Raw genomic sequence first — 57,045 nt, 5'->3', positions numbered from 1 at the left:
CTGTTCTGTTTGATACATGTTGGCGCCAATGACCAATATGTAAGGTAATTTCCATGAAACTATTCCCGATTCTTGCCGCCGCTTTCATCGCGCTTTCCACCCCCGTATTTGCAGATGGCGATGCTGCAAAAGGCGAAAAAATATTCAAAAAATGCAAAGCCTGCCATATGGTTGGCGAAGACGCAAAATCAAAGGTCGGCCCTGCGTTGAATGATGTTTTCGGCCGCGCAGCAGGCGCAGTTGATGGGTTTAAATATTCAAAAGCGATGCTTGAAGCAGGCGAAACCGAATTGGTGTGGAATGTTGACAATATGAAAGAATTTGTCACCAAGCCGAAGGCGTTTCTCAAGGGCACAAAAATGTCATTTGCAGGCTTAAAAAAAGAAAAAGATCAGGACAATTTGATTGCCTATTTGCTTCAATTCTCGCCTGATTTTGACCCAGCGGTCAGCGCCGCCAAAAGCGAATAACGAACGACAATCTTATTGCGGCCCTGCCCCAATCGGGCCGCAATATTCTGGCAAGTCTCAGATCGATCATTTTTCGAACGGAGACAAAAATGTTAAAGCAATTGCTTCCCCTTTCCACCGCCATAATAATCGCTTTGAGCGCTCAACAGGCGACGGCTGCAGATGACATCGCCACGATAAACATCAGCGCCACGGGCAGTGTCACCGCTGCGCCCGATATGGCCATCATCACATCTGGTGTTGTAACCCAAGGCGAAACGGCCCGCGATGCGCTGAGCGCAAACAACCAAGCCATGAGCGCGCTAATTGATGTGTTGAAAGGCGCGGGCATCGAAGCCAAGCACATCCAAACATCCAATTTTTCCGTTCACCCAAACTATGTCCATTCGGACAAACGGGACGAAAATGGCTACGGCCTGCCGCCCAAAATCGACGGGTATCGTGTTTCAAATATGGTCACCGTAAGTGTGCTGGAGCTCGACGATCTTGGTGAAGTTTTAGACAAAGCTGTGACCGTTGGCGCCAACTCGGTAAATGGCGTAAGCTTCGCCGTTGCAGATCCGATGAAATTGTTGGATGAGGCACGCAAAAATGCGATTGCTGAAGCCATCAAGAATGCGCAAATTTACGCAGAGGCAGCCGACGTAAATCTAGACAGAATTTTAAACATCTCTGAGAATTCAGGACACACGCCACAGCCGTTCGGCAAGATGGCGCGTATGGAAATGGCAATGTCAGACTCGGTTCCTGTACAAGCCGGTGAACTTGATTATGCAATTACCGTCAATGTGACCTGGCAGATATCAGAATAAGTACTGTGAATTTTGGGGCGGCGCAAATGCTGCCCCAAAATGCTTACCCGAACAGCGCTTGGAAAATCATGCGCGTCCCAACAATCAACAAATATCCCGCCAGCACCTTTTTAAGAAGCGCCGCTGACAATTTATGCGCAATTAGCGCACCAACTGGGGCAAACAGAATGGCCCCAATCGCTAACATCGCCATTGCTGGGATAGATATATACCCAATAGACAAAACGGGTAACTCGGCAACGTTCCAACCTGAAATGACAAACCCAATTGCTGCAGGCAGCGCGATAAACACGCCAAGCGCCGAGCTGGTGCCCACAGCGGTGTGAACCGGTGTGCCCAGAACTGTCATGGTCGGCACACTTAGCGAGCCCCCTCCAATGCCCATCAGAGAGGAAATATAGCCGATAAATGTCGCGCTGATGCGATGGGTCATGGATGATTTCGATAGCCCGCCCATCAGCATTTTTTGTAGCGGCACAACAGAATTAATCGCGATAAAAAACGCCATCACGCCAAAAATGATCCGCAATGTAAATGCTGAATAAAGCCCGGCGCTAAGCCCACCTAGGAATGACGCGATAACCATTGCCGGCGCCCAAAGGACCAACAATTCACGCGATACTGCACCCCGCTTTGCATGTGACCTCGCGCTTGAAAGCCCCGTCGGCACAATCACAGCAAGCGACGTCGCCACTGCGATATGCATGATGATATCTGGTGAAATGCCCATCAATTGAAAAATGGTCGCCATTACCGGCACCATAACAATGCCGCCGCCGACGCCCAAAAGCCCTGCCATAACTCCAGCAGCAACCCCTGCCCCCAAAAGCCAAAGCGCCATCGGAAGAAGCGTAGGCACTAGTTCTGTTATTTGATCCATTATCTACTCATTGCGGCCCGTAATTGATCGATGACCATTTTTCGCGAATCCTGCGGGGCACTGCAAGTGGCGTCTAGCGCGGTACGTCCATCATCTGCCAATAAATGCGGATTTGCGCCGCCTTCAATTAGTATCTCAACAACAAATACCGAACACCAACCCGCAGCATTGTGCAGCGCAGTCCGACCGGTTGAAGACTTAGCATTGGGGTCTGCGCCAGCGCGCAGCAGTAGGTCGACAACCGGCAACCCGCCTTTTGGACCTGATGCAACAAAAATCAACGGCTCGCCAATTCCATTCTTTTGGTTCGGATCGGCACCGCTGTCTAACAAATAGGAAAGTTCAGACGCATCATTATTGCGTACCGTTTGAAATATTGTAGGTTCTTTGCCCATCCGCTGCACGCAGCCGAAAAGAAGCCCCAGCAAGGGTAAAAGCAATAGCAGTCTCATGACGCACACCTTTCTCCCCAATTGTAGAATTCTGCGCGAAACTTCCCAAGAACCAACAGGTATCACGCAATCCCATGAGCCAAGACTAGCACAGGTTCACCAGCAAATCGTAAACCCGATGCATTTGATGCAATTAAGACTAAGAATGTCTGATTAACCTAGCGCCTATTGACAAACAGGGCTTGGCTTATTGCTCAGCTACAGCCAGCCGCGCGGCCAACAATCCAAAACTCATTGCAACTGTTCGACGAAACCAAGCCATAAAACGGGGGGAACCGGTGAGTAATTGTCGAATGGAGAACGCAAACGCGGCAAACAAGGCAAAAACCAAGAATGTCAGCGCCATGAAAATCCCGCCAAGTAAAAGCATTTCAACCGTATTGTTCGTCGTGTTGACGCTCACAAATTGTGGCAAAAACGCAAGGAAGAAAATCGAAAGTTTGGGGTTAAGCGAATTGATGGCAATCCCGCTTATAATCACCTTTTTAAGAGCGACTTTCTCTTTGGGCGTGTCGTCCAGTTTTATTGGACCACTTGAGCGCAGAGTTTGCCAAGCCAAATAGAGCAGATAAGCGACGCCAACATATTTCACTAACTGGAAAGCGAGTGCACTTGTGTGCATCAAAACCGCTAGACCAGTAATAGCTGCCATTAGGTGCGGCACAATCCCAAGCGTGCTTGCAAATGCTGCCACAATGCCTGTGCGCCAGCCCTGAGCGATTGCCACAGCAACCGCGAAAACCATCCCCGTTCCTGGGATCAGAATGACCACCATGCAGGTCAAAAAATATTCAAATGTCATCGTTTCCGCCCTCAAAAATCAATGATCAACCATAATCGATCAATTGTGGCAGAAAGGCGCACTATGCCTGCTTTTCAGAAATTCTATAGGTGCAGCGACGAGCGCCAGAAACAATATGGCTTTCTCGCTGAACATTTGCGCCTTCTCCCAGGACTGTTCGAAACAAATTTAGTTCCGACTTGCAAAAGCCTTGGCAAGAGGTTGCGGCAACACAAATTGGGCAATGGTTTTCGTGCAGCAAGAACCCATCATCGGTGTTCTCAACCTCCGCCATATAGCCTTCTGCTTCGCGCATTTTTGCAAGCGCCACAACTTTAGACTTAAGACTTGAACGCACAGATATGCCAGCATTGTAAGCATCCAGTGACCGCTGCTCGCGTTTGGCGACAAGCCTGTCCAAACCCTCCTCGCCGAATATTTCAACGACCGAATTGATCATTTCGAGCGTCAGATCGGCATGTCGATCTGGAAACCGCTGGTCGCCTTTTTCCGTCAATTGCCAATATTTTTTGGGTCGTCCAACGCTTTCACGCCTATCTTCGCTTGTTACCAAACCATTTTGCGCAAGCTTTTCCATATGTTGTCGAACCGCGACAGAGGTCGTGCCGACAAGCTCACCAAGGGCCACAGCTGTTTGCGGGCCTCGTGTTTTGATGAGGAATAGAAGTCGTTCGATGGTCTTTTCGTCAGATAATTTCATCCAACCAATCCTTATTTGTTAGCGCAACATAATAAAAAAAGGTTTGACTTGTCAAATAATCTTCATTATTCAATTAAGAAAGACAAATCTTATTTAATTAGTGAGGCACGATATGACACCCCGCAAAACACAATACACTCTCCCTAGTGCGTTTCCCTTTGCGCGATCAATTGTGCATCACTATGCCCTGTTTGGTGGGAATACTGTCCCCCTCATCAAACAGGGCACCCCCCATTGCGAAAGTTGCGGAAAACAAAACTCTCACTTCGAATTCTATGCCAGTATTGCAAAATGAGTACCGACCAAAACGCCAACGCGCACGCTCGATTTGTTGATCTTTTCATTGAAGGTCGGGCATTGCTCACCCTTACTTTGATCCTGTCTGTCGGCTCCCACGCGACAAACTTGTTTGTTACGCGCACCGTTCTGCCCACCATCGTTGCCGATATTGGCGGTAAAGAACTCATGTATTGGGCTTTGGCGCTTTTTCAAATCGCAGCAATTGTCGGTGGCATGGGCTCGGCTCAGATAAAGGCAAAACTTGGTGGCCGACATACCGTCTATCTCGCAGCAATCCTGCTGATCATCGGATCATGTTTTGCTGGCTTTGCAAATCGGTTTGAGCTTTTAATTATCGGCCGCGGCTTTCAAGGCTTTGCAGAGGGCATGTTGATCTCACTTGCCTATATAATTCTTGCCGAAAGCTACAAGAACAACCTTATGGCCCGCATGATTGGCGTTTTGGCCATTGTCTGGGCGGTTGCGGCGGCAATTGGCCCCTTAGCAGCAGGCCTTCTTGAGGCAGCTTTTGGCTGGCGCTCGGCATTTCTTGTCAACTTGCTCATCGCCCTCATTTTGATTGTCCAATCCCGCATTGCTGTAAAACAAGAAATCTCAAGCGCCAAAACCAATCGCGTGCCCATTGCCCGCATGGTTTTGTTCGTAACCGCGATTACTGCATTGTGCCTAACCGGGCAGTTGAATGATCCACTTCAGATTGGTGCCGTTTTGGCCATCGCTGCTACATTGTTGACACTTGCCATCAGGCGAGATCAAAAAGCAGCCAACCGGATGCTCCCCAAATTCATATTCACTGCAAAAAACACCATTGGATTGGGGTTTTGGATCAATATCTCAATTAGTTTAGCTGCTGGCGGGCACGTTGTTTATGCCGTTGCAATGTTGCAAAGCATTTGGCAGCTCAACCCCATAAATGCTGGCTATATAGCATCCATTCTTGCAGCAACGTGGTCAATTGCGTCCTGGAGCCTTTCAGGTGTCACCACGCTCAAAAACCAACTCAGCCTCGTCCGGCTTGGCGTCAGCCTAATTACATTTAGTTTCCTACTCACCGCCTTGGGTTGGGCACAAGCGAATTTAGTCATCACGGGCCTCGGTTTCGCTATGATGGGCACCGGTCTTGGCACGTCGACCATGTTCCTTGAAAAAAAGATCATGCACGCCGCAGAACGGGCCGAAAAAGACAGAACCTCGTCCATGTTGCCGCCAATTGATAGCGCGGCAGGTGCAATAGGCGCCGCCTTTGCCAGCATTTTGGCATTATCGCTTGGCCTATTTGGCGGCACCCCAACCTTTGGCATTTTGGACGCTGACGTTGCAATCAGGGTTGCACCTCAAATGTATTTGATCTTCTTCGCCTTGGCCCTGCCTGCTATGGTGATGACATTCCTATTGCCGCTTGACGATTCTTCAATTGTGCAAAACTCCCCAATTGCCGATACCACCACGCCATAAATCACAATTTCATTTGAGATAAAAATGCAAACCACAACCACCCAAAGCGATCAGAGACTAGGGCTGTTCTCTAAACTTTTTCTGCCCCTCACGCTGATGAACATTCTGGTCGTTACGTCGCACGCCGTAAATGGCTATGTCACCGCCGTCATCGCGCCGTCAATCGTGCTTGATTTGGGCGGACGCGAATATATGTTTTGGCTTTTTGCACTCTTTCAAATCGGCTCAATTTGCGCAGGTGTCGTGGCAGGCAACTTCAAATTACGGTTTGGTGCACGCCCGATCTTTATAACCGCCAGCATTCTCTTGGCCGCTGGTTCGTTGCTCGGCGGGTTTGCTACTAGCCTGTTTTGGGTCATCGTTGCGCGAGGTATGCAAGGGCTGGCAGAAGGCATGTTGATCTCGCTCGTTTATGTTGTTCTGGCCGACCATTTGCCCGCAAAACTTCTGCCCCGAATGTTGGCCCTCAGTTCAACATTATGGTCTGTTGCAGCAGCCGCCACCCCTGCCCTTGCTGGGTCACTGACCCAATATGTTTCGTGGCGAGCGGCGTTCTTATTTAACCTACCGCTGGTCGCGATCCTGATCCTATTGGCCATATTCTATCTGCCCAAAAGTGCAGTGTCAGCGGAAAAAACCAAGTTCCCAATAAGGCGTTTACTGCTGCTGATGAGCGCATTGCTGATCGCAGGTTTCGCAGGGCAAGTTCAGGATTTAGTTTGGTTGATTTTGATCATCGCATCATCTGCAACATTGCTAGTAGCCTTCGCGGTGTTTGACCAAAAAGCTGAAAACCGTTTCATGCCGCCAAATCTATTTTCACCCAACTCCAATATGGGGCGAGCATTTATGGGACTTGGGCTTTTCGCAGTCGGTTCGAGTGCCGCCAATATTTACATGGTGGCGCTCATACAATCGATTTGGGGCCTGTCCCCACTTGCTGCCGGATACACCGTCGCATTGGTCGCGTTTTCGTGGACATTGTTTGCCTGGATGGCCAATCGCATTGAAGATCATAGGCTCCAACTTATTTCGATCCGTTTGGGGGGCACATCCATTTTGGCCGGTTATTTGATAAGCGCCGCCGCTGTTTATTTCGGCGCGTATGTAGTTGTTGCCATCGGCATGATTTTCATTGGCGCAGGGTTCGGCGCATCGAGCCCACTCATTCGCCAAATCATCATTACCCAAGCGCCCCAAGAGCATAAATCGATTGCCTCGGGCGCCATCGCGCCTGTGCAATTCACCGGCGCTGTCGTCGGCGCAACGCTCGCTGGTTTTTGCGCTCTAACATTTGGACTGTTTGATGGCGCAACAAGCGAAAGCGTGTTCGCTGCCGAAACAGCCATGCGCTCGGGTGGTGCAATGTTGTTGGCATTTACACTTTTCCCAATAGGCGCTCTATTTGCCCTGTTTAGTTTAACGCTACCAAAATATCAGCCTGCCGAAACGGCCTCAACAACATCCAATTGAGTTCACTCAAAGCCAATGGCAACTTGATAAATGCCGGTTACCACTTCGGCCATTCGCTCAAAGTCCAACGTGTCATAAGTATCAGTTGATCTATGGTAATGTGGATTTCTAAATTCAGACGTGTCAGTAACCATCACAGCAGTATATCCTTGGCGCCAATAACTGCCGTGATCGGATCGCACCAAATCGGTTTGTTCAATAATGTCATCAGGCGCCACAACCGGCAGCGCAGGGACAGACCCTGCGGCGCTTAACATGTCGGCAATGTTGGATACCAAATCGAGTTCCGATTGCTTCCCAACCACTACGACAAAGTTCCCGACACTGGGATAAAACTCACGCATTGCGGGATCTGGATAATCCTGTGAGTTGGGCTCGTCTGTGAAATATCCAATCATCTCAACTGACATCATGAATTTCACGTCAGTGTTTGCGGCACGCAATGAGCTCGCATGCACAAAGCTTCCCATCTCTGGGCCGACGAAATATGGAAGTTCCTCGGTGGAATAGGCAATTAGGTCAATTCGATTGGCAAGCTTGCCCTCATAACGCTCCAGCAATCGTGCGACTTCAAGAATCCCTGCAACACCACTTGCATTATCATCAGCACCGGGCAGGTCACCCTCAACATCATAATGCGCACCAATGATAATGCGGCTGCTATCCAATGGGCCAAACGTGCAAATAATATTTTTCTGCGGCACGCCACCCGCCACATATTCCTGATCAGATAAACGGCATCCAGTCTCACTGAACTTCTCTGAAATAAACGCTGCCGCCTGGGCGATTCCAACGGCATTGCCCGCGCGTCGCGGGAGAACACTCGTCGATAGTGCAATCACATCAGACCGAAGCCGATCAATGTTGGCACGTGCCGTTTCTTGGCCCATTATTGATGCCGGCATCATTGTCGCCATCGTAACAACCGAGCAAATCAACATCGATTTAATCGTCAACTTCATGCAGAATTCCATTCGAGTTTTATCTGAACATTCTGCTGATGAGCTTTAGCAGCCACAATGACGCTGCGCTATTCCCTTGGAAGAAATCGCGATCAACTTTGTTCGTCGTGGGGTAAGAATTTATCGCAGCGTTCAAAACTAACTCTTTTGAACAACGCGGTTCGCCAGCACAACACCAACAATTGCAAACAGTGCACCGCCAATCGCGGGGCCGATCAGAACACCGTTCACGCCCCAAAAATATGCGCCAAGCAAAATGAAAGGCCAAGTGCCAATCGTGTGGCGGGCCCAATTCAGCACCATAGAATATACAGGACGGCCGAGCGTGTTGAACGCAGCATTGCTGACAAATAGCCAAGCTTCAAAGGTAAAAGCTAGCGCCAGCGGCCCGCAAAACAGGAAGACAAGCGACAACCCATCGCCCTCAATGCCAAACATTTGCGCGATGGGCACCCGCAAAATGAACAGCAAGGCCGACGCAACAAGAATATATGCCGTTACGAATTTTAGCGATGCGAATAAGGTTTCAAATACACGTGGTTTCAATCCGGCGCCAAAATTCTGGCCGATGATCGGCCCAACTGCGCCGCTGACGGTAAAGACAACTGAAAACGCGATTGGCACGATCCGGCGGACTATCGCAAACCCGGCCACCGCTTCTGTGCCATATTTCGCCAGCTCCCGCGTGATCAGTGCGTTACCAATCGGCGTTGCTAAATTGGCCATGATCGCTGGAACAGCCAATTTCACAACAATCAGAAAATCCTGCCGGACCCCCTTAAAACTGGGTTTTGCAATTCCATTATATTTGAGGATGAGCGGCGTGACCTGCGCAATCAGAATTGCGACATAGGCGGCTACTGAAGCCAAAGCTGCGCCCTCTAGTCCAAGACCAAACCCAAATATCAATATCGGGTCAAGAACGGCATTGAGCAATCCACCAATTGCAATCGAAATCATGGGCTGCTTAGCATCGCCGTGGGCGCGCAAAATGGTGCCGCAAATCATGCCAAACATCAGGGTCGGCATAATCGGAAATAGGATTTGAAGGAAGGATCTTGTCAGCCGCGCGGTTTCGCCTACTGCACCGAGCAAACCAATAATGCCATCTAAATTGATTAACACAAGTGCAACGATGGTGCAGCTCAAAACCAGGCCGATGGTCAACGTGCTCATCACCTGACGGCGTGCCTCCCCGCGTCGCCCTGCGCCAATACTCCTTGCAGCCAATGTCCCAGCCGCCGTAGAAACGCCGACACTTATCATTGTTGCGGCGAACATCACCACGCCACCATAGCCTGCCGCAGCGGCAAGGCTGGCATTGCCCAACATTGAAATGAAGAGAAGATCCACAAACCCAACAGTGTGCAAAATCATCGAGCCAAGGCTCGACGTCAAAGACACAACCATGACGTGCCGAAGTGGACTGCCCGTCGTGAACTTGGCTTGGATCATGGGGTCGACTTCTGACGGGGATGCAGGATGGCCAGACGAGCAACTACGGTGCCGTGCAAGCGCACTGCATTATCCGTTTTCAGATCAATCAGGAATTTAGCGTGCCTCAAAGAAAAAGACTATCGCCTTGCTCTTTGATGATTTGTTTGGCTTTAGCAATCGCTGCGGCGCTGACCAAATCGGCGCTGCCCAAACGATCTGCTCGAATGAAAGTAGATGTTTTCAGCTCACCAGCGATTTCTTTTTCGATCGTGCCCGCCAATTGATATTCTGAGCCGACTTTCATTTCGGTGGCCTTGATCAAATAACCTTCATGGGTTTCCTCACCCAAAACCTTTGGCTCACCTGACGCAGCTTCGTCGCCACCTAATCCAAATAGCTTCTTCAAAAATGACATATGCGCCTCCGTTACAATTTAGTGTTCTGCATAGCCTATCACGCACGCGCTGCCAATATCTGTCCAAACTTCGCCATTGCACCAATTACCTCATGAGCGCTCGCACCCAGCACAGTCAATTCATATTCCGTTTTGGGCGGGATCGTTGGGTAAATTGTTTTAGAAACAATCCCCGCTGCCTCAAGGTCTGCCAGACGCTGGGCCAACATGCGAGGGCTAATGCCGGTCAATGAGCGCTGCAATTCAGAATAACGTCGTTTGCCCGGCAAAAGATCGCGAATGATCAAGGTCGTCCATTTGCCACCCAGCACATCATTTGCCCGCGCTACCGGGCAAGTCTCGTCGCAACTTTCTTCCAACAATATTGGACCTCTCGAAAAAAATTAACACTATACTTTTGGTAACTACTTCCTTTTGTATAGTTGATGAATTAGATCATGGCAAGGAAACAACGGAGCCTTACATGACTAAACAAAAAACTCTTCTTTGGATCATCGCCATTTCTCAATTTGCCCTCGGCGCGCTGACCCTCTTTATGCCGCAGCAGTTCTTTTTGCTGATGGGTTTAACCGCGCCACCAATCGACAACAACTACATGTTGGGCATGCTCGCTGGCCGCTTCTTCGCCTATGGCGCTGGCATGGCAATGTTGGCGCGTCACGAGAACCCAAGCCCATTTTGGATCCGCAATATGATCTTCATTCAAATGGTGGATTTTGCGGTCGGCGCGTTCTATCTGGCGACCGGCGTAATTGGTATTTCTGTAGCCGCGTTCCCAATGTTCAATGCGGCGTTGTTTTCTATTTTGCTGTGGCAATGGTTCCCTAAAACCGTTGCGCAATAAAATCACGCGCGGTCGTTTTTGTGCGACCGCGTTTACACCTTGGAAGGGTTTTCAAACTAAAACACATAAGCTGATGACTTCTAACCTCATGATTTGATTCAACAAAACAACATAACAGTTTGAAATTGAATCGCATTTCGCCACATGCGCAAAACAAATCTATGCGCGGTAGATGAAATTGCCGCTGGTCAATTTTTGGCAAAATCGCAGAAATCATCATTGATAAATTGATTCAATAAACACCGCTAACCCATTGGTGCAGAATCTAAATCCCTAAACGCTCCAAATTCCGCCTTTGCGCGAATTTCCCATTGCGTGTTAGTGCGGGCTCAACCCTATTTGTGAATCTTTTGAATCACTTAGGTTAGATTTTTCATTAAAAGTAAGGCTGACACAGCAAATCTATCTAAGAACTCTGCAATATTGGGTTGCTGTATTCGCCTTGGCAACACTTTGGCAGCATAAAAAAAGGGCCCCGCAGGGCCCTTAAATTTAATGCTCGTCAGATCGTTTAGTTGTCCAAGAAGGACCGCAACTTGCGGCTTCGACTTGGGTGCTTCAACTTACGCAAAGCTTTGGCTTCAATCTGCCGAATACGCTCCCGCGTCACGCTGAACTGTTGGCCAACTTCTTCCAACGTATGGTCGGTGTTCATGCCGATACCAAAGCGCATCCGCAGCACACGTTCTTCACGTGGAGTAAGCGAGGCGAGAACCCGCGTTGTGGTTTCACGCAAGTTCGATTGGATCGCCGCATCAATTGGTTGGATCGCGTTGCTATCTGGAATGAAGTCACCAAGATTGCTGTCTTCCTCATCGCCAATTGGCGTTTCCAAAGAGATTGGCTCTTTGGCAATTTTGAGAACTTTGCGAACTTTGTCCAAAGGCATTTGAAGCTTTTCGCTCAATTCCTCAGGTGTTGGCTCGCGACCAATCTCGTGCAACATTTGACGCGATGTCCGTACGATCTTGTTGATCGTCTCGATCATATGAACCGGAATACGGATCGTACGCGCTTGGTCAGCAATTGAACGGGTGATCGCTTGACGGATCCACCAAGTCGCATAGGTCGAGAACTTGTATCCCCGACGATACTCAAACTTATCAACCGCCTTCATCAAACCAATATTGCCCTCTTGAATAAGATCCAAGAATTGCAATCCACGGTTTGTATATTTCTTAGCGATCGAGATCACCAAACGAAGGTTGGCTTCTACCATTTCCTTCTTAGCAATCGCTGCTTCGCGCTCACCTTTTTGCACTTTTTGAACCAGCTGACGATATTCAGCAATATCAACACCGGTTTCTTGTGCAAGGGTTTTGATCTCGTCACGCAACTCTTCAATTGTATCGCGCTCAGCGATAGCAAAATTTGTCCAACCCGCGATTGGTAGCGTAGACACTCGGTCGATCCATTCAGGGTCCAACTCAGAACCTTGATACTGCTCCAAGAAGTCCAAACGCTTGATGCCGTAGCTTTCCGCCAAACGCAAAAGACGACCTTCAATACGCACAAGGCCTTTATTGATGTCGTATAGCTGCTCAACCAGCGCTTCAATCCGGCCATTATGCAATGACAAGGATTTTACTTCCTTGATCACTTCAACATGCAGGTCAGCAAGCTTTTTCTGTTTACCAGAAGTCAGGTCTTGTGCGGCAAGCTTTAGTTCAACCTGCTCATCGTGCAATTTACGCAACTTGGCGTAGGTGTTCGCGATCAGATCAAAAATCTCAACAACTTGCGGCTTTAGCTCAGCTTCCATCGCAGACAATGAGAGATTGTTCTCAAACTCGTCATCATCATCGTCATCATCGTCGCTATTTTCGCCCTCTTGGCCTTCAGGCTTTTGCTCGTCGTCTGTGCCATCCTGATTAGAGTTGGCAGCTTGACTGGCGGCAAGAACGTTAGGACGGCCATTTGTTGTATGGGCGTTGGGTTCCGCGGTTTTGGCATCCGGGCCAGCATATGTTGCTTCCAGATCAATAATGTCTCGCAACAAAATCTCGCCATCGGCCAACTGGTCGCGCCAAATAATAATCGCCTGGAACGTTAGTGGGCTTTCACACAAGCCTTCGATCATGGTCTCACGACCAGCCTCGATACGCTTAGCAATCGCAATCTCGCCTTCGCGGCTCAACAACTCAACTGTGCCCATTTCACGCAAATACATGCGTACTGGATCATCAGTTCTGTCGGAGCCTTCGCGAGCGTTCGATTTCGAAGCAACCGCCGTACCCGTTGCAACCGCAACTTCTGTACCCGTTTTGGCGCGCTGTTCTGCCTCGTGTTCTTCTACTTCATCTTCTTCGATAACAGAGATGCCCATTTCTGAAAGCATCGCCATCACGTCCTCAATTTGTTCTGATGACACTTCGTTAGAAGGCATCACCTCATTGAGTTCGTCATAAGTCACATAGCCGCGTTTTTTCGCGAGCTTGATCATTTTCTTGACCGCAGAAGCGGAAAGATCGAGAAGGGGTCCGTCTTGACCTTCGCCTGATTCTGGCTTCTCAGTTTCTTTCTGAGCCTTAGTCGCCATTCATGTTCTCCTGAACGGGTAGCCGGCAAAATCGCCGAGTATATAGGTGAGACAATAAAGCCGAGACAAGGGCGATTGCCGTAAGTTCCCTAAGGGAATACAACCATCATGCTTTCAGTTTCGTTACCAAATGCGCTCAACTTAACGTCAGATGCACAAAAACGCCGACCGTAACCTTTACGTTAAAGATCCCGTGTCGAGCGCCCAGATAACGAACCAAATCCCTCAATCAGAGCCTCAGTGCCATCAACACTGGTAATCTGGTTCTGGATGTCACGCAGCCTTTCATACGACTCTTCGCTCGGGTCACTGCCCAGCGCCAATTCGGCTGCTTTAAGCTCTCTATTTAATCGATGTGATTTATAATGCAAGGCCAAAGCGTGATTTAATCCAACCTCAGCATCAGAACTATCAGCTTCTGGAGTGACCTGCCAAATGCCCTGCTGGCGCACAATATAGTCAATTTGTGCCAATTCCGCTTCGCAACCAAACTTTGCAAGCGCCATCCGCAAATCTTGATCCTTAATTTCAGGGTTTGCTGTCACCTGCGACATCACAACATCCAAAATCCGCCGAACGGCATTCGATGTTAGATCAATTTCGGCCAAGTCTTCCAGATGCCGTTCAACCAGTTCGGGGTGATTGATCAACCCAGCAATAATCACCGCCTCGCGCGAAGCGACCCCCGTTGCCGCAGAATTTGGCGCCAATGTCTTTTTCAAAGAGCTGGAAACCTGATAACCACCACGCCCGACGCTCACCGCGCCCCGCGCATCTCGGCCAGCTTCCCGTCGAAAACCAGAATTATTCTGGTTGTTGCCACCGGTATATTTGCCGTTGTACTGGCGTTGCGGCCGGAAATATTTATAGAGCTTGTCGTTAAACGCTTGCCCATAATGTTTACTGACAGACTTATCGCCTATCTCATTCGCAATGCCCCGCAAGCGATGCTCCAACGCCGCTTTCGCTTCTGGCGTGTCGGCATTTACGCTGCGCGTTTCGCGTTCCCACACCGCTTCAGAAAGTGGCGTTGCACTGCCCAACAGGCTTTCAAAACCTTTGCGGCCTTCTTTTTGAATGAGATCATCCGGGTCAACACCCTCTGGCAGGGTAGCGATTTTGGCCGAAAATCCGGGCTTTAACATCGGCAACATGATGTCCATTGATTTTGACGCAGCCCGTTGCCCAGCTATATCGCCGTCAAAACAAAGTACCGGACTGTCCGTCATTTTCCACAACAGACCAAGATGTTCTTCGGTCAGCGCTGTGCCCAATGGCGCAACCGCACCTTCAAAGCCCGCCTGCACAAGTGCGATCACATCCATATAGCCTTCAACGACAACAAGCGGTTTACCATCGTGAGATGCCTGTCGCGCCATTTGACCGTTATAGAGCGTGCGCCGTTTGTGAAAGAGCTCCGTTTCCGGCGAATTTAGATATTTCGCCCGCGCCTCCGGCGACATGGCTCGTCCACCGAAGGCAACCACCCGCCCCCGAAAATCGTTAATTGGAAACATCAAGCGATTGCGAAAACGATCAAACGGCACGGCGATATCATCGCCAGCAATCAACAGACCACAATCAATCATTTCTTGAGCAGTGACACCATTTGAGGCGAGATATTCTTTCAGCCCATTGCGGCTATCTGGTGCAAATCCCAAACGAAACATGTTCTGGAACTTTGGCAGCACACCGCGCTCATGCAAATATCCACGGGCCCGCGCGCCAACATTTGCAGCAAGCGCTTGCTCAAAATAGCTCGCGGCCAAATCCATCACATCGTAAAGCGATTTGCGTTTAAGGTCCCTTGCTTCGGCCTGTGCGTCACGTGCAGGCATTGGAATACCCGCCTGGTTGGCCAATTTCTCAACGGCCTCAGGAAAGTTCATGCCTGTTTTTTCAACAAGAAACCGGAAATGGTCCCCAGAAACGCCACAACCAAAACAATGGTAGCGCCCACGACGGTCGTCTGCATGAAAACTTGGGGTCTTTTCGCCGTGAAATGGGCAGCAAGCCCAAAAGTCGCCCTTTTGCGGCTGAGACTTTTTCTTGTCCCATACGACCTGCTCTCCCACAACTTGGGAGATCGAAATTCGATCACGAATGTCGTCTAAAAATTGATCTGTAAACCGCATCGACACAATCTAAGGGGCAAGAGGGGGTGAGCGCAAGGGATGGTTCTGCACTTTAAGGTGTTCAATCCACCGCGCGTTCAAAAAAAACGATATCACCGTCAAAGCCAACATCCTTGGCTGCATCCTTTTCAACGCGAATTTGGTGAAATCCACATTTTTGCAGCACTTTCATCGATGCGGGGTTCGAAGAAAGCGCATGTGCCTTCGCAATTTTCACCTTCGAGTTTGACCTTATCTGCGCCAACCCAAACTGCACAAAAACCGATGCTAAACCCTTGCCGCAATGCTCTTCGCCCACCCGATAGCCGAACTCGGCTTTGCCATCTTCAAAACTGATGTTCAGGCGACCAACAATTTGCTCGTCGACATAGGCGACAAAATATTTGCCTTCGCTGGCATCCGCTTCGCGCACCAGCGCATCAATCGCTTCTGCCATGCCAGCCTCTGTCAACATTTCTGCCGAACGCGGCGGCACAAAGGTCGAAAAGAATGCCGCGTTCTTTAACTCAAACGCCAGTAAAGCGGTACAATCTTGTGCGCTCACCAATCTGATATCGGGCATAGCATTCTCCATTCGTGAGAAACTTGAGGTTGGAATTCAGATCAGTTGAACCAGAGTGCAAACAGACCTGCTTGCCCGCCCGTCAAGATTGAAAACCGTTGGAATATTGCATTGTCAACAACACGACCACGTTCCAAATAGGGCGCGAGCGCCGCGCCATGCAACAACAATAGCAGGTCAAAGTCGCCCGGATCATTCATGAGTTTAGCAAAGTTCACACCAACTTGCATGTCTGGTGCCGTGTCACTTGCGCCCTGCACGCGCCAAAATGGAATAAGCGCTTCGCCTTCAAGTATTGCTGAAACTTCACCTAAAACCGCTTGCCACCCTTGCGCGGTTTCAGCATCAACTTCCACGCCAAATACAGACTTTTGCTTGCTGTTGGGCAACCATTCGGCGTCATCGTCTGTTTCAAACTCAAGTGTCTGCCAAAATGCGGCATTATTGGCGATCATATCTTTGAAATGCGCCAATGCGCGCTGCGTACGTTCTTTTTCAGGTTTGCCATGCAGCGCTGTCACAACAATCGCAATCGTATCGATCAGATTCTCTTCGCCCAAAATGGGATCTCGAACAACCACACCCATTTTTTCCATCTGTTGGCGACCGCTCCAAACTTTCGAAATCGCAGATGTAGGGTCAACAGCAAGCACCATCTCGGACATGCCTTGCAACACATGCACATAGGCCAACAGCCAGTAAGCGTCCGCTGTATCAAACTTCACAATTGGCAGGTCAGCCTGTGCATCACCAACATCAATCGCGGCGCCCAAGAACCCGCTAATGGACTCGTCAACGGCTTTCACACCATCTTTATCGATATCAAACCAGACATTGTTCAAATCAACGGGCACAACGAACTCTTTGCCAGCCACCTGCTTAAGCGTCGCTTGAGCCTTTGCTAGTCGCACAATGGCACCAACTAGCGCTGTTTCTACAAAAGCGGGATCAAACTTTGCATCTGGGTTGGTGCGCAAAACAGTGCGGCCGCCGGGCACAAATGGCAATTGCCCCGCATAAGAACTATACCGCTCCTGCAAAATGAACTCGATCGCCGCCAAGGCCTGGGTCGCACCAAGCAAAAATTGCGTGCTTGGCTCTTGCGGTAAACTCTCAAGATAAGATGCGGCGGGTACCAAGCCCTGCTCGGACAAGGTTTCATCAAACTGATCTTGGTCGAACGCCTGCACGCTACACACGAACAATCCAAAGGCTAAAATGGATGCAGCGAATTGTTTCATGTGCCCAGTTCCCAATTTCAATTATCCGTTCAGCGCAGCTTTCACCAGCTTTGACGCGTGACCAAAATCAATGCGTCCAGGGAACTTACCCTTCAACACACCGACCACTTTGCCCATATCACGCAAACCTTCAGCACCAGTCTCTTCAATCGCCGCTGCGATCGCGGCGCCCAACTCATCATCATTTAGCGGCTGGGGCAGAAATTCCTGAATGACCGCAATCTCTTCACGCTCTTGTTGCGCCAGTTCCGGACGATCATTTTCAGCGTAAACGGTTGCAGACTCTTCGCGCTGCTTCACCATCTTTTGCATGATTTGCAAAATCTCTTGCTCGCTCACCGGTTCTTTGCCTTGGCCGCGGGCATCAATATCGCGGTCTTTGATCGCAGCATTGATTAAGCGGTAAGTCGATGTCCGACGTGTGTCGCGCGCTTTCAGCGCTGTTTTGAGCGCTTGGCTGATTTTATCTCGCATAATTTCGCAAAATTCCCTGATGATTTTCAATGAAGCTTATACCCAAGCTGCCCTTCAATGCCAATTGGTCTTTGAATTTAAATCTAAGGGGTTGATTCAAAACGGTTAAATCTTTGCTTCGAATCTGTTGACCATTTTTGCATTCTCACATAGTGTCCGCCCGATCCAGACCAGCTTGAATTGCGCGAAAAAAAACGGAAGCGCAAACGCACATCTAGGCGACAAAGCTGCGAAATTGGATCGGTCAAATTTACGCCCCTGACGCAGCGTTAAAAGGATTTGTGATGACCGGCTGGCAAGAAGAAAAACCTAACGCACTTCTCATTCTAGAAAATGGTACACGCATCGAGGGCCGTGGGCTTGGTGCAACTGGCCACGCCGTTGGTGAAGTTTGCTTCAACACCGCGATGACTGGCTACCAAGAAGTGCTCACAGACCTTTCCTATGCCGGGCAAATCATCACCTTCACATTCCCACATATCGGCAATGTTGGTGCGAATGATGAAGACATTGAAACGCTTGATAACGCCAGCGCATCTGGGGCTAAAGGCTGTGTCTTGAAAGCTGATATCACGAACCCTTCGAACTATCGCGCTGCAGGGCACCTCGATGCATGGCTGAAAGAACGTGGCATCATTGGCATTTCAGGGGTCGACACAAGAGCCCTCACCGCCTTCATCCGCGAAAACGGCCTCACAAACGGTGTTATTGCCCATGCGCCGGACGGCGTGTTTGACGAAGCGGCAATCAAAGATGCGCTAGCAAACTTCAAGGGTTTGGAAAATGCCGACCTCGCGGCAGACGTTTCAACAGGCAAGACCTATGAGTGGAGCCAGGGGCGTTGGGTTTGGAACGAAGGCTTTTCGCCTGTCGACAGCCCAAAAAACCATATTGTTGCCATCGATTACGGCGCAAAAGCTAACATTCTTCGCTGCCTCGCCCATGAAGACGTAGCCGTGACCGTTGTAAGCGCATCAACCTCCGCTCAAGACATTCTTGCTCTAAAACCAGACGGCGTATTCTTGTCAAACGGACCCGGCGACCCGGCGGCAACAGGTGAATATGCGGTTGGAATTATTAAAGAGCTGATCGCAAGCGACAAACCAATCTTTGGCATTTGTTTGGGCCACCAATTGCTGGCTTTGGCGCTAGGCGGCAAAACCGTCAAAATGCACCAAGGCCACCATGGCGCAAATCATCCGGTGAAAGACCTGACAACGGGCAAAGTTGAAATCACATCCATGAACCACGGTTTCGCGGTTGATGCAGATAGCTTGCCCAATGGCATCACCCAAACCCACATCTCACTGTTTGATCAATCAAACTGTGGTCTAACGGTCGATGGTAAACCGATCTTCTCTGTGCAATATCACCCAGAAGCATCGCCCGGCCCGCACGACAGCCACTATTTGTTCAAGCGCTTTTTGGACAATGTGCGCGGTGACACCGCCGACGCATAAGTCTTGCTGAGATTTGAATTGGGCGAAGGGTGCTAAACTAAACCTTCGCTCCATTTCTGTGGCACGCGCTTCGCAAGCAAATTGAGCAGCGACGCAAATGCCCGTTCTGCTGGTTTGCGGAAACGCCATTCAAATGCTTTTGAAAACACAAATGCCGCTGCATAGGTTAGTCCCATCGCTGCCAACACGCTTACCCAATAAGGCACAATTGGGTTCAAGCCGTTTAGGATGAGAAATCCCAAATTCTCATGCAACAAATACCAAGAGTAACTTAGCAGCCCGATATGCCCCAGCGCGTGGCTCAAATACGGAATTTTCGGCAATCGCCAGCCAACACAATATGTCGCAAAAATTCCGACCAACCCAAGAAGAATTATGCCGGTCGTTATTGGCATCAGTTCGAATATGGCGCCACCCTCTGAGCTCAAAACAATGGTGGTCAACAAGCTCAGCAGGCACAATGCTACAAACAATCCGCTAAACGAAGCCGACTTGTTTTTCAATTGAACACCAACAACGCCGATGGCGAAAAGCGGCAAATATGGTGCAATCACTAGCTTTTTAAGCACTGTCGCGACTGTGCCTAAACCTGCGATCTGCCCACTCAACACTTCAACAATCAGCCACACGGTACCCAGCAATATTGAACAATACGCAAACACGCGCGCGAGTTGTTCGCCCTGCTTGATCACCAGCGCCAACAACCCAATAAATACATAGAACTGCACTTCAACCGTGATCGACCAAAACGAGCCGCTCACCCACTCAAACACGCCGCCTAGCAATGCCAAATTCCCCAGCAAATCCATAAGCTGCGGTGCTACATCACGATAGTTATATTCCGGCAAAAGTGGCAACGGAAACACTTGATCAATGGCAAACATCAATATCGCAGCGGCGGCGAATGCCGGATAAATCCTGGAGAACCGTTTCGCGAAGAACGTCCAAATTGTTGGCGCACGCGCCAGCGTAAAGAAAATGCAAAATCCGGAAATGATAAAGAAGAAATAGACGCCTATGCCACCAAAGCCCACTTCAGGCAAACTGCTTTGCGTCGCACCAAAAACTTCACGCGGCAAGCGGGCAGTATAGTGAAAAAGAACGACCAACAGCACGGCGACCGCACGAAAAATGTCGAGTGTTAGATCGCGATCAATTGGCGCGCTCACACTGGAGTTACCACCCGCCGTTGCATTCTTTTCGGCATCAAACAAGCCGTTCACCTCACGAAGACGTTTCTTGGTGAAGTGTAGGCTGCAGAAGTAAATTCTTCCGTGCCGAATTAGGTTAATTAAAGCCGATCAACGCTAAACGTGTCGCACTGCCCGACATTGCCAGATTTGTAACCACGTTCGAACCAATCTTGGCGCTGCGCAGAAGTGCCGTGGTTGAAGTTTTTCGGCACCACAAACCCTTGGCTGCGCATCTGAATGGCGTCATCACCAATTTGTTCGGCTGCGTTCAATGCCTCAGCAATATCGCCGCGCTCTAGTAGGTTCTGCTCACCAACATAGCTCGCCCAGACCCCAGCATAACAATCGGCCTGCAATTCGACACGCACAGAATAGGCATTGGCCTCAGCTTTGCTCATTCCGCGACGCTTCTGGTTGAATTCTGGCAGCACGCCCGTCAATTGCTGGACATGGTGGCCAACTTCGTGGGCCAGCACGTAGGCCTGAGCGAAATCACCCCCTGCCCCAAATTGCCGACGTAGTTGGTCATAAAAGCTCAGATCGAGATAAATCTTTTGGTCCCCAGGACAATAAAATGGCCCAGTTTGCGCGCTTGCTGTGCCACAAGGTGAACTTGTAGAATTTGAGAATACCACAAGCGTCGGAGCACGATATTCAAGATCATTTTGTCGAAATACTTCGGACCACAGTTTCTCAGTCTCATTGAGATTAACGGCAACAAAATCAAACAGTTTATCGTTTCCAGCATCTGGCAGCGGCCGATTGTCGGAGGGCCGATAGGTGTTCCCGCCACCCGTGGAAATGGAGCCGTCTAGCAGGCTCATAGGGTTAATGCCCAACGCCATCGAGATCACAACAACCACAATGATCATCAGTAAACTACCGGCACCACCTTTGCCGGCACGGCTGCGCGGCATAGGAATACGCGCACGGTTGCCACTAGATCGCCTAGACGAGCGAGAACGGCTTCCTCGTCGGTCTTCAATATTTGAACTTCTATCGCGACCTTGCCACTTCACTGCGTCGTTCCTCACCCATTTCGATCTCAATCGACTGCAGATAACCGCAAATTTAAGTATCGGACCAGCAATTTTCGGCCACTCCACATAATTCTCGGGCCGCCAACAGGTCGTTTTCCACAACTTAATTCTTCACAAAACTGTCGCACGCCCGCCGCCAAACTGAAACAATTTCCACCTATTGCTTCCTCATCAAACTCGAGGTGCAAACAATGTGCAGAAAAAATATTTTACCATTTGGTCGAATTATGACACATTGCCTCTGTCGTCGCTCTACGCGGCGGCCAATAGGTGGTGAAATGCACATAATTGCACACGAAACATCGGAAATATCCGCTCCACCAATAAGTGCGCCGCTTCAACCGCACAAATTTCAAACCACCTAGCGGAGGACACAATGTCACTTCTAAATTCTATTTCTCGTCGCTCATTTTTGGCTGGTTCGGCCAGTGCGGGTGCTTTGATTGCCATGCACCCATTCGCGGCAATGGCCAGCAATTCTCAGGCTCATCTGCGTTTGATGGAAACAACTGATATTCACGTTGCTATTCATCCTTATGATTATTATGCGGATCGCCCAAACGACACGATGGGCCTGGCCCGGACTGCGAAGCTAATTGATAACGTTCGCGCAGAAGCCACCAACTCAATGCTTGTTGACAATGGTGACCTTATTCAAGGTAACCCAATGGGCGATTACGTGGCCTATGAACGCGGTTTCAAAGAGGGTGATTTACACCCGATGATTGCAGCCATGAACACTTTGGGCTACGACATCGCAACAGTTGGCAACCACGAGTTCAATTATGGCCTAAGCTTTCTAGATAAAGCCCTTTCTGGCTCAACATTCCCGTTTGTTAGTGCAAACGTTGTCATGGGAACCACGTTGGGTGCCGATCCAACGAAAGACAAAACACTCTTCCCACCCTTCAAAATTCTTGAAAGAGAAATTGTGGATGGCGCGGGCAATAAGCGCCCGATTAAGGTTGGCTTTATCGGCTTTGTACCGCCACAAATTATGGTTTGGGATTTCCAACACTTGGACGGTAAAGTCACCACTCGGGACATTGTTCAAACAGCAGAAGCTTATGTTCCTCTCATGAAGGAACAAGGCGCTGATTTGATCGTTGCGCTATCTCACTCTGGTATTAGTGGTGAAGCGCAAACCGAAATGATGGGCAATGCGTCGCTGCACCTGGCAGGCGTTGAAGGCATCGATGTTGTCTTCACCGGCCACCACCATAACGTGTTCCCAAGTTCTCAGTATGACGGCATCGAAGGTGTTGATACTGAAAAAGGCACGTTGCAAGGCAAACCTGCTGTTATGGCTGGCTTCTGGGGTTCGCATATGGGCCTTATCGATCTGTTGATCGAACATGACGGCAATGAGTGGAAAATCATTTCCCACACATCTGAAGCCCGTCCAATCTCCGAACGGATTGAACGCAAGGTAAACCCATTGGTTGAAAGCAACGAAGCTGTTCTGGCCTCTGTGCAAGCAACTCATGATGAAACGCTAAAATATGTGCGTACTGCTGTTGGACAAACCGATGCGAAATTGCATTCGTACTTCGCCCTAGTCGCTGACGATCCATCAGTGCAAGTCGTGTCTCAAGCTCAAATGTGGTACACTGAGCAAATGATGCGTGGCACCGAATGGGAAGGCTTGCCAATCCTTTCAGCTGCCGCACCATTTAAAGCGGGCGGCCGTGGCGGACCAGATTACTATACCGACGTGCCTGTTGGCCCTGTGGCCATTAAAAACGTTGCTGATCTTTACCTATATCCAAACACTGTTCGCGCCGTTGAAGTCACTGGCGCAGGCGTGAAGGAATGGTTGGAGCGTTCAGCTGGTATTTTTAATCAGGTTGAAGTTGGCAAGGCTGACCAGCCGTTGGCCGATCTTGACTTCCCATCATACAACTTTGATGTGATTGACGGGGTCACCTATAAAATCGATATTTCACAACCATCGAAATACCCTCCACGTGGTGGCGATGCAATCAATCCTGATGCAAACCGGATTATTGACCTTCGTTACAATGGTGAGCCAATCGATATGAACCAGCGCTTTGTTGTTGCAACCAACAACTATCGTGCAGGCGGCGGTGGTTCGTTCCCAGGTTTGGGGTCGGACAAAATCATCTTTGTTGGTCCAGATACCAACCGCGATGTTTTGGTGCGCTACATTGTCGAAAAAGGCACGATCAATCCAAGTGCGGATAGCAATTGGTCACTAGCGCCCTTGCCCGGAACATCAGTGTTGTTTGAAACTGGCCCAATGGCGAAAGAGCACCTGAGTGATGTGACCGCAGTCGACATCGAATATGTCGGCGAGGCGGAAAGCGGCTTCGGCAACTACCGCATTAAACTCGATTAATCCAAACTTGCTGGAGGGGATAACTCCCCTCCACGCTACGTTCAGATTGCACAAATTTCTGAACGGGTGAGAAATCGTTTTTCGCGACCATTATCGAGTGAAAACATTCCACCTCGACCCGGCACAACATCAATGATCAATTTGGTGTGCTTCCACGCCTCATATTGTGAGCCGCTTATGTAAAATGGCGCGCCACCAACTTCTCCGAGCAAAACATCATTGTCGCCAATCAAAAAGTCGCCCTGTGCATAGCACATTGGCGAGGATCCATCGCAACACCCGCCTGACTGATGGAACATAATCTCGCCATGGTCAGCCCGGATTTCTTTGATCAATTCAAGTGCCGCCGAAGTTGCGGTAACTTTGTCTTCCATTCATCCTCTCCCAAATGAACAAAAGGGCCGGGAAATTCCCGACCCTCTTGGATCAACAATCGCGATCAAAAGAAACCAAGCTTTTGTGGCGCATAGCTCACCAGCATGTTTTTCGTTTGTTGATAATGATCGAGCATCTTCAAATGGTTTTCACGGCCAATACCCGACTGTTTGTAACCGCCAAATGCAGCATGCGCTGGGTAGGCATGATAACAATTTGTCCAAACACGACCAGCTTGGATAGCGCGGCCAAAGCGGTAACAGGTGTTTGCATCACGGCTCCAAACGCCAGCGCCAAGCCCATAAAGAGTGTCATTGGCAATTGATAGCGCTTCATCATTGTCTTTAAATGTCGTGACAGAGACAACCGGGCCAAAAATTTCTTCTTGGAAAACCCGCATCTTGTTGTGACCTTTAAAGACAGTTGGTTGAACATAATATCCACCATCAAGGTCGCCACCGAGCTTGGCCTCTCCGCCGCCCGTTAGCACTTCAGCGCCTTCTTGCTTGCCAATATCCATATAGGACAAGATTTTTTCCAATTGTTCAGACGATGCCTGGGCCCCAATCATTGTTGCGCTATCAAGCGGATCGCCTTGCACAATCGCGTCGACACGCTTTAACGCCCGTTCCATAAACTCGTCATAGATGTTCTCGTGGATTAAGGCGCGGCTTGGACATGTGCAAACTTCGCCTTGGTTTAGCGCAAACATGACAAATCCTTCGATTGCTTTATCGAAATAATCGTCATCTTCTCGCGTAACATCTTCAAAGAAGATGTTTGGGGACTTACCGCCTAGCTCCAACGTTACCGGAATGAGGTTTTGGCTAGCATATTGCATGATCAAACGACCTGTTGTCGTTTCACCAGTAAAGGCGATTTTTGCAATTCGTGTGCTGGATGCGAGCGGCTTTCCGGCTTCAAGTCCAAAACCATTGACCACATTCAGCACGCCTTTGGGCAACACATCTGCAATCAACTCAAGCAAAACCATAATAGACGCAGGTGTTTGTTCCGCTGGTTTCAGAACAACGCAGTTACCTGCCGCTAGCGCAGGCGCTAACTTCCAAGTGGCCATCAATATGGGGAAATTCCACGGAATAATCTGCCCAACAACCCCAAGCGGCTCGTTGAAATGATAGGCAATGGTATCATTGTCGATCTCCGCGATTGATCCCTCTTGTGCGCGGATCACACCAGCGAAATACCGAAAATGATCTATTGCCAACGGCATATCCGCCGCTGTCGTTTCGCGTATCGGCTTGCCGTTGTCCCATGTTTCAGCCTCAGCCAAGAGGTCTAGGTTTTCTTCCATGATATTGGCAATGTTGTTGAGCATCACAGCGCGTTCGGCTTGGCTTGTGCGACCCCATGCATCTTTTGCTGCATGGGCAGCGTCCAAAGCGGCTTCAATGTCCGCCTCGTTAGAACGCGCCACTTCGCAAAGTACCTGTCCGTTAACTGGCGAAGTGTTTGTGAAATATTTGCCAGATTTTGGCTCCACAAATTCGCCATTGATGAAATTGCCGTATCGCTCTTTGTAAATACGTGATGCTGAGCGCGAAATATCAATCTTGTTCATTTTGTCCTCCTCTTGACCGCTACCGGCCGATGGAGCAACGTTGAACAACAAGATGGACAAGGTCACCTGGGTGCAACAAATGCATGTCGGTAAATTGTCTCAGATCCGCGACATCTAACTTTGCAAAACGCATCGATTTCGGCAAAGCTACCATTTGGTGTTCTCACCACTACTGTTTAGCAAGACGAGACTGTGATAATCTGACATCTGGGAGGAGCAATATGACAACCAATATCTGTCACGCAGATTACGTACGTTCAATTGTTGAAGAAGAACAGTCAGCGATTCATTCTAGCCTTGCAGCGTCATGGCGGCGATCGATGATGCATTATGGTTTGACCCCGGATCAGAAGGGGAAAACCCAACGCGTCTCCGCCCAAACTTTAGGCGAAGCCCGCGAACAATTGGACTTTTTGATCCACATTGCCCAACCCAATATGGAGAAACTTTTTAGAACCCTAGACCGTTCAGGTTGCTGTTTGGTTTTGTCAGATATTGATGGACTAATATTGGCCAGTCACTCCCAAGCTGGCGACCAATCAATGTTTGATGAATGTGGGCTGAAATCGGGGGCTGTTTGGGGCGAAGCCCAACAAGGGACAAATGGAATTGGCACTTGCGCAGCAGAGCAGCGTCCAGTGGTTATCCATCGCGATCAGCACTTTAAAAGTCAAAATACTATAATGAGTTGCATGGGAGCGCCCGTTTTTGACAATGAAGGAAAACTCATCGCGGTGTTGGATATTTCGAGCTGTAGAAATGATCTCACCAGCGCTGTAGCAAATGTGTTCGGCAAAGTGGTGGCCGACACGGCACTACGCATAGAACAAGACTATTTCCGCGCATCATTTAAGGATGCGCGCATCGTTGTCGCACCGTCCCAAAATACAGGCAATCTGGCCCTGCTCGCGGTCAACAATGATGAACTTGTTGTCGGTGCCAACCGCCATGCGCGTAAGGCGTTGAAAATTGATGAAACACAATTGTTGACCCCATACCCATTGGCAGATCTTTTGGATGAAACGCCTAAAACGGCGAGCGGAATTCACAATGCAGTCAAATCAGAATTGCGCCGCGCATTGGCCCGATCAAAAGGCAATGTGTCACTCGCGGCCAAACAATTAGGCATCAGTCGGGCCACCATGTATCGGCGCATGCAAAGACTGGATATCAGCTCGAATTAGGGGTCGATTTAACAACTCTGTCTCACTTTTGAGACAGTTTGAAACATAAATTTACTTACGAGAAGAAAATTTTGTCTTCTCAGCCATCTGCTTTTTCGCACCAGGCTTTCACAATCGCAGACAGCTCGTCGCGCACCCGTTCCAGTTCGTCCAAATTTGCGATTTTCGCAGTTCGCGCAACCGGCGTATCACCTTCTAAAAGCGGGAAGTTACCCTCTATTGTTGCGCCAGTGTGAAAAAGCAAACTCGCATGTTTCTTGGAGCGTGGGTTAAAGCTAAATAGGTTTCCCTTGTATGAAAATGTGGGGGTCTTCCACTTGATGCATTCCTGCATTCGATTGTCAGCGGACAGAACCACATCGCGAATTTTCAACAACAATTCCTTTTGCGGGTTGTCATATTCATTAAACCACGCCTCAACCGCATCAGCTTTGTTCATCTTACTATGCCCCCTTCAAAGTCGTGATTAGCGAAGTGATGAGCCCATCTTCAATAATGAATTGATTTTGCCCCTGCCCTTGCCCACCAGGAATTGACGGAGACCGACACGTCCAATCTACCAAAATTTGGCTTGAACCAAGATCGATTTTGTCGATTGAAATAACCGTATCTTCCATTGGCATTTCCCAACCAAGCGCCATCGCGCCCATAATGGCAGCCCGCCCCTCGTGGCGTCTTTTGGTGCCGGTGAACGGCTCTTCATAAACAGCATCATCAGCAAAGCAGGCTTCCAGTCGAGGTGCGCCGGGTTTACCTGCTTGCATTGAGAGGAAAAAATTGCTGATCTCTACAGGAACCAAATCCATAACTATCTCCTTAGGTGCGACTAAATGCCGGATAAAAATACTAAATCTGTGCGCGACAACAAGAAACCACTTGTCGTCAAAAAAGATAGCACCATCGATCAGCCCTCAATCGAGCACTTAAAGAACACGATGGAAGTCCTCAACGAAAAGGCGAATTCCACAAATGTTTGGGAGGCATTTGACGCTTTGTCCAAACTAAGCGAAGGCGATACGCGCCTCACGATAGATTTGAACGCTAGCAAACAAATCGGCACTCCCGTCATTTTTGCCTCGCCTGACCACAAAAAAGCGCTATTCGAACCACTTACAACTCGGCAGATGCAGGTTGCCGCACTTGTCGCCGATGGTCGATCAAACAAGCAAATCGCGAATGATCTAAACATCGCCATTTCGACAGTGAAAGATCATGTTCATGCCATTCTGACCAAATTATCGCTGGCTTCCCGAACAGAACTAATCGCAGCTGCAAATCCCTCTTCATAGTTGCTATCTTCCGTTCAAAAAATATAAGATATTTGCACCCGCCACAATCCATCCATGGATGGATATTGCCCTCGTTAGATGCAAAGTGATTTCCCATGCAAAATGAAAAATTGCCAAACCTGACTTTTCGCCACGCCACCCGAAACGACATCGCGACCATCCTTAGTCTTTCCATTGGCGGCAATGCACCGGGGCGCAAAATTGTTGATGATGCGGCAGATGCAGAGGCATCTGAATATCAACGCGCATGGGACGTAATCGAGGCTGATCCGAATAATTTTTACATCATTGCTGAACTTGATGGAGAGGCCGTTGGCTGCATGCAAATCAACATTCTGCATTCCATTGGAGGGCGTGGTAAATCGCGGGCGCAACTGGAAGGCATCCACATCCGTGCTGACCAACGCGGCAAAGGTTTGGGCAGTGAAATGATCCAATGGGCAATCGACCAAGCAAGATCGAACGGCGCGCGATTGGTGCAACTCACTTCTGCAAAGGTACGCCCACAAGCCCATAAACTTTATGCGCGTTTGGGTTTTGAAAGCACGCACGAAGGCTTTAAGCTCGATCTAACCAAATAGTACACTGTTCAAGGAAATCTGTTGACTGACTATCCCGTCCATATCTGGCACCACATCATCATATTGATTGGCTTCATGCTCTTGGGGGTTTTCAGCCATTATGTCCGCGCAATTGTCAACTTTCTGCCAGATCGGATATCCGACAGTAAGAATTTGGACATGATTGTGAGTGGCGGCTACAATTTCTTCGATCGCGTTTTCGCGCCGAATATGACGAGGCAGGCTATTATCGGGGCGACAGTTTCCACAATCTCAAAATCGCAACGGCGACCGTATTTTTCACTTGTTTGATTGCGTTGGCCATCATTGGGGAATTGGACAATTTTCTCGCCTTCTATATCGATATTGGTCTTGAATATCTCAATCAGCTCTTCTTCTATCGACTGCAAAATCCTGAATTTGTTTAACATTAGGCACATCATGAAACTTATATTCGCCCACGCTTCCCCATTTGCCCGAAAATGCCGCATTACAGCGATCGAGAAAAACATCTCATCGCTCGAAGAGGTGCTGGTCAATCCATATGAGGAAACCGACAAATTCTCTCACATTAACCCGCTCGGCAAAATCCCCTGCCTTGCCTATGGCGACGACAAAACGCTATTTGATAGCCCCATTATCTGCGCATACCTAGACGAAATCGGCGGCGGCGAACCGCTAATGCCCAAACAAGGCGATACCCACTGGGCCATGCGCCGCCACGAAGCCTTGTGCGATGGTATCCTAGATAGTGCGGTGAACCTTGTGATCGATGGAAGAAAGCCTCAGGAACAACAATCTGAATATTGGCAAAAACGCTGGCACGCGGCGATTGAACGGTCGCTGGCATTGTTGGCCGGTGAATTGAACGACATTAAAGGCGACATCTCCACCGCCAAAATCGCACTTGGCGCAACAATTGGATATCTAGAGTTCCGACTTGGAGATCGCAATTATTTTGCGCCGCATGCAGAATTGCAAAGTTGGTTCGACGAATTTTCCAAACGGCCGTCAATGCAACAGACCATGCCGAAGTAATAATCAAGTCGGGGACATCGTCCCCTTCTCCCTGCACGCGGCTCATTTAAGAGCACAAAATTTCATCCCGCGTTGATGGAACCCATCTTGACCCGAATGCCTACTTGCAAAAAACCGAAAACTAAGCTTTCTGGTGGATTGAAATCAGATGGCCAAGGCAGCGCATGACACGCACAACATCCACATTGATCGGCTCCATAGCAATTCTGTTATGGTCATTCTTGGCGCTTTGCACGGCGGCTAGTGGTGAAATTCCACCATTTCAGCTCAACGCTATGGCATTTGGGTTTGGCACGCTTGTGGGCATGAGCAAATGTGTACGCGATCCTTCGGCCATCAAGAAACTTCGCCAGCCTGTTTTGGCTTGGGTTTTGGGTATAGCCGGCCTGTTCGGTTATCACTTTTTCTATTTTACTGCCTTGCGTAACGCACCAACAATCGACGCGAGCCTGATCGGTTATCTCTGGCCATTGCTCATAGTGTTGTTCTCCTCGCTCTTGCCCGGCGAAAAACTCAAATGGCAGCATGTCGTTGGTTGCATACTCGGGCTGGGCGGCGCGGGCTTGATTGTTACGGGCGGCCAAGGCTTCGCCTTTAAGTCAGAATTTACATTTGGCTACTTTATGGCCCTATTGAGCGCCCTTTCATGGTCAGCCTACTCGGTACTGTCGCGCCGATTTGCCAATGTGCCAACCGATGCAGTTACCGGCTTCTGCGCCGCCACGGCTGTGCTTTCGCTTGGCGGTCATCTTTTGTGGGAAACAACCGTCTGGCCACAAGGCCTATCACAATGGATCGCAGTAATTGGTTTGGGTCTTGGCCCCTTAGGACTGGCCTTTTATGTGTGGGATCGCGGGGTGAAGCATGGCGACATCCAAATTTTGGGCGCGGCCTCATATGCAGCTCCTCTTCTTTCAACGCTCATCCTGATCGTGTTCGGCTTCGCTCAATTCACCTGGGCAATCGGCGCTGCGTGTTTACTGATCACTCTAGGCGCGGTCATTGCCTCAAAAGACATGATTTTCGCCCGTCAAAAGGCCACCAAACCTCAAAACTGAGGATTATTGTTTCCAAAGAACCATTTTCTTTGCATTTTGGGGTTCCCCTTCGCCCATTTTGGCCATAAAACGCGCACTCAGCCATACATGAGAAGAATCGCCACATTGTACGCGCACCACTTGCGCCGATGTTCGGCCTGCTGAGAGTTGATAATATGCCCAAACGCGAAGATATTTCCTCCATCCTGATCATCGGCGCTGGGCCAATTATTATTGGTCAAGCATGTGAATTCGACTATTCAGGCACCCAGGCCTGTAAAGCGCTGAAGGAAGAGGGTTACCGAATTATTCTGGTTAACTCGAACCCAGCGACGATCATGACAGATCCAGACTTGGCTGACGCGACCTACATGGAACCGATCACGCCAGAAGTTGTGGCCAAAATCATCGAAAAAGAGCGTCCCGATGCGCTGTTACCAACCATGGGCGGCCAAACAGCCCTGAACTGCGCGCTATCGCTGCGCAAAATGGGTGTGTTGGACGAATTCAACGTCGAAATGATCGGCGCGACGGCTGAAGCAATCGACAAAGCAGAAGATCGGGATTTGTTCCGTTCTGCAATGGACAAAATCGGCTTGGAAACGCCAAAGTCGATGCTGGCGCACAATCTAACCGAAGCGCTAGAAGCACTAGAATTTGTTGGCTTGCCTGCCATCATCCGCCCGTCATTCACCATGGGTGGCACCGGCGGCGGCGTGGCATATAACCGCGAAGAATATATCTCAATCATTGAAGGCGGCATCGATGCCTCTCCAACCAATGAAGTGCTTGTTGAAGAAAGCATCATTGGTTGGAAAGAATATGAGATGGAAGTGGTGCGCGACAAGAACGACAACTGCATCATTATCTGTTCAATCGAAAATATCGATCCGATGGGCGTGCATACGGGTGACAGTATCACCGTGGCGCCAGCCCTCACCCTGACGGATAAGGAATATCAAATCATGCGCGACGCCTCATTGGCTGTATTGCGCGAGATTGGTGTTGAAACCGGCGGCTCAAACGTACAGTTCTCGGTAAACCCGAAAGATGGTCGTCTTATCGTGATCGAGATGAACCCGCGTGTTTCTCGTTCTTCCGCTTTGGCCTCAAAGGCAACCGGCTTCCCAATCGCCAAAGTCGCTGCCCGCTTGGCGGTCGGCTATACGCTGGACGAGTTGGAAAACGACATTACTGGCGGCGCAACACCAGCATCGTTTGAACCATCTATCGACTATGTCGTCACCAAAATCCCACGTTTTGCATTCGAAAAATTCCCGGGTGCCGACAATCGTCTAACGACAGCGATGAAATCGGTTGGCGAAGCGATGGCAATCGGCAGAACGTTCCAAGAAAGCATGCAAAAAGCACTTCGCTCGCTTGAAACTGGCCTAACCGGCTTTAATGAAGTGGGTATTGAAGGCACAGGCGAAGGCGACGACAAAAACGCTGTGCGCGCTGCCCTTGCCCGCGCAACACCGGATCGAATTTTGGTCATCGCGGATGCCATGCGCCTTGGGTTCGATGATGAATTTATTCACAATGCTTGCCAGTTTGACCCTTGGGTCATTGAACAAATTCGCGGCATCGTTGATATGGAAGCCAAAGTTGTCGAGCATGGCCTGCCCGACAATGCGCAGCAATTGCGCAAACTCAAGTCCATGGGTTTCGCAGATACGCGCCTTGCCGACCTGAGCGGCAAGAAACCACGCGAAATTAAAGCCCTGCGCGATAAGTTGGACGTTCATCCGGTTTATAAACGCATCGACACCTGCGCTGCTGAATTCGCGTCCCCTACCGCCTATATGTATTCGACATATGAAACACCGTTCGCCGGCGAGCCAGCTGACGAAGCACGGCCAACCGACAAGAAAAAAATTGTCATTTTGGGCGGCGGACCAAACCGCATTGGCCAAGGTATCGAGTTTGACTATTGCTGTTGTCATGCAGCTTTCGCTCTGTCTGAAGCTGGTTATGAAACCATCATGGTGAACTGTAACCCTGAGACGGTTTCAACCGATTATGACACGTCTGATCGCCTCTATTTTGATCCGTTGACCAAAGAAGATGTGTTGGAAATTCTGCACACCGAGCAAAAGAATGGCACTCTTGAAGGGGTCATCGTTCAATTTGGCGGGCAAACACCACTTGCACTGGCTAACTCAATCAAACGCGCTGGCATTCCGATTTTGGGCACACAGCCTGAAGCTATCGATTTGGCTGAAGACCGCAACCAATTCCAAAAACTGCTGCATGAATTGGAGCTGACCCAGCCACGCAACGGCATCGCCTATTCGCTTGAGCAGTCTCGTATGGTTGCTGAAGATATTTCCTATCCGCTAGTGATCCGTCCGTCATTTGTTTTGGGTGGCCGGGCTATGGCCATCGCCAACAATTCAGACGAGTTTGAGGATTATGTACAAAGCACCCTCACCGAGTTGGTGCCACCCCATATCCGCCAGAAATATCCAAACGACAAAACCGGACAAATTAACTCCGTGTTGGCCACCAACCCATTGCTATTTGATAGCTATTTGGGCGGCGCGATTGAAATTGACGTTGACGCTTTATGTGATGGCACCGACGTATTTGTTGCGGGCATCATGGAACATATTGAAGAAGCTGGCGTGCACTCCGGCGACAGCGCTTGCTCACTTCCTTCGCGCAACCTTGATGATGACACAATCGTCGAAATCAAACGCCAAGCACACGAATTGGCACTCGCTCTGAACGTTGTGGGCCTAATGAACATCCAGTTTGCGCTAAAGGACGGCACACTTTATGTGCTCGAAGTGAACCCAAGAGCGTCACGTACGGTGCCATTTGTTGCTAAAGTAATTGGTAGCCCAATTGCAAAAATTGCTGCGCGGATTATGGGCGGCGAAAAACTAAGCTCGTTTAATCTTCAAGAGACCAAACTCAAGCACATTGCCGTCAAAGAGGCTGTGTTCCCATTCGCACGCTTCCCTGGCGTTGATACGATCTTGGGCCCAGAGATGCGCTCAACCGGTGAAGTCATCGGGCTAGATTCAAGCTTCGGTGTTGCTTTTGCCAAAAGCCAACTCGGCGGCGGCACTAAAGTGCCGAAGTCTGGGACAGTCTTCGTCTCGATCCGCGACGAAGACAAAGCCAACATATTGCCGTCGATTAAGCTGCTTGAAGGCGTCGGCTTCACGGTCATCGCAACCAGCGGCACTAAACGATATTTGACAGAAAATGGCGTGAACTGTGAGAAGGTCAACAAAGTCCTTGAAGGCCGACCTCACATCGTTGATGCAATGAAAAATGGCGAAGTTCAGCTGGTCATCAACACGACGGCTGGACAACAAGCGCTCAAAGATAGCCGAGACTTGCGCCGAACTGCCTTGCTGAACAAAATTCCTTATTACACCACGATTGCGGGCGCAATCGCCGCTGTTGAAGGCATTGTATCATATTCGAACGACACGCTTACGGTGACCTCGGTCCAAGACCATTTCGCCGCTTAGTGAACTCACCAAACAAAATTAGGCGCTGCGCGCGCCTAATTTTCCTTGCACAAACCTTGTGCCGTTAAGTTCGAAGTTCCTTCATATCTTGTGCCGGATCATAAAACATACCGGTCATCAAACTACGGGCTATATTTTGCGCCCGTGCGTTGAAAAAGTTCTTCGCCTCGGGCGACGGCGCAATTTCATCTAAATTTTGCGCAAAGAGCTTTAGCCACAAATCAAAATGCCATTTCTCGACCTGCTTCAGCTTCATATGTGCCGGCATTGGTCGTCCGTGATATTCACCTGTTTTTAGGGCTATCGCGCCCCAAAACTGTTTCATCTTTGCCATATGGGTCGGCCAATTGTCCCCAATCACGCCATCAAAAATCGGGCCCAGATCTTTATCTGCCCGCACTTTCTCATAAAAACTTTCAACCAACAGCGAAACAAAGGCTTCATCAATGCCATAACCATTTGCCTGCAGGCGGTAGTTTTCTCGATGAACTTCAGCAAAAGTTTTGTCCATTGAACCATGACCTTAAAAGATGTATACAAAATGCATCTTTAATCGAATTACCGAAAACTGCAATATCGAACGCACTCAATAATCAAAAGTGAGACAATAAGTGCACCTAACAAGCCAAACAGACTACGCACTCAGGCTCATCATGTATCTGGGCGCCATCGCACCGCAAAAACGCACAATTGCTCAGATCGCACAAAAACTACAGATCTCCAAAAACCACCTTATGAAGATTGCGCACAATCTGACTTCGGCCGAAATATTACTATCGGTGCGGGGCAAAAATGGCGGTGTTTCGCTCAATCCAAAGGCGAAATCACTCACAATTGCAGAAATCGTTGAGCATACGGAGCCCGGATTTGCGATTGTGGAATGTTTGAATAAAGAAAACTGTAAGTGTGTATTCGCCGGTTACTGTTCACTCACCTCGTTCTTTACTGAGGCAAAATTGATATTTATTGAGCATCTGCGCAATAAAACGATTGGGGATGTAATAAAAGATAATTCTATACTGCCTCCATCATTGAATTGACACATATAAGTCATCGAATTTGAAAATCTTAGTTTAAAGTATTTTTACTGGCTTGAATTTTGAACGATTCAATTCTATATTTCTACCGTCGAATATTGGCCGAACGACCTGGCCGGAGCTACCTCCGTGAATGCTACGTTTCTACCAACATCGATCTAAATCCGGTTCTCAAGCTTTAGAACCAAGAATTGCGGCAGTATTTCACGAAAGGAAATTTTCATGCCTTCAGGTACAGTTAAGTGGTTTAACACCCAAAAGGGTTACGGCTTTATTCAACCAAACGACGGTGGCAACGACGTGTTTGTTCACATTTCTGCAGTTGAACAATCAGGTCTTTCTTCTTTGGCTGAAAACCAAAAAGTTGGCTACGAATTGGTTCAGGACAAGCGTTCTGGCAAATTCTCTGCTGGCGAACTAACAGTTGAAGACTAAGCCAATCGGCACGTTCTTCTGCTTTGCACCCAGCTTCAACCGCTGAGTAGCAAAACGCAACAAATTCGATAGCCGCACATTTTCCTTAGCACAAGGCAGATTTGCGGCTATGCTGGTTTTTGCATGCTGTCGGTCTCCAATTGTAAAATTTTGGGGCCGGTTTTTTATTGCGATGCAACATAACGACAAGATTGAAAGGGCGGGACATAATGGAAAAGATCCCAATGACAATTGCTGGCCATAAGATGTTGAACGAAGAGCTCGCTCATCGATCTTCGACTGAACGACCAAACATCATCGCTGCAATTTCCGAAGCCCGCGCGCATGGCGACCTGTCTGAAAACGCAGAATACCATGCAGCCAAAGAGCAACAAAGCCTCAATGAAGGGCGCATCCAAGAGCTAGAGTCTATTATGGCGCTCGCCGAAGTTATCGATGTGACCAAGCTGAGCGGCGACACCGTAAAATTTGGCGCCACCGTTGAATTGGTCGATGAAGATACCGAAGACGAGAAAACCTACCAAATCGTGGGCAACCCCGAAGCTGACGCAGGCGCTGGCCGGATTTCGCTTTCGTCACCAATCGCGCGGGCGCTCATTGGTAAAGAAGAAGGCGACAGTATCGAAGTTTCCGCCCCAGGCGGTTCAAAGTCCTATGAGATTTTGAAAGTTAGCTACATTTAACACTGACATTGGTTCACGTTTATGTGGGCCAATTCTGTTCAGTCTTGTATCATGCGCTTCGCATACCTAAACTAAGTAGAAATCGTCTAAGTCACTTTTTCAAGGTATGCGAAAATGCACGCACCCGTCATGATCATCGGCTCCGGCCCAGCAGGTTACTCTGCAGCAATTTACGCTGCGCGCGCCATGCTTGAGCCTGTAATTATTCAAGGCATACAGCCTGGTGGCCAACTCACCATCACCACTGAGGTAGAAAACTACCCCGGCTTTGCTGACATGGTCCAGGGCCCTTGGCTAATGGAGCAAATGAAAGCCCAAGCCGCGCATGTTGGCACCAAAATTGTCTCTGACATTATCGTCAATGTCGACATGGAAAAGCTCCCATTTGAACTGACCGGCGATAGCGGCACCATTTACACATGTGATGCACTGATCATCGCTACTGGCGCACAAGCGAAATGGCTGGGCATTCCATCAGAGCAAGAATTCCAAGGCTTTGGTGTATCTGCCTGCGCAACATGCGACGGGTTCTTCTACAAAGAGAAAGAAGTGCTGGTTATTGGCGGCGGCAACACAGCAGTTGAAGAGGCCCTTTTCCTCACCAATTTCGCTTCAAAGGTAACATTGGTTCACCGCCGCGACGAGCTGCGTTCAGAAAAAATTCTGCAAAAACGCCTATTCGCAAATGAAAAAATAGACGTTATGTGGGACACAGAACTGGTCGAAGTTCTTGGCACTTCAGGCATTCCAAAGTCCGTGACCGGCGCGAAGCTTAAAAACCGAAATACCGGTGAGATCATCGAAAAAGATGTCGATGGCATTTTCGTTGCAATTGGCCACGCACCTGCCACAAGCCTATTTGATGGCAAGCTTGAAATGAAACACGGCAACTATCTGGTCACTAAGCCAGACAGTACTGCGACGAACATCCCTGGCGTATATGCTGCAGGCGATGTCACTGATGACATTTATCGCCAAGCCGTCACTGCCGCTGGCATGGGCTGCATGGCCGCACTAGAAGCTGAAAAATACATCGCTGAACTCGATGTAGCGGAAGCGGCTGAGTAATGAGCATTGATTGGGACAGGCTGCGGATTTTCCACATAGTTGCCGAAGCCGGTAGCTTCACCCACGCTGGTGAACGTTTAGGCATGAGCCAATCCGCAGTGTCCCGTCAAATCTCTTCACTAGAAGATGGGTTGGGGCTTAAACTGTTCATCCGCCATGCCCGTGGCCTTGTGATGACAGAAGTAGGTGAGCAACTGTTCCGCACTGCGCACCGGATGGCCTGGGAGTTGCAATCGGTTGAAGCTCAAATGAGCGAAACACGGGACCAACCCACCGGCCCACTGCTGGTCACGACAACAGTTGGGTTCGGCTCAACATGGCTAACTTCGCGGATCAACGAGTTTTTGGAGCGCTACCCAACAATTCAGCTGGAAATGAAACTCAACGATTCCGAGCTTGATCTGGCCATGCGTGAGGCAGATGTGGCCATCCGTCTTCACCGGCCTAATCAGTCTGAACTGATCCAGCGCAAACTCTTCACCGTGCATTTCCACTTCTATGCATCTTCCAGCTATTTGGAACAGCACGGCATTCCCGAGAATGTCAGCGACATCGACAATCACAAGATCATCACATTTGGCAACCCAAGCCCTGCTTATTTGGGTGACGTAAATTACCTTGAAACAATCGGACGCGCCGAAAGCAAGCCGCGTATCCCGGCCCTTCGGGTCAATGCCATTTATGGCATGATGCAAGCCTGTCGAGAAGGTATCGGCATTGCGATGCTACCCGATTATATCACTGAGGATGAATCCTCGCTGGTGCGTATCCTTGATACGGTTGATAAACCAGAGTTCGAAACCTATTTCGTTTATCCCCCGGCCCTGAAGAACTCAAAGCGCGTTGGCGTTTTCCGTGACTTCCTTGTGTCAAAAGCCCGCGGTTGGGAATTCTAGGTCAAATCTTTTTAACAGGCACACCAAGAAGCCTATTTGAAAAATTCCCCCAAACAAATTCCTCAAAATTGTCGACGCCCATAATCTGATCATAGCCAACAAGTTGATTTTCGATATTTAGATGCGCAAAGCCATGCAATGCACTCCAATAGAGGGCGACATCCATATAGAGCTGCTTGGGCAACCGACCTTCCCGAAAATCTTCAATCGGTGACATTTCTTCGCCACGCAGGATGTGCACAACCGAAATCAAACCGGTATAGGCGTGAGTTTCTGCGTCGCATAAATCAACATCATCGATATCCAGCAAGTCACGCCGAAACATCAAACGAAATCGTTCCGGGTTCAATTTCGCAAATTCAGCGTATGCCATCGCGAGTTTTTGCAACAACACGCTTGTTTCGCTTATAGATTGTTTGAGTAGGTTTTCAGCAATCCCCGCAATCATATGAAAGCTTTGAGCAGCAATCGCGGTGCGCAGTCCTGTAAGCCCATCGAAGTGATGTGCCGGCGCCGCATGCGACACACCAGCCCGGCGCGCACACGCCCGAAGCGTCAATGCTTGCAAACCTTCTTCTGCCAAGATCTGCCCGGCCGCATCCAGCATCGCTTTGCGCAAATCGCCATGGTGGTATTTGCTGTCTTTTTTGCTCATATGTCCACAATCTTTGATCCAGTTTGGCAAACTAGCAACTATCTTGACGGTGTCAAGACTTGTAATTGACCTCCGAAGTGGCGAACCACTTTACATTTTGAGACGCGTCAAGACGGCAGTTGCGGCCGCCATGGGCTGCATGCATCCCAAGGTATGCATAATTTTGAAACCACTCGCTCGGCTTAATCTATTGTTATTATTCGATTTTTCGCAAGCCATGCATAAAACACATATCCGGCATGTGTTCAGCATGGTTGCCAAACAGTAAATACACCATCATATACGGCGCAAGAAAAGCAGACTGAGTTGTTCCTCCTCCCTCAACTCTGATGTTGTTCCCTCCTTGTTAGAGTTTTCCTCTAATTCTTCTGGCTCTGTCCTTGCGGATAGAGCCTTTTTTTTGCGTCATCACACCCATGCAAATTCTGCATATCTAGCATGCAAACATGTCTATTGTGGAATTTACGGTGAAGGCGCATATAGCATTCATACGAGTTGATGACGTATCCTCCTCCCTCGAAGTCAACTCGGCAGACGGCAGACACCGTCCCTCCTCCCTCGATGTCTGCCTCACTTATTCAAAGGCTCCGTCTCCTCCCGACGGAGCCTTTTTTTGTGAGAAGAGCAAACGCGTCCATTTGCATACCAATTGTAACCAGTCATGCTAATTTGGCAGGGCTTGTCACAATTTTTTGCAAAGGATTGTGAAAAAACAAGGGGCAACAAATGGCGCCATGCGTTTGACGCATAGCAAATATGCGATCTATACGCTTGTTAATTTGCCATGCCGCACCATATAAGGTCGGTAACGAGTTGATGACGTCCCTCCTCCCTCGAAGTCAACTCGCGTACGGCAGACACCGTCCCTCCTCCCTCGATGTCTGCCTCTTATTCAGACCCCGCCTTATTGGTGGGGTCTTTTTTTTGCGCAATTGAAAATTGCTGCTGGTGGAAACATGGGCCACATTAAGTTTTGCGGGCAAAAACAAAAAACGCCGATGAAAGGATTTCATCGGCGCGAGGCTTGGAGGATGGACTATTTAGATACGTTTTTAACGATAAAGCAGATCACCTAGATCTTGCATGTCTGTATAAAGCCCTGCTACTTGTTCTTCATAACCATTGAACTTCAATGTTGGAACTCGTTCACCCGTATGCAACACTCGCTCAGTCGCCTGCGTCCAGCGCGGATGAGGCACCTCGGGGTTCACATTGGCCCAAAACGCATATTCGCGATCTTGGAGCTGTTCCCAGAAGCTAACCGGACGTTCGTCGGTGAAGGTGAATTTCACAATCGATTTGATTGACTTAAATCCATATTTCCAAGGCAAGGCCAACCGAAGCGGCGCGCCCATTTGGTCCGCAACCTGCTTGCCGTACGCGCCAACAACCAAGAAGGCCAAGTCGTTTTGCGCTTCTTCAATTGTTAGGCCTTCGACATACGGCCATGGATACCAAGGTTGGGTTTTGATGCCACGAGCCACATTTGGATCATTAAACGTCTCCATGCGGATATATTTAGCGCCTGATTGCGGTCCGGCCATTTCCACAAGCTTTGCAAACGGAAACCCGATCCACGGCACCGTCATCGACCAAGCTTCAACACAACGATGGCGATAGAGGCGTTCTTCAACCGCCATTTTGCCGATCAACTCATCAACATCAATTTTTGTAGGATTGTCCACCATCCCATCAATGGTGATTTCCCAAGGGCGAGGCTCCAGCGCCTGCGCATCACGAGCGATTTCCTTGTGGGAGCCAAACTCGTAAAAATTGTTGTAGTTGAGGTTGATATCTTCAGGCGTCAATTCTCGATCGAGCTGATAAGCTTCATTCCGCGGGGCGTTGATGGCAAGGCGATCATCTTCTGTGGCCGCAAATGCGCCGTTGACCGTGCCAAATGCGCCAGCCAACCCGATGGCGCCAGCACCCGCCATTATTTGGCGTCGGTTGAAATAGGCACTCTCGGGCGTTGCCTCCCGCTCAGCAATTTCCCAACTTTTCTTCTTCTTGATGAGCATTTTCGCCCTCCTGACCAATTTTCTAGTCAAACCAGACTAAACATTTCGCTCACATGCAACTGAGCATTTGTAAATTCCCCGTGAGTGGGTAGAACTGGCACAGCAGCAAAAGATATTTTTTGACCAATTGATAAAATATCTGTATGAAACCAAAACTTTAATCGCAACGAGGTGAATTCATGCCCATTATCAATATCGGATCGATCAATATTGACTATGTTCACCGTGTCCCCCACTTCCCAGCAGCCGGCGAAACATTGCGCAATCTTTCTTACAGCGCAGGGCTTGGCGGCAAGGGCGCGAACCAATCTATCGCAATAGCATTGGCAGGTGGCGATGTGGCACATGTTGGCCGCATTGGGGAAGATGGTTTGTGGGCGAAACAAAAACTCGCGGACAGTGGCGTGAATATCCAACATACGCTCACAGATGACGGCGCATCCGGTCATGCAGTGATCTATGTCGACAATGAAGGCGAAAACACCATCGTTATTCATGGCGGGGCAAATGAAACACTTACGCAAGCTCAGATTGATGCCGCACTCGAACAAGCGAATTCAGATGACTTGCTGTTGCTGCAAAACGAAACCAACATGATTGTTGAAGCAGCAAAGACCGCCAAGCAAAATGGCATAAAAGTCGCTTATGCCGCCGCTCCATTTGATGCCGAGATCGCTGCAAAGATGATCGAGCACGTTGACCTGATTGCCGTAAATGAAATTGAAGCCGCTCAACTTGCAGAAACATTAAACATGTCAGTGGACCAACTACCCGTTGATCGCATTTTGGTCACCAAAGGCAGCAAAGGCGCCTCATATAAGCAGGGCGACCAGCAATATGACGTAAGCTCGTTTAAAGTGGATGCCATCGACACCACCGGCGCTGGCGATACATTCACCGGCTACTTCCTCGCGCGTCTTGATCTGGGCGACACCCCTGAAACAGCATTAAAAATCGCAAGCGCGGCCGCTGCCATTCAGGTCACCCGGCCCGGCGCGGCGGATGCAATCCCCCCAATTTTAGAAGTTTTTGAATTCCTGGAGAACCAATCATGACCCTGCACAAAATCATTATCGACACCGATCCGGGTATTGATGACGCAATGGCATTGCACCACGCATTTGCCGATGAACGTATTGAGGTTGTTGGCCTAACAACAATTTTTGGCAACGTTCCTGTGAAAACTGCAACGCGAAATGCAATTCATCTTACAGATTTAGCTGGTGTGAACATTCCGGTCGCAGAAGGGTCACCAACCCCGCTAACGATCACCCCAAATCCACACGCTGATTTTGTGCATGGTGTCGAAGGTTTCGGCGATGTGCCGCCCCAATCTGTATCACGGGAAAAAGACCCTCGTTCCGCAGCACAATATTTGTGCGAAGTGACAAAAGCTAATCCCGGCGAAATCACCATTTGCGCCGTCGGCCCGCTGACCAATTTGGCACTTGCCCTACAACTCGACCCTGAGATCGCAAATAACGCCAAGAATGTTGTGATTATGGGTGGCGCAGTGGAAGCACCGGGCAATGTTACCTCTTTCGCCGAAGCAAATATTTGGAATGACCCACACGCAGCTCAAGTCGTGTTTGATGCGGACTGGGATGTGACACTTGTCGGCCTAGACGTCACCCATTCTGTGATTTGCGACATGAACGACTTCCGCGAAGTGACGAAGTCATCACCAAAAATCGGCAAGTTCTTGGAGCAGGTGTCGGACTATTACATCAACTTCTACACCAAACAGGTTGGCGTAAATGGCTGCTATTTGCACGACCCCGCTGCAGTAATCGCAATTACAGACCCCGAACTCTTTACGATAAAAGAAGTACCGCTAAATACAATTTTGGACGGCGAGCAGGTCGGCAATACCATGTCGGCACCGGAGAAAAGCACAAAAGCGGTGAAAGTATGCCTTGGTATTGACGGCCCAAGCGTGAAAGACATTTTCCTTTCAACGCTCAAAAAAGCAGACGTCCGTCGCGCAGCAAGATAGATGAACAAGAAGGCGGGTTCCAAGCTGGAACCCGCACACCAATTCTAGCTTAATCCAGCGACAAAAACCTCGAACCGATCGCAGGCTTTGCCAATATCGTCCTTCGATACGGCATATGAAACGCGGAAGTGTGGCGACACCCCATAAGCGCCGCCGTGAACGGTTGCCACATCCATCTCGTCCAAAAGCGCCATCGCGACGTCTTCGTCACTTTCTAAAAGCCGCCCACCCTGCGTCGTCTTGCCTAGCAATCCAGCGCAGGACGGATAGACATAAAACGCGCCCTCAGGCACCAGACACTCAATTCCATCAATTTTGTTGAGACGCTCAACCAAATAGTCCCGACGTTCTTTGAAAATTTCGCGCCATTCAGCAAGAAAGCTCTGATCGCCGTTCAGCGCTTCAACAGCCGCCCATTGTGCAATAGAACAAGGATTAGAAGTTGATTGCCCCTGCAATTTAGACATCGCCTTGAGCAACCAGGCCGGCCCAGTACAATAACCAATCCGCCAGCCAGTCATCGAATAGGCTTTTGAAACACCATTCATCGTGACTGTTCGATCTGCCAAATCAGGTGCAACCTGCGCCATCGTATAAAACGTGCCGCCATAAGTTAGATGCTCATAAATATCATCCATCAAAATATAAACATGCGGACGCGCGCACAAAATTTCTGCCAAGGCCATCAATTCATCTTTTGAATAGACCGCCCCAGTCGGATTGCCAGGCGAATTCAAAAGCAGCCACTTGGTTTTATCGGTAATTGCCTGTTCCAACTGTGCTGGCGTAATTTTGAACCCGGCCTCTGCTCCAGCCTCAATGATAATTGGCGTGGCACCAGTCAACCGAACCATTTCTGGATACGAAACCCAATAGGGCGCGGGCACAACGACCTCATCACCCGGATTAAGCGTTGCAACCATCGCATTGTAGATAATCTGCTTGCCACCAGTCGCAACAACGCAATCTTTTGGATCAACGTCCAAATTATTTTCGCGCTTAAACTTTGCAGCAATCGCGGCCTTGAGTTCTGGAATACCATCAACGGCCGTGTATTTCGTATTCCCGGCATCGAGTGCGCGTTTGGCAGCATCCTTGATGTGCGCTGGCGTGTCAAAGTCCGGCTCGCCTGCACTCATTGGAATCACATCTACACCAGCCGCCCGCTTTTCGAGGGCGATTGCTGAAATGTTCATGCTCGCAGATGGTTTCACGCGCTTAAGCGCGTCAGAAATCATATTCATGGTGCTATATGTCTTTGGTTGGGTTCAACAAAACCGATAAAATCAAGTTCACCTTCTTTTGGCAAGTTGCTTTTTGGAATGATGGTCTTGCCACAAACTTGCCCGACTTTTGAACGCAAAAGACCCAATTTCGGACCAACTCTCACCGCATCTCTCGTTCATTTTGGCATCATCGAGAGAACAAGCGATCAAAGGACGATCCGAGATGAAACAAAATACAGCAAAAAACAAACTCCATTATGTTGCTGGCTCACTGGCCACCGTTTTTGCAATTCTCCTGGTCGTTAGCCCCGCATTTGCTGCCACGCAAGAAAACACAAGCGCAATTGCGCTGGGAATCATCTTGCCAACACTTGCCCTTTGCTCTGCCATTATTGTTGGTGTGTGGCGACACACCACGCGTTCTAAGTTCAAACCAATTCGCGTTCGCAACACGCAACGCTAGGCCGTAAAAGTACTTACCTCCATCCTGCCCCGCTTTCCGGCCGGACTAACTCCATAGGAAAGCACACCCCCGAAAAACTTGGCCGATGCCTTACCCGCATCGGTCTTTTTTTGTGCGAAATTTCAATCCTTTCCAATCTTACCAATTGTTCATTTCACGGAAAACTTTAGGCAACGTGACTTCCCCTATCTTCAATCTCGATCAGACGCCAAACCCAAAACGCCCAATTGGTCGGGCAAAGGAAAATAAAATGAAAAAGATTTCAGCACTCGCACTTGCAGCAACACTAATCGGCACAATGTCAATCAGTGCATTGGCACCTGCTGCATTAGCTCAAGACAGCGGCAATGCAAACGCAGCCAAAGAGCAAAAGCAGGAACGAAAAGGCAAAGGTCAATACCGTCCAATTCGCGGTGGACATTCTTTCTTGGGCAGCATCTGTTCTACAGATGGCGCTGAGAATGTTGAAAAGAAACTCGAAATCTTGGCAATTCGCATCGAGCTAACGGACGATCAACGCCCTGCATTTGAAGACCTAAAAACAGCTGCGCTGACAGCACAAACAAACTTTGGCGAAGCATGTGCACCGCTAAAAGCTGAGAAGCCTGAAGGCGCCGCTGACAAGTTGAAGCACCGCACCGCAATGATGGAATTGCAACTTGAAAGCATGAACATCGTCATGCCAGCGTTTGAGAACTTCTATGAAAGCCTAACCGACGAACAAAAAGCCCAAATGGACAAAATGGGCGGCAAAAAAGGCATGAAGGGAAAACGTGGTCAGTTTGGTAAAGGTCAAAAAGGTGACGGCCCTCGTGGCCCTCAGGGCAATAGTGCCCCTGCCCCATCAAATGGCTAATCCTGACTAGCCACTGCCGGGCGACGTGCCCCCGTCGCCCGGCAACTCCCAATTCCATGCTTATTGGATGATGCTGTTCCCCAAATTCAAATGCTTCAACTGTCTCCAACAGTTGGGGCATTTATTTGTCTTGCTCCCATCAAATCGGCAAGCTACCAATATGGTTCAACCAATTTTCGGGACGATGATCATGACATTGCCATTAGACACAAAGGCGGTTCGCGCCAACTTTCCTGCGTTCGAACAGAGCGGCCTTAAAGGATGGGCCTTCTTTGAAAACGCTGGCGGCTCTTATATGGCCCAGCATGTCATTGATCATTACAACCATTACTATACCGCGCATAAATTGCAGCCCTACAACGCCTACCCCGCTTCAAAAGAAGCAGGTGCGGAAATGGACAGTGCGCATGCCCGACTTGCAAAAGCGCTCAATGTCCATGTAGATGCCATTCATATCGGCCCGTCGACCACCGCAAACACCTACACTTTGGGCAACGCATTCAGCGAAATGTTGACCGCAGGCGACGCGATTATTGTCACCAACCAGTGCCACGAGGCGAACACAGGCGCGTTCCGTAAACTGGAAAAAATCGGCGTCGAAGTACGTGAATGGCAGGTCAACAATCAGACTGCAGAACTTGAGCTGGACAGTTTGGTTGAGTTGCTCGATGACAAAGTGAAACTTGTCACCTTCCCCCATTGTTCGAACATTGTCGGCCACATCAACCCGGTCAAAAAGATCTGCGAAATCGTGCATTCCGTTGGCGCAGTAACAGTTGTAGATGGCGTCGCCTATGCCCCGCATACTTTACCAGATATCACTGATTTGGGCGTCGATATCTATTTGTTCTCCACCTATAAGACATATGGCCCGCATCAGGGCGTCATGGTCGTCGACCCTGATCTCGCGCGTAAATTGCCCAATCAAGGTCATTTTTTCAACGCGGATATTTTGGGCAAACGGCTTGTGCCTGCTGGCCCAGATCATGCCCAAATCGCGGCATGTAACGGCATTGTCGACTATTTCGATGCGCTGGCACAAATTGCTGGCACGCACGACGCGGCAGACCCCTACCGGGCAACTTCTGAGAAAATTCGCGAGCAAGAAACAGCGCTGATCGAACCACTGCTCGCATATCTGCGTGGGCGCAATGATGTGCGCATTATCGGTCCTGCAACTGCTGCAGATCGCGTGCCCACCGTGTCAATCCACTGCAATCGCCCTGGACTTGAATTGGCCGAAGAGTTGGTCGAGCACAAAATCATGGCAAGTGGCGGTCACTTTTATGCATATCGGTTGATTGAGGCCATGAATTTGGGCCTTGACCACGGCGTTTTGCGCATGTCATTTGTCCATTATACCAGCCAAGAAGAAATCGATCAGCTGATCAAAGCGCTCGACCAAGTCTTATAGTTTCATTTCGGCATCGCCTTGTTGGGCGAATTGCCCAATCGCCTTGAAAGTTGCCGCCATGTCGACTGCCAATTCGAGCACCATGTCGCGCTCAACAGCAACAGCACTGCTGATTGTTGCCACCATTATTTGGGGATCAGCCTTCATCGCTCAAAAGTCGGCGATGGATGCGATGGAGCCGCTAACATTCTTGGCGTCCCGATATCTATTGGGCGGCATACTTATTCTGCCATTGGCGATTTGGGAATCTCGGCGGGTCAACAAACCCCTCACCAGACAAGGCTGGAAGCTGATTGGCGTCTTGTTGATTGCCTTCTTCTTCGGCTCATGGCTGCAACAGATTGGTCTGCTCACCGCCTCCGTCACAAATACCGGGTTCTTGACCGGGTTTTACGTGTTCTTCGTGCCCATTTTAATGGTGATCTTCGCAAAAGCTAAATTGCACAAATTGATCTGGGTCGCGGCAGCCCTTGCATTTTGTGGGCTTTTTCTGTTGAGCGGCGGCAAAGTCGAAAACTTCGTCATTGGCGACTACTTTGTCCTTGGCAGCTCGTTCTTCTGGGCACTCTATGTGTTCAATCTGGGCAGCGCCGCGAGCATAACCCAGCGCCCGATCACAGTGTCTGCAATCATCTTTTTGATTGGCGGGTCCATCTGTGCGCTCGGTGCCGCTGGCACCGAAACCATCACCCTTGAAGGTTTTCAAATCGGTTGGGTTGAAATCTTGTACACTGGCGTTCTGTCGACGGCGATTGGTTTTACCCTGCACACCATCAGTCAGCAGCATGTCCCCACGGCCAACGCCGCTTTGATCCTATCAATGGAAAGCTTATTTGCCGCTATCGGCGCAGCGATCATATTGGGGGAAAGGTTGGAACCAACGGGATATGTTGGCATCTTGCTGATTTTCTCTGCCATCATTCTAGCAGAAGCAGGTCCGGTCTTTTTTGAACGGACCCGCAAAAAGCGAAAAACCAATTAGTTATTTTTGAGCCACGCGGTCTAAAAGCACTTCTTCGCACAAGAAGAAAACACATGCTTTGATCGACATTTTGTCTTGGCTTAATTGCTTCACCGTGCCGCTGACGTCGTGACCCTGAAAGTGAATTCTGCCACGCCATTTGTTGCGACCACGCATTGGAATTTCTGAAAACACGTTCGAGCCAACTAAATTCTTATTGTCAGCATTGATGAACTTTGGCTCGATCCAATCAACTTTGGCGCAAAGGTCGGTTCCCTTTTTGCCACAATAGCTGAACTCATAACGCGATTCTTTGTTGCCCGGCTGCCATAGGCCTTCAGGGTTCAAGGTCTGGGCCATCGCCGGACCACTCAATGAAGCCGCAAGTGCTGTTACACCGCAAATTTTGGCAAACTTATTCATCTTATCTCCAAATAAAACAGTGCCACCCGTATGCTCTGACTTAAGCACCGAGTATGGCGGCAATGTGAACCCTAATAATTTTCTGCCCTAAACCGACCAAGCATGTTCCAGCAAATACTGGTTGAGTGGCGCCATATTTTGACAAATCCCGACAATAAGATTGGAAGCTCCTTCGATATTTTCAAGTTCTACCGGATAAGTTTCTCTGCCGCTTTTCGCCACCAGCCCTTTATGGCGTAACCAATCGGCACCGGGCGCATCTTTGTCAAACCCACGCGGCACACGGGCAAGCGCGGGATCATCTAGCTTTACGCCGTGCTTCTCGACCTGCTTGACCGCCTTTGCAACTTTGTCCCCGCCGTCGCTCAAAATTTGATGGCGCATTCGATCCAGCTGTTCATTATCCAGCGCCCAACTGCCCGCACCATAACTAAACCCTTCAGGGTGAAAAACCACATGAACCCCGGGGGATTTATTCGGATGCCCGCCTGTCCAAAAGATCAAATGGATGTGGGAGTGATAGGGCGTTTTGTCTTTAGAAAACCGCGTATCCCGATAAATCCGTCGCAGCGATCCATTCAGCTTTGCTTCTGCCCGCAATGCTGGTTTCAAATCAGCCAGATCGCCTTCCAGCGTGCCAACAAGCTCAAGCACCGGGTTCACCACATCATTTTGGTAACGCGGTTTGTTGTCCTCAAACCATTCCCGATTATTATTGTCTTTTAGCTCTGAAAGAAACGACTGAATATTTGTGGCGAACATAATTCCACTCCCTAATGTCAAAAGCATGCATCAAACTGGCATGCCGATGCAATAATGTCGTTTGAAATTGCCCAGTTTCGACATTTTGCTCCAAAAGTTTTAATCCACAGCCCCTGTGGATAGTCACATTGGTGTCACAAACCGGACATGTAACTGTCAATTTCCCAAATTAGTGTCTTAAGTGTTCAAGGCGCATGCCCCGCACTTTGGACAGGAGCGTTAGCGCGAGTTGACCTCCAAGGTGTGCCGCACCCCCATTTGGTACACCAATGGCCGCTCCGTCAGCGGCCATTTTTTTGTCTAAAAATCGATTCCTTTTGGCCAATAACCTCCAAAAAGGTGGGGGCTGATGCGTTTTTCGCAGATCAAACCTTCAAAATGGAAGTGGATCTGGCCTACCATCGGCATTGAAGAACCGATTCCACAGAGACGCAACTGGGGCACAATTGATGGCAAAACTCTATTTTTCCTATGCTGCGATGAATGCAGGCAAGTCGACAATTCTGTTGCAGGCCGCCCACAACTATTTTGAACGTGGCATGCAAACACGCCTTTATACCTCTTCTCTTTATGTGGAAGACGGCGTGGGGAAAATCTCATCACGGATCGGTCTTGATGTTCCCGCAAATCTTTATGACAGCAAAATCGATCTATTCGCCGACATTGCAAAGGCCAATAAAGAGAAAAAGATCGACTGCATTTTTGTTGATGAAGCGCAATTCCTCACCAGCGAACAGGTTTGGCAATTGGCGCGCGTTGCCGATCACCTCAAAATTCCAATTATGTGCTTCGGCCTGCGCACAGACTTTCAGGGAAAACTGTTCGAGGGCTCGGCCGAGCTGCTGGCAATTGCCGACATTTTGCGTGAAATCCGCACCATTTGCGAATGCGGCTCAAAAGCCACAATGGTTGTGCGCATGGACGAAAATGGCCAAGCCATCCGCGAAGGCGATCAGGTCAGCATCGGTAAAGAGGTTTATGTCTCGCTTTGCCGTCGCCATTGGGAAGAGCGCATGCACCCCAATAAGGTGGTGAATATGGAAGGCCAAGCCGTTTCCAATACACCAGAGGATGATGACGATCTCTCTTCCCTTTCAGCATTGGGCTAAGCCATGAGCGATCAAAATGGCCCTCAGGGCGATCTCACCATTAGAACTGTCGCCATGCCGGCGGACACAAACCCCTCCGGCGACATTTTTGGCGGCTGGGTGCTCAGTCAAATGGACATCGCAGGCGGCATTGCCGCGGCAGAGAAATCAAAAAGCCGCGTCGTCACCGTTGCCGTCGAGGCCATGACATTCATTGCGCCGGTGAAAATCGGCGACGTCTTATGCGTTTACACGACAATCGAGCGGGTCGGCACAACATCCATCTCAGTCTTTATGGAAGCATGGGCACGCCGCAATCGGCTCGAGCAACGCGAAAAAGTCACAGAAGGCAAGTTTGTTTACGTGGCGTTGGATGAACACGGACAGCCTAAACCAGTCGGCTAACAGGGCCTTTCAGCCCTCCGGTTTGAGGTATTCAGTTAGATGAACTGAAACTGAACATTACCATTCAGTAACCATTCAGCAAGGTTCTGGTTAGTTGGGATCACGGAACAAGTGAAACCTCTAACTGGGAGATCTGAAATGAACTTTCGCAAACTGACCAAAATAGCCGCCCTTGCAACAATGGGCATCTTTATCACCGCTTCATCAGCATTCGCCTTCGCGGCTAAGGCCACTACAGCGCTCAACATCCGCTCTGGCCCTGGCACTGGCTACGATGTAGTCGACGCCCTTTATAAGGGCGAGACCGTCAACGTTCAAAAATGCACCAAATCCAAAAAATGGTGCTACATCGTTCACGGTGGTCCTGATGGTTGGGTTTCTGGCAAATATTTGGCTAAAAAAGGCTCAAGCACGCCAAGCAAGCCGAAAAAGCCAAAACATAGTTCAAACGAGCCAAGCGTAACATTTGGCTTCCAGTTCGGCTCAAATGGATCATCATTCTCATTCGGCTTTTCTGACAACGACAATAACTACCGCCCACACCGTCCACGCAAAGCCCGCATCTGCTTCTATTCTGGCGCACACTATTCCGGCAAGAAGGCATGTGTACCGGCTGGCACAAAGGACAACTTGCTATCAAGTCGCTGGAACGACCGTATTTCGTCAATCAAAATCATTGGCGATGCAGCAGTCAAAGTGTGTAAGCACAAAAACTACAACGGCAAATGCCGCACATTCGACCACTCTGTGCCAAAGCTTGGTCGTCGCCTAAATGATGAAATCTCATCATTCAAATCTTACCGCTACTAATAAGCGGCAACAAAATGACCTCCAACTCACCCTGGCAGCAATGCCGGGGTGATGTCGGTTCAGCGTCAATGACGTTGTTTGTGCCTCAATAATGCCGCCTTCGTCGGCTTTCATGCAGACATAATGAAGAATTGCGAGATTTAAAATGAAGATCATTTCCATTTTCTCCGCCCTCATTTTGGCCATCGGTGTCGCAACTGGCGGCTGGCTGCTTGGCCAATCTCTCGAGAATAGCCGCAAGCCCCTACGTACAGTATCCGTAAAAGGTCTGGCCGAGAAAAATGTAAAAGCAGATCTAGGATTTTGGCCCATTAGGTTTGTAGCCACCGGTCCATCGCTTGAAGCCGCCCGCAATAATCTGGAAACGTCAGAGCAAGCCGTTCGACAGTTTTTGACCTCCCGCGGGTTTCAAGATAGCGAAATCGAAGTGCAAAATGTTCGGGTGGAAGACAGATATGCGGGCTACAATGGCGGCAACTTCGCCGCCGACGTCCGGTTCAATCTCAACCAAGATATGTTGGTCACAACTAACAAAGTAGACGAACTCAATTTGGCGTCCCGCGATATCGGCGAACTGTTGAAAGCTGGCGTTGTGTTTTCATCAGACAGTTGGTCAGGCGGACCAAGCTTTGTATTCACCGGCATTGCAGACCTTAAAGGCGAAATGCTAACCGAAGCAACCAAACGCGCCCGCGAGGCAGCCCAACAATTCGCAGAACAATCTCAATCAAATGTCGGCAACATCCAAACGGCGAACCAAGGTGTTTTCCAAATCCTGCCCGCAGTTGATATTCCGAATGACCGACCAGACAAGCAGATTGATAAGCGCGTACGTGTTGTGAGCACCATCACCTATTTCCTCGCGGATTAGAGATCTTTGGTTTGTTGAATCAGCTCATTAACTTGGTTCATTGACTTGGGGCTATTGGCCATCGATGATGCGGTTTTCCACAATCATCAGGCCATGTGAATGAACGCTCCGCAAACCAAAATCCGCAAGATGAGCCAATCAGAGTTTGATGTCTGGTTGCCTCATTGCACCGCTGAGTTTGCCAAGGAGAAGGCGCAAGCTCTAGAGATCGCAGATGACCAAGCTCAAAAACTGTCGCAGGAATCGTTTGAGCGCACACTTCCAAATGGGTTAGCGAGCAAAGATAGCTACCTATTCTCAATTTTGAACGGAGCCGAACATGTCATCGGCACTATTTGGTTTGTGATTTCAACAAAGTGGGACGTAACATCTGCCTTCATTTATGACTTGGAAATTCATCCGAATTACCGGCGGCAGGGGCACGCCAAGGCCGCCATGTCATTGATAGAGCCAGAGGCAAAAAAACACGGGGCAACTAAAATTGCCCTTCATGTGTTTGGCTTCAACCACGGCGCCGCCGATCTTTACAAAACCCTTGGCTATCAAATAACAGACTTGAATATGGCCAAACCACTCTAGCCACATCGCTTGTTCTTGAGACCTTGGCATACTTGCCAAAATGTCGCACCCATGCAAAGTTTTGCGCAGCTGTATCGGGGGCGACGGCTAATTCAGGGGAACCGCTCCCATATTTAATGGGGACTATTATGGAAGAACTCACCGCAAATGTAAGCTGGCTCGCAATTATTGTAGGCGCGGTTGTGGCCTTTTTAGTTGGATGGCTTTGGTATTCACCAAAATTGTTTGGCACCAAATGGGCAGAAGGCAGCAAGGTTGAACTGGGCAATGCAGCCGAAATGCCGATGTTGGCAATGCTGACCCAAGCTTTGGGGCTGATCGGTGTTGCATGGGTTGTTGCGATTACGGCAGCGACGAACAGCCTACTGACCATCATCTTAATCACAATTTCTTTCACGTTGCTGCAATGGTCTGGCAACTCGTTCACGCAGAAAACCACTTACGCCAAAATGGTCGACGCTGGTTACTGGGTGGTCGCAGTTGTAATCATGATCATCGTTCAAGGTATTCTTTAAAATAGAAATGGGGCCCGCACTTGCGGGCCCCAATCACCAAATTTTGCCAAATTGCAAAACATCAAAAACTCCCGCTAGTGAGCGGGCGCATCGCCTTCTGCTGCTGGCGGCCGATGCACAAAAAACGACAGCACAACAGCTACCAGAAAGATCGAAGCGCCAAAGATGAAGGCAAGCCGAATGCCATCTGCCCGCGCCGTGATTTCATTCAGCCCTGCTTCTGTCGACAATCGTATTTGAATGGACATCACCGCGATAAACAGTGCGACGCCGGCAGCCCCGGCAACCTGCTGAATGCTGCCCAGCATCGCGCTACCATGCGAATAGAGCATCGGCGGTACAGAACCAAGCGCTGCGGTAAATAGTGGCGTAAAGATCAGCGCCAAGCCAATGCTAAGCACAATATGTCCAACCAAAATGTTCCAGATACTTGTGTCCAGACCTACCCTCGTCAATGCCCAAAGCACCGCAGATACGATAACCGTGCCCGGAATGACTAGGGGACGCGGCCCAAACCGATCATAAAGACGGCCCACACTTGGTGCCAACAACCCCATGATCAAACCACCTGGCAATAGCATAAGGCCGGTTTGCAAGGCATCAATGCCCAGCACATTTTGGGTATAGATTGGCAACAAGATGATCGTGCCTAATAATGTCGCCATGCTGATGGCAAGCATTGTTAAGCTAATCGAGTAAAGTTTGGATTGGAACGTGCGAAAATCGAGCAAAGCGGCGTCCTTTTTCTGCAAGGAAAGCTGCCGCAATATGAATATAACCATCACCACGGCACCGATCAACAAAATCGCCCAACCCGGCAGACCACCTTCTTGACCCGCGCCTTCGCCACCAAAACTCGATAGGCCATAAACCAGTCCGCCAAAAGCAATTGCGGAAAGAACTACCGATAGAATGTCCAGCGGCGCGTAACGCGGTTCGGTCACGTTTTTCATTAGTCTTGCACCCAAAACCAACGCCAATATTGAAATGGGCAGCACCAAAATGAACAACCAGCGCCACTCCATATAGCTCAGAATAAAGCCTGAGATGGTGGGCCCAATCGCCGGAGCAACGGAGATAACAATCGAAATATTACCCATCATTTTGCCGCGAGAGTCTGGCGGCACCAATGTCATAACGGTTGTCATCAATAAAGGCATCATAATCGCAGTGCCTACCGCTTGTACAACGCGGCCAAAGATCAACAGTTCAAGGCCAGGTGAAACTGCACAAATGAGTGTACCAACCGAAAAAATGCTCATCGCCATGATGAAAATCGGACGTGTATTCATGCGCTGGATCAAGAACCCCGTTACTGGGATCACAACCGCCATTGTTAGCAAAAACGCGGTGGTTAGCCATTGCACTGAGCTTGGTGTGGCGTTCAGCGCCACCATCAAGCGCGGCAGTGCCACCGTCATGATGGTTTCATTGAGAAACACGACAAAAGTGGAAGCTAACAATAGTCCAATGACCAAATTGTTGCGTGCCGAATTGTCTGTTTCTGGACCGCTCATATCTGCCGCATCAGCGGATGTTTGTTCTGAAGTCGTCATAATTACCTTCTTCGCAAAAAAAGCGAAAGCAAATGGATAGCGCACATCCCATGGTGCGAACCCGGTCAAAAAGGACCAGCGCCAAGGGAGTCAGCCGTTCATAATCAATACTATACTTTTGGAAACGCCGATGGTCGGCAAGCAGGAAAGGGCTTGAACATGCCTGCACAGTGTCCAAAATTATTGGTAGTGTCAATGTAGGATTTTAATACGCTGTAATCTTAACAATTGCAAACTTGTTCCCTTTACGTTCCGAACGCGATCACATATATTCACTTGTAAGGGCTGGCAGCCAAAACACACCTTCTCCACTAAGGTTACTCCATGAGCGACGATAAAAAATCAGAACGGCCCAGCAAGCCAGATTTCTCGATTGATGAATTCATCTCTGAGATCGAGAAAGCAGAAGACATCGAATCTGCGAAACGGCTGCCACAACAACGGCTCAAAAACGCCCGCGCCTTGGACCGAGCCGAAGCCGCAGAAGCCAAGCGACGCACCACCAAAACGTCAAATCCTGACACTGCCACCGGCATGTCAAAAAAGTCACCCAAGTCAAAGGCCAATTCGGTGGAGCGGCCTGAAAATTTGGATGGATTTGCTGAAGCGCCCCAAGCCGGATTTGTATCTCCAGGCAAACCGATTGAAGCCAAGTCTGGTGTTTCGGAGACCGTTAAGGCGTTGGAAAACCTCATTCAATATGGCCGAGAGGAAGTTGAAGGCGTTGACGCTTGGAAACCGCACCGACCCACAAGGCCAGCCAAAGTTGAAGGCGGCATCCAATTTGAGTTGGACACCAAATTCACCCCGCAAGGCGACCAGCCAACAGCCATTGCGGAGCTGAAAGAGGGCATCAATAACGGCGAAACAGACCAAGTTTTGCTGGGGGTAACCGGCTCCGGTAAAACGTTCACCGTCGCGTCACTGATCGCCGATACCCAGCGCCCTGCCCTCATTCTAGCACCCAACAAAACATTGGCCGCTCAACTTTACGGGGAATTCAAAAGTTTCTTTCCCAACAATGCGGTGGAATATTTCGTTTCGTTTTACGACTATTATCAGCCCGAAGCCTATGTGCCGCGCACCGACACATTTATCGAAAAAGAATCAACCATCAACGATCAAATCGACCGCATGCGCCATTCCGCCACCCGTGCGGTGTTGGAGCGCGACGATGTGATCATTGTGGCTTCGGTGTCGTGCATTTATGGTATTGGTTCGGTTGAGGGTTACACCTCGATGATCGTTGACGTTCACGAAGGTCAAAAAATCGACCAGCGTGAGTTTCTCGCGAACTTGGTCGCCCTACAATATAAGCGAAACGAAGCCAGTTTTGTCCGCGGAACATTTCGGGTCCGTGGCGACACCATTGAGATATTCCCAGCCCACTATGATAGTGCCGCATGGCGCGTGACTTTGTGGGGCGATGAGATCGAAAGCATCGTGGAATTTGATCCGCTAACGGGCAAAAAAGCCGCCCAGCTCAAGAATGTTCGCATTTACGCAAACTCGCACTATGTAACGCCGCGACCAACGTTGAACCAAGCCTTCAAATTCATCAAAGCGGAGCTGCAAGCGCGCCTGCAAGAGTTGAACGGCATGGGGCGTTTTCTTGAAGCGCAGCGCTTGGAACAGCGCACGCTGTTTGATTTGGAAATGCTAGAAGCCACCGGATCTTGCGCGGGCATTGAAAACTATTCGCGCTATCTCACCGGCCGACAGCCAGGTGAGCCACCCCCAACATTGTTTGAATATTTGCCTGATGAT

At 49.4% G+C, this 57,045-nt stretch carries 57 protein-coding genes (1 of these 57 running past the window's edge); 31 read left to right on the top strand and 26 right to left on the bottom strand.

Annotated features, from left to right (window positions below; all coding sequences use genetic code 11):
* Positions 1-53: 53 nt before the first annotated feature.
* Both AC2D8L_RS01420 and AC2D8L_RS01415 read left to right on the top strand, forming a co-directional pair.
* Positions 54-470 carry a c-type cytochrome gene (locus AC2D8L_RS01420; protein ID WP_484683670.1) on the top strand — a complete coding sequence of 139 codons (417 nt, stop codon included), beginning with the start codon at positions 54-56 and terminating at the stop codon, positions 468-470.
* Between the two features lie 89 nt (positions 471-559).
* Positions 560-1,282: an SIMPL domain-containing protein gene (locus tag AC2D8L_RS01415; RefSeq protein ID WP_484683669.1), complete on the top strand. Its 723-nt coding sequence runs from the start codon at positions 560-562 to the stop codon at positions 1,280-1,282.
* A 43-nt stretch (positions 1,283-1,325) separates the two neighbouring features.
* Here AC2D8L_RS01415 and AC2D8L_RS01410 read toward each other — a convergent pair whose 3' ends face one another.
* The 4 genes from AC2D8L_RS01410 to AC2D8L_RS01395 form a co-directional block, all read right to left on the bottom strand.
* On the bottom strand, positions 1,326-2,162 hold the full coding sequence (locus AC2D8L_RS01410) for a sulfite exporter TauE/SafE family protein (protein ID WP_484683668.1): 837 nt from the start codon (positions 2,160-2,162) through the stop codon (positions 1,326-1,328).
* On the bottom strand, positions 2,162-2,614 hold the full coding sequence (locus AC2D8L_RS01405; protein ID WP_484683667.1) for an ankyrin repeat domain-containing protein: 453 nt from the start codon (positions 2,612-2,614) through the stop codon (positions 2,162-2,164). The genes AC2D8L_RS01410 and AC2D8L_RS01405 overlap by 1 nt, the downstream gene beginning before the upstream one ends.
* Positions 2,615-2,801: 187 nt before the next feature.
* Positions 2,802-3,416: a LysE family translocator gene (locus tag AC2D8L_RS01400; protein ID WP_484683666.1), complete on the bottom strand. Its 615-nt coding sequence runs from the start codon at positions 3,414-3,416 to the stop codon at positions 2,802-2,804.
* 61 nt (positions 3,417-3,477) lie between these two features.
* Complete coding sequence (locus tag AC2D8L_RS01395; RefSeq protein ID WP_484683665.1) at positions 3,478-4,116, bottom strand: helix-turn-helix transcriptional regulator; 639 nt, start codon at positions 4,114-4,116, stop codon at positions 3,478-3,480.
* A 291-nt stretch (positions 4,117-4,407) separates the two neighbouring features.
* Here AC2D8L_RS01395 and AC2D8L_RS01390 point away from each other — a divergent pair, with 291 nt between their 5' ends.
* Entirely contained in the window at positions 4,408-5,871 is a 1,464-nt protein-coding gene (locus tag AC2D8L_RS01390) for an MFS transporter (protein ID WP_484683664.1), read from the top strand.
* 24 nt (positions 5,872-5,895) lie between these two features.
* Complete coding sequence (locus tag AC2D8L_RS01385) at positions 5,896-7,344, top strand: MFS transporter (RefSeq protein WP_484683663.1); 1,449 nt, start codon at positions 5,896-5,898, stop codon at positions 7,342-7,344.
* A 2-nt stretch (positions 7,345-7,346) separates the two neighbouring features.
* On the opposite strand, the gene AC2D8L_RS01380 is transcribed toward AC2D8L_RS01385, so the two are convergent.
* The 4 genes from AC2D8L_RS01380 to AC2D8L_RS01365 all read right to left on the bottom strand — a co-directional run bounded on the left by AC2D8L_RS01380 (position 7,347) and on the right by AC2D8L_RS01365 (position 10,520).
* Positions 7,347-8,306 carry a M28 family peptidase gene (locus AC2D8L_RS01380; protein ID WP_484683662.1) on the bottom strand — a complete coding sequence of 320 codons (960 nt, stop codon included), beginning with the start codon at positions 8,304-8,306 and terminating at the stop codon, positions 7,347-7,349.
* A gap of 138 nt (positions 8,307-8,444) precedes the next feature.
* A complete protein-coding gene (locus AC2D8L_RS01375) occupies positions 8,445-9,761 on the bottom strand; it encodes an MATE family efflux transporter (protein WP_484683661.1) in 1,317 nt (438 codons plus the stop codon).
* A gap of 106 nt (positions 9,762-9,867) precedes the next feature.
* Entirely contained in the window at positions 9,868-10,158 is a 291-nt protein-coding gene (locus AC2D8L_RS01370) for an HlyU family transcriptional regulator (RefSeq protein WP_484683660.1), read from the bottom strand.
* Between the two features lie 38 nt (positions 10,159-10,196).
* A complete protein-coding gene (locus tag AC2D8L_RS01365) occupies positions 10,197-10,520 on the bottom strand; it encodes a winged helix-turn-helix transcriptional regulator (RefSeq protein ID WP_484683659.1) in 324 nt (107 codons plus the stop codon).
* Positions 10,521-10,621: 101 nt separating this feature from the next.
* Between AC2D8L_RS01365 and AC2D8L_RS01360 the strand changes: the two genes are divergently transcribed.
* The gene (locus AC2D8L_RS01360; protein WP_484683658.1) at positions 10,622-11,002 is read left to right on the top strand and encodes a hypothetical protein; all 381 of its coding nucleotides are present in this window, start codon (positions 10,622-10,624) and stop codon (positions 11,000-11,002) included.
* A gap of 511 nt (positions 11,003-11,513) precedes the next feature.
* Here AC2D8L_RS01360 and rpoD read toward each other — a convergent pair.
* The 5 genes from rpoD to AC2D8L_RS01335 all read right to left on the bottom strand — a co-directional run bounded on the left by rpoD (position 11,514) and on the right by AC2D8L_RS01335 (position 17,953).
* The gene (gene rpoD / locus AC2D8L_RS01355) at positions 11,514-13,541 is read right to left on the bottom strand and encodes an RNA polymerase sigma factor RpoD (RefSeq protein WP_484683657.1); all 2,028 of its coding nucleotides are present in this window, start codon (positions 13,539-13,541) and stop codon (positions 11,514-11,516) included.
* 182 nt (positions 13,542-13,723) lie between these two features.
* On the bottom strand, positions 13,724-15,676 hold the full coding sequence (dnaG, locus tag AC2D8L_RS01350; RefSeq protein ID WP_484683656.1) for a DNA primase: 1,953 nt from the start codon (positions 15,674-15,676) through the stop codon (positions 13,724-13,726).
* A gap of 61 nt (positions 15,677-15,737) precedes the next feature.
* Entirely contained in the window at positions 15,738-16,238 is a 501-nt protein-coding gene (locus tag AC2D8L_RS01345) for a GNAT family N-acetyltransferase (RefSeq protein WP_484683655.1), read from the bottom strand.
* A 41-nt stretch (positions 16,239-16,279) separates the two neighbouring features.
* Positions 16,280-17,479, bottom strand: a complete 1,200-nt coding sequence (locus AC2D8L_RS01340; protein WP_484683654.1) for a hypothetical protein — start codon at positions 17,477-17,479, stop codon at positions 16,280-16,282.
* Between the two features lie 21 nt (positions 17,480-17,500).
* Entirely contained in the window at positions 17,501-17,953 is a 453-nt protein-coding gene (locus tag AC2D8L_RS01335) for a GatB/YqeY domain-containing protein (protein ID WP_484683653.1), read from the bottom strand.
* Positions 17,954-18,237: 284 nt separating this feature from the next.
* Between AC2D8L_RS01335 and carA the strand changes: the two genes are divergently transcribed.
* Entirely contained in the window at positions 18,238-19,413 is a 1,176-nt protein-coding gene (gene carA / locus AC2D8L_RS01330) for a glutamine-hydrolyzing carbamoyl-phosphate synthase small subunit (RefSeq protein ID WP_484683652.1), read from the top strand.
* 32 nt (positions 19,414-19,445) lie between these two features.
* On the opposite strand, the gene AC2D8L_RS01325 is transcribed toward carA, so the two are convergent.
* Both AC2D8L_RS01325 and ypfJ read right to left on the bottom strand, forming a co-directional pair.
* Positions 19,446-20,627, bottom strand: a complete 1,182-nt coding sequence (locus AC2D8L_RS01325) for an acyltransferase family protein (RefSeq protein WP_484683651.1) — start codon at positions 20,625-20,627, stop codon at positions 19,446-19,448.
* Positions 20,628-20,704: 77 nt separating this feature from the next.
* Positions 20,705-21,625: a KPN_02809 family neutral zinc metallopeptidase gene (gene ypfJ / locus AC2D8L_RS01320; protein WP_484683650.1), complete on the bottom strand. Its 921-nt coding sequence runs from the start codon at positions 21,623-21,625 to the stop codon at positions 20,705-20,707.
* A gap of 397 nt (positions 21,626-22,022) precedes the next feature.
* On the opposite strand from ypfJ, the gene AC2D8L_RS01315 reads away from it, so the two are divergent.
* Positions 22,023-24,005 carry a bifunctional 2',3'-cyclic-nucleotide 2'-phosphodiesterase/3'-nucleotidase gene (locus AC2D8L_RS01315; protein ID WP_484683649.1) on the top strand — a complete coding sequence of 661 codons (1,983 nt, stop codon included), beginning with the start codon at positions 22,023-22,025 and terminating at the stop codon, positions 24,003-24,005.
* A gap of 41 nt (positions 24,006-24,046) precedes the next feature.
* Here the strand turns inward: AC2D8L_RS01315 and AC2D8L_RS01310 are convergent, their stop codons facing one another.
* Together AC2D8L_RS01310 and adh are read right to left on the bottom strand one after the other, a co-directional pair.
* Positions 24,047-24,379 carry a DUF779 domain-containing protein gene (locus tag AC2D8L_RS01310; RefSeq protein WP_484683648.1) on the bottom strand — a complete coding sequence of 111 codons (333 nt, stop codon included), beginning with the start codon at positions 24,377-24,379 and terminating at the stop codon, positions 24,047-24,049.
* Positions 24,380-24,444: 65 nt separating this feature from the next.
* Entirely contained in the window at positions 24,445-25,962 is a 1,518-nt protein-coding gene (adh, locus tag AC2D8L_RS01305) for an aldehyde dehydrogenase (RefSeq protein ID WP_484683647.1), read from the bottom strand.
* Positions 25,963-26,183: 221 nt separating this feature from the next.
* On the opposite strand from adh, the gene AC2D8L_RS01300 reads away from it, so the two are divergent.
* Positions 26,184-27,146 carry a GAF domain-containing protein gene (locus tag AC2D8L_RS01300; protein ID WP_484683646.1) on the top strand — a complete coding sequence of 321 codons (963 nt, stop codon included), beginning with the start codon at positions 26,184-26,186 and terminating at the stop codon, positions 27,144-27,146.
* Between the two features lie 79 nt (positions 27,147-27,225).
* On the opposite strand, the gene AC2D8L_RS01295 is transcribed toward AC2D8L_RS01300, so the two are convergent.
* Together AC2D8L_RS01295 and AC2D8L_RS01290 are read right to left on the bottom strand one after the other, a co-directional pair.
* Positions 27,226-27,585 carry a DUF1801 domain-containing protein gene (locus AC2D8L_RS01295; protein WP_484683645.1) on the bottom strand — a complete coding sequence of 120 codons (360 nt, stop codon included), beginning with the start codon at positions 27,583-27,585 and terminating at the stop codon, positions 27,226-27,228.
* A gap of 4 nt (positions 27,586-27,589) precedes the next feature.
* Complete coding sequence (locus tag AC2D8L_RS01290) at positions 27,590-27,952, bottom strand: nuclear transport factor 2 family protein (RefSeq protein ID WP_484683644.1); 363 nt, start codon at positions 27,950-27,952, stop codon at positions 27,590-27,592.
* A gap of 24 nt (positions 27,953-27,976) precedes the next feature.
* On the opposite strand from AC2D8L_RS01290, the gene AC2D8L_RS01285 reads away from it, so the two are divergent.
* The 5 genes from AC2D8L_RS01285 to carB all read left to right on the top strand — a co-directional run bounded on the left by AC2D8L_RS01285 (position 27,977) and on the right by carB (position 34,558).
* Complete coding sequence (locus AC2D8L_RS01285) at positions 27,977-28,435, top strand: response regulator transcription factor (RefSeq protein WP_484683643.1); 459 nt, start codon at positions 27,977-27,979, stop codon at positions 28,433-28,435.
* A 95-nt stretch (positions 28,436-28,530) separates the two neighbouring features.
* A complete protein-coding gene (locus AC2D8L_RS01280) occupies positions 28,531-29,016 on the top strand; it encodes a GNAT family N-acetyltransferase (RefSeq protein ID WP_484683642.1) in 486 nt (161 codons plus the stop codon).
* A gap of 420 nt (positions 29,017-29,436) precedes the next feature.
* On the top strand, positions 29,437-30,033 hold the full coding sequence (locus AC2D8L_RS01275) for a glutathione S-transferase N-terminal domain-containing protein (RefSeq protein ID WP_484683641.1): 597 nt from the start codon (positions 29,437-29,439) through the stop codon (positions 30,031-30,033).
* Between the two features lie 164 nt (positions 30,034-30,197).
* A complete protein-coding gene (gene yddG, locus AC2D8L_RS01270) occupies positions 30,198-31,091 on the top strand; it encodes an aromatic amino acid exporter YddG (protein WP_484683640.1) in 894 nt (297 codons plus the stop codon).
* A gap of 155 nt (positions 31,092-31,246) precedes the next feature.
* A complete protein-coding gene (gene carB, locus AC2D8L_RS01265) occupies positions 31,247-34,558 on the top strand; it encodes a carbamoyl-phosphate synthase large subunit (protein WP_484683639.1) in 3,312 nt (1,103 codons plus the stop codon).
* 64 nt (positions 34,559-34,622) lie between these two features.
* Here the strand turns inward: carB and AC2D8L_RS01260 are convergent, their stop codons facing one another.
* Positions 34,623-35,069, bottom strand: coding sequence for a group III truncated hemoglobin (locus AC2D8L_RS01260; RefSeq protein ID WP_484683638.1), 447 nt, complete (start codon positions 35,067-35,069; stop codon positions 34,623-34,625).
* 100 nt (positions 35,070-35,169) lie between these two features.
* On the opposite strand from AC2D8L_RS01260, the gene AC2D8L_RS01255 reads away from it, so the two are divergent.
* The 5 genes from AC2D8L_RS01255 to AC2D8L_RS01235 all read left to right on the top strand — a co-directional run bounded on the left by AC2D8L_RS01255 (position 35,170) and on the right by AC2D8L_RS01235 (position 38,677).
* Positions 35,170-35,598 (top strand): RrF2 family transcriptional regulator, encoded by a 429-nt coding sequence (locus AC2D8L_RS01255; RefSeq protein ID WP_484683637.1) that lies wholly within the window; start codon positions 35,170-35,172, stop codon positions 35,596-35,598.
* 219 nt (positions 35,599-35,817) lie between these two features.
* Complete coding sequence (locus AC2D8L_RS01250) at positions 35,818-36,030, top strand: cold-shock protein (RefSeq protein WP_484683636.1); 213 nt, start codon at positions 35,818-35,820, stop codon at positions 36,028-36,030.
* Positions 36,031-36,239: 209 nt separating this feature from the next.
* Positions 36,240-36,713 carry a transcription elongation factor GreA gene (gene greA / locus AC2D8L_RS01245; RefSeq protein WP_484683635.1) on the top strand — a complete coding sequence of 158 codons (474 nt, stop codon included), beginning with the start codon at positions 36,240-36,242 and terminating at the stop codon, positions 36,711-36,713.
* 114 nt (positions 36,714-36,827) lie between these two features.
* The gene (gene trxB, locus AC2D8L_RS01240) at positions 36,828-37,781 is read left to right on the top strand and encodes a thioredoxin-disulfide reductase (RefSeq protein WP_484683634.1); all 954 of its coding nucleotides are present in this window, start codon (positions 36,828-36,830) and stop codon (positions 37,779-37,781) included.
* The gene (locus AC2D8L_RS01235; protein ID WP_484683633.1) at positions 37,781-38,677 is read left to right on the top strand and encodes a LysR family transcriptional regulator; all 897 of its coding nucleotides are present in this window, start codon (positions 37,781-37,783) and stop codon (positions 38,675-38,677) included. Before trxB ends, AC2D8L_RS01235 begins: the two co-directional genes overlap by 1 nt.
* Before the next feature lies 1 nt (position 38,678).
* Here AC2D8L_RS01235 and AC2D8L_RS01230 read toward each other — a convergent pair whose 3' ends face one another.
* Together AC2D8L_RS01230 and msrP are read right to left on the bottom strand one after the other, a co-directional pair.
* Positions 38,679-39,332 (bottom strand): TetR/AcrR family transcriptional regulator, encoded by a 654-nt coding sequence (locus AC2D8L_RS01230; protein ID WP_484683632.1) that lies wholly within the window; start codon positions 39,330-39,332, stop codon positions 38,679-38,681.
* A gap of 1,052 nt (positions 39,333-40,384) precedes the next feature.
* Positions 40,385-41,353, bottom strand: a complete 969-nt coding sequence (gene msrP / locus AC2D8L_RS01225) for a protein-methionine-sulfoxide reductase catalytic subunit MsrP (protein WP_484683631.1) — start codon at positions 41,351-41,353, stop codon at positions 40,385-40,387.
* Between the two features lie 179 nt (positions 41,354-41,532).
* On the opposite strand from msrP, the gene AC2D8L_RS01220 reads away from it, so the two are divergent.
* Both AC2D8L_RS01220 and AC2D8L_RS01215 read left to right on the top strand, forming a co-directional pair.
* On the top strand, positions 41,533-42,408 hold the full coding sequence (locus tag AC2D8L_RS01220; RefSeq protein ID WP_484683630.1) for a ribokinase: 876 nt from the start codon (positions 41,533-41,535) through the stop codon (positions 42,406-42,408).
* Positions 42,405-43,349, top strand: coding sequence for a nucleoside hydrolase (locus AC2D8L_RS01215; RefSeq protein WP_484683629.1), 945 nt, complete (start codon positions 42,405-42,407; stop codon positions 43,347-43,349). Before AC2D8L_RS01220 ends, AC2D8L_RS01215 begins: the two co-directional genes overlap by 4 nt.
* A gap of 44 nt (positions 43,350-43,393) precedes the next feature.
* Here the strand turns inward: AC2D8L_RS01215 and AC2D8L_RS01210 are convergent, their stop codons facing one another.
* Positions 43,394-44,593: a pyridoxal phosphate-dependent aminotransferase gene (locus tag AC2D8L_RS01210; RefSeq protein WP_484683628.1), complete on the bottom strand. Its 1,200-nt coding sequence runs from the start codon at positions 44,591-44,593 to the stop codon at positions 43,394-43,396.
* Positions 44,594-44,798: 205 nt separating this feature from the next.
* On the opposite strand from AC2D8L_RS01210, the gene AC2D8L_RS01205 reads away from it, so the two are divergent.
* The 4 genes from AC2D8L_RS01205 (at position 44,799) to AC2D8L_RS01190 (ending at position 48,290) form a co-directional block, all read left to right on the top strand.
* Positions 44,799-45,038: a hypothetical protein gene (locus AC2D8L_RS01205; RefSeq protein ID WP_484683627.1), complete on the top strand. Its 240-nt coding sequence runs from the start codon at positions 44,799-44,801 to the stop codon at positions 45,036-45,038.
* A gap of 250 nt (positions 45,039-45,288) precedes the next feature.
* Complete coding sequence (locus AC2D8L_RS01200; RefSeq protein ID WP_484683626.1) at positions 45,289-45,894, top strand: Spy/CpxP family protein refolding chaperone; 606 nt, start codon at positions 45,289-45,291, stop codon at positions 45,892-45,894.
* A 190-nt stretch (positions 45,895-46,084) separates the two neighbouring features.
* Positions 46,085-47,308 (top strand): aminotransferase class V-fold PLP-dependent enzyme, encoded by a 1,224-nt coding sequence (locus AC2D8L_RS01195; RefSeq protein WP_484683625.1) that lies wholly within the window; start codon positions 46,085-46,087, stop codon positions 47,306-47,308.
* A 58-nt stretch (positions 47,309-47,366) separates the two neighbouring features.
* Positions 47,367-48,290: a DMT family transporter gene (locus AC2D8L_RS01190; protein WP_484683624.1), complete on the top strand. Its 924-nt coding sequence runs from the start codon at positions 47,367-47,369 to the stop codon at positions 48,288-48,290.
* Here AC2D8L_RS01190 and AC2D8L_RS01185 read toward each other — a convergent pair whose 3' ends face one another.
* Both AC2D8L_RS01185 and AC2D8L_RS01180 read right to left on the bottom strand, forming a co-directional pair.
* A complete protein-coding gene (locus AC2D8L_RS01185; RefSeq protein WP_484683623.1) occupies positions 48,291-48,692 on the bottom strand; it encodes a DUF2147 domain-containing protein in 402 nt (133 codons plus the stop codon).
* Positions 48,693-48,779: 87 nt separating this feature from the next.
* Positions 48,780-49,454: a DUF2461 domain-containing protein gene (locus AC2D8L_RS01180; RefSeq protein WP_484683622.1), complete on the bottom strand. Its 675-nt coding sequence runs from the start codon at positions 49,452-49,454 to the stop codon at positions 48,780-48,782.
* Positions 49,455-49,903: 449 nt separating this feature from the next.
* Here AC2D8L_RS01180 and AC2D8L_RS01175 point away from each other — a divergent pair, with 449 nt between their 5' ends.
* From AC2D8L_RS01175 to AC2D8L_RS01150, 6 genes are all read left to right on the top strand, one after another.
* Positions 49,904-50,563, top strand: a complete 660-nt coding sequence (locus AC2D8L_RS01175; protein ID WP_484683621.1) for a thymidine kinase — start codon at positions 49,904-49,906, stop codon at positions 50,561-50,563.
* Positions 50,564-50,566: 3 nt separating this feature from the next.
* Complete coding sequence (locus tag AC2D8L_RS01170) at positions 50,567-50,947, top strand: acyl-CoA thioesterase (protein ID WP_484683620.1); 381 nt, start codon at positions 50,567-50,569, stop codon at positions 50,945-50,947.
* 138 nt (positions 50,948-51,085) lie between these two features.
* Positions 51,086-51,757 carry an SH3 domain-containing protein gene (locus AC2D8L_RS01165; protein WP_484683619.1) on the top strand — a complete coding sequence of 224 codons (672 nt, stop codon included), beginning with the start codon at positions 51,086-51,088 and terminating at the stop codon, positions 51,755-51,757.
* 145 nt (positions 51,758-51,902) lie between these two features.
* Positions 51,903-52,628, top strand: coding sequence for an SIMPL domain-containing protein (locus tag AC2D8L_RS01160; RefSeq protein ID WP_484683618.1), 726 nt, complete (start codon positions 51,903-51,905; stop codon positions 52,626-52,628).
* A gap of 99 nt (positions 52,629-52,727) precedes the next feature.
* Positions 52,728-53,207, top strand: a complete 480-nt coding sequence (locus AC2D8L_RS01155; protein ID WP_484683617.1) for a GNAT family N-acetyltransferase — start codon at positions 52,728-52,730, stop codon at positions 53,205-53,207.
* Between the two features lie 128 nt (positions 53,208-53,335).
* Entirely contained in the window at positions 53,336-53,722 is a 387-nt protein-coding gene (locus tag AC2D8L_RS01150; RefSeq protein WP_484683616.1) for a DUF1761 domain-containing protein, read from the top strand.
* A 74-nt stretch (positions 53,723-53,796) separates the two neighbouring features.
* On the opposite strand, the gene AC2D8L_RS01145 is transcribed toward AC2D8L_RS01150, so the two are convergent.
* Positions 53,797-55,278 (bottom strand): MDR family MFS transporter, encoded by a 1,482-nt coding sequence (locus tag AC2D8L_RS01145; RefSeq protein ID WP_484683615.1) that lies wholly within the window; start codon positions 55,276-55,278, stop codon positions 53,797-53,799.
* 324 nt (positions 55,279-55,602) lie between these two features.
* Between AC2D8L_RS01145 and uvrB the strand changes: the two genes are divergently transcribed.
* Positions 55,603-57,045, top strand: partial view of an excinuclease ABC subunit UvrB gene (gene uvrB / locus AC2D8L_RS01140; RefSeq protein ID WP_484683614.1) — the 5' portion only. The gene runs 1,011 nt beyond the window's last position; only the first 1,443 of its 2,454 coding nucleotides appear in the window; the start codon lies at positions 55,603-55,605; its stop codon lies beyond the right edge, outside the window.

The organism is Maritalea sp. YIW29 (genome assembly GCF_057219265.1).
The sequence above is the reverse complement of the archived record's forward strand: the minus strand, read 5'-3'. Positions and strand labels throughout refer to the sequence as shown.

Excerpts from the sequence above, each read along its gene's own strand:
- AC2D8L_RS01165 (WP_484683619.1), top strand. The coding sequence starts at position 51,086 with ATGAACTTTCGCAAACTGACCAAAATAGCCGCCCTTGCAACAATGGGC.
- AC2D8L_RS01415 (WP_484683669.1), top strand. The coding sequence starts at position 560 with ATGTTAAAGCAATTGCTTCCCCTTTCCACCGCCATAATAATCGCTTTG.
- AC2D8L_RS01260 (WP_484683638.1), bottom strand. The coding sequence starts at position 35,069 with ATGGACAAAACTTTTGCTGAAGTTCATCGAGAAAACTACCGCCTGCAG.
- AC2D8L_RS01215 (WP_484683629.1), top strand. The coding sequence starts at position 42,405 with ATGACCCTGCACAAAATCATTATCGACACCGATCCGGGTATTGATGAC.
- yddG (WP_484683640.1), top strand. The coding sequence starts at position 30,198 with ATGACACGCACAACATCCACATTGATCGGCTCCATAGCAATTCTGTTA.
- AC2D8L_RS01375 (WP_484683661.1), bottom strand. The coding sequence starts at position 9,761 with ATGATCCAAGCCAAGTTCACGACGGGCAGTCCACTTCGGCACGTCATG.
- AC2D8L_RS01230 (WP_484683632.1), bottom strand. The coding sequence starts at position 39,332 with ATGAGCAAAAAAGACAGCAAATACCACCATGGCGATTTGCGCAAAGCG.
- AC2D8L_RS01220 (WP_484683630.1), top strand. The coding sequence starts at position 41,533 with ATGCCCATTATCAATATCGGATCGATCAATATTGACTATGTTCACCGT.
- AC2D8L_RS01185 (WP_484683623.1), bottom strand. The coding sequence starts at position 48,692 with ATGAATAAGTTTGCCAAAATTTGCGGTGTAACAGCACTTGCGGCTTCA.
- AC2D8L_RS01150 (WP_484683616.1), top strand. The coding sequence starts at position 53,336 with ATGGAAGAACTCACCGCAAATGTAAGCTGGCTCGCAATTATTGTAGGC.
- AC2D8L_RS01180 (WP_484683622.1), bottom strand. The coding sequence starts at position 49,454 with ATGTTCGCCACAAATATTCAGTCGTTTCTTTCAGAGCTAAAAGACAAT.
- AC2D8L_RS01145 (WP_484683615.1), bottom strand. The coding sequence starts at position 55,278 with ATGACGACTTCAGAACAAACATCCGCTGATGCGGCAGATATGAGCGGT.
- carB (WP_484683639.1), top strand. The coding sequence starts at position 31,247 with ATGCCCAAACGCGAAGATATTTCCTCCATCCTGATCATCGGCGCTGGG.
- AC2D8L_RS01300 (WP_484683646.1), top strand. The coding sequence starts at position 26,184 with ATGACAACCAATATCTGTCACGCAGATTACGTACGTTCAATTGTTGAA.
- rpoD (WP_484683657.1), bottom strand. The coding sequence starts at position 13,541 with ATGGCGACTAAGGCTCAGAAAGAAACTGAGAAGCCAGAATCAGGCGAA.
- AC2D8L_RS01175 (WP_484683621.1), top strand. The coding sequence starts at position 49,904 with ATGGCAAAACTCTATTTTTCCTATGCTGCGATGAATGCAGGCAAGTCG.
- AC2D8L_RS01205 (WP_484683627.1), top strand. The coding sequence starts at position 44,799 with ATGAAACAAAATACAGCAAAAAACAAACTCCATTATGTTGCTGGCTCA.
- AC2D8L_RS01160 (WP_484683618.1), top strand. The coding sequence starts at position 51,903 with ATGAAGATCATTTCCATTTTCTCCGCCCTCATTTTGGCCATCGGTGTC.
- greA (WP_484683635.1), top strand. The coding sequence starts at position 36,240 with ATGGAAAAGATCCCAATGACAATTGCTGGCCATAAGATGTTGAACGAA.
- AC2D8L_RS01235 (WP_484683633.1), top strand. The coding sequence starts at position 37,781 with ATGAGCATTGATTGGGACAGGCTGCGGATTTTCCACATAGTTGCCGAA.
- AC2D8L_RS01190 (WP_484683624.1), top strand. The coding sequence starts at position 47,367 with ATGTCGACTGCCAATTCGAGCACCATGTCGCGCTCAACAGCAACAGCA.
- dnaG (WP_484683656.1), bottom strand. The coding sequence starts at position 15,676 with ATGCGGTTTACAGATCAATTTTTAGACGACATTCGTGATCGAATTTCG.
- AC2D8L_RS01285 (WP_484683643.1), top strand. The coding sequence starts at position 27,977 with ATGCCGGATAAAAATACTAAATCTGTGCGCGACAACAAGAAACCACTT.
- AC2D8L_RS01410 (WP_484683668.1), bottom strand. The coding sequence starts at position 2,162 with ATGGATCAAATAACAGAACTAGTGCCTACGCTTCTTCCGATGGCGCTT.
- AC2D8L_RS01155 (WP_484683617.1), top strand. The coding sequence starts at position 52,728 with ATGAACGCTCCGCAAACCAAAATCCGCAAGATGAGCCAATCAGAGTTT.
- AC2D8L_RS01210 (WP_484683628.1), bottom strand. The coding sequence starts at position 44,593 with ATGAATATGATTTCTGACGCGCTTAAGCGCGTGAAACCATCTGCGAGC.
- AC2D8L_RS01195 (WP_484683625.1), top strand. The coding sequence starts at position 46,085 with ATGACATTGCCATTAGACACAAAGGCGGTTCGCGCCAACTTTCCTGCG.
- AC2D8L_RS01420 (WP_484683670.1), top strand. The coding sequence starts at position 54 with ATGAAACTATTCCCGATTCTTGCCGCCGCTTTCATCGCGCTTTCCACC.
- AC2D8L_RS01275 (WP_484683641.1), top strand. The coding sequence starts at position 29,437 with ATGAAACTTATATTCGCCCACGCTTCCCCATTTGCCCGAAAATGCCGC.
- AC2D8L_RS01345 (WP_484683655.1), bottom strand. The coding sequence starts at position 16,238 with ATGCCCGATATCAGATTGGTGAGCGCACAAGATTGTACCGCTTTACTG.
- AC2D8L_RS01405 (WP_484683667.1), bottom strand. The coding sequence starts at position 2,614 with ATGAGACTGCTATTGCTTTTACCCTTGCTGGGGCTTCTTTTCGGCTGC.
- AC2D8L_RS01340 (WP_484683654.1), bottom strand. The coding sequence starts at position 17,479 with ATGAAACAATTCGCTGCATCCATTTTAGCCTTTGGATTGTTCGTGTGT.
- AC2D8L_RS01395 (WP_484683665.1), bottom strand. The coding sequence starts at position 4,116 with ATGAAATTATCTGACGAAAAGACCATCGAACGACTTCTATTCCTCATC.
- AC2D8L_RS01380 (WP_484683662.1), bottom strand. The coding sequence starts at position 8,306 with ATGAAGTTGACGATTAAATCGATGTTGATTTGCTCGGTTGTTACGATG.
- AC2D8L_RS01400 (WP_484683666.1), bottom strand. The coding sequence starts at position 3,416 with ATGACATTTGAATATTTTTTGACCTGCATGGTGGTCATTCTGATCCCA.
- AC2D8L_RS01360 (WP_484683658.1), top strand. The coding sequence starts at position 10,622 with ATGACTAAACAAAAAACTCTTCTTTGGATCATCGCCATTTCTCAATTT.
- AC2D8L_RS01335 (WP_484683653.1), bottom strand. The coding sequence starts at position 17,953 with ATGCGAGATAAAATCAGCCAAGCGCTCAAAACAGCGCTGAAAGCGCGC.
- AC2D8L_RS01310 (WP_484683648.1), bottom strand. The coding sequence starts at position 24,379 with ATGGAAGACAAAGTTACCGCAACTTCGGCGGCACTTGAATTGATCAAA.
- AC2D8L_RS01295 (WP_484683645.1), bottom strand. The coding sequence starts at position 27,585 with ATGAACAAAGCTGATGCGGTTGAGGCGTGGTTTAATGAATATGACAAC.
- AC2D8L_RS01170 (WP_484683620.1), top strand. The coding sequence starts at position 50,567 with ATGAGCGATCAAAATGGCCCTCAGGGCGATCTCACCATTAGAACTGTC.
- AC2D8L_RS01315 (WP_484683649.1), top strand. The coding sequence starts at position 22,023 with ATGTCACTTCTAAATTCTATTTCTCGTCGCTCATTTTTGGCTGGTTCG.
- AC2D8L_RS01390 (WP_484683664.1), top strand. The coding sequence starts at position 4,408 with ATGAGTACCGACCAAAACGCCAACGCGCACGCTCGATTTGTTGATCTT.
- adh (WP_484683647.1), bottom strand. The coding sequence starts at position 25,962 with ATGAACAAGATTGATATTTCGCGCTCAGCATCACGTATTTACAAAGAG.
- AC2D8L_RS01200 (WP_484683626.1), top strand. The coding sequence starts at position 45,289 with ATGAAAAAGATTTCAGCACTCGCACTTGCAGCAACACTAATCGGCACA.
- trxB (WP_484683634.1), top strand. The coding sequence starts at position 36,828 with ATGCACGCACCCGTCATGATCATCGGCTCCGGCCCAGCAGGTTACTCT.
- AC2D8L_RS01370 (WP_484683660.1), bottom strand. The coding sequence starts at position 10,158 with ATGTCATTTTTGAAGAAGCTATTTGGATTAGGTGGCGACGAAGCTGCG.
- AC2D8L_RS01290 (WP_484683644.1), bottom strand. The coding sequence starts at position 27,952 with ATGGATTTGGTTCCTGTAGAGATCAGCAATTTTTTCCTCTCAATGCAA.
- msrP (WP_484683631.1), bottom strand. The coding sequence starts at position 41,353 with ATGCTCATCAAGAAGAAGAAAAGTTGGGAAATTGCTGAGCGGGAGGCA.
- AC2D8L_RS01385 (WP_484683663.1), top strand. The coding sequence starts at position 5,896 with ATGCAAACCACAACCACCCAAAGCGATCAGAGACTAGGGCTGTTCTCT.
- carA (WP_484683652.1), top strand. The coding sequence starts at position 18,238 with ATGACCGGCTGGCAAGAAGAAAAACCTAACGCACTTCTCATTCTAGAA.
- AC2D8L_RS01250 (WP_484683636.1), top strand. The coding sequence starts at position 35,818 with ATGCCTTCAGGTACAGTTAAGTGGTTTAACACCCAAAAGGGTTACGGC.
- AC2D8L_RS01280 (WP_484683642.1), top strand. The coding sequence starts at position 28,531 with ATGCAAAATGAAAAATTGCCAAACCTGACTTTTCGCCACGCCACCCGA.